Source organism: Azospirillum himalayense, assembly GCF_042657465.1.
GTDB classification, from domain to species: domain Bacteria; phylum Pseudomonadota; class Alphaproteobacteria; order Azospirillales; family Azospirillaceae; genus Azospirillum; species Azospirillum himalayense.
The window spans coordinates 1-56,235 of the sequence record NZ_JBHSLC010000042.1; the positions used below are offsets into that span (position 1 = coordinate 1).

50 protein-coding genes and 1 pseudogene (1 of these 51 only partly in view) are annotated in these 56,235 nt (G+C 70.2%); 21 read left to right on the plus strand and 30 right to left on the minus strand.

From position 1 onward, the window contains the following. Positions 1 to 198 precede the first annotated feature (198 nt). Positions 199 to 417 (minus strand): hypothetical protein, encoded by a 219-nt coding sequence (locus ACFPMG_RS19915; protein ID WP_376996845.1) that lies wholly within the window; start codon positions 415 to 417, stop codon positions 199 to 201. 176 nt (positions 418 to 593) lie between these two features. Between ACFPMG_RS19915 and ACFPMG_RS19920 the strand changes: the two genes are divergently transcribed. Further along, complete coding sequence (locus ACFPMG_RS19920; RefSeq protein WP_376996847.1) at positions 594 to 866, plus strand: hypothetical protein; 273 nt, start codon at positions 594 to 596, stop codon at positions 864 to 866. Between the two features lie 87 nt (positions 867 to 953). Here ACFPMG_RS19920 and ACFPMG_RS19925 read toward each other — a convergent pair whose 3' ends face one another. Together ACFPMG_RS19925 and ACFPMG_RS19930 are read right to left on the minus strand one after the other, a co-directional pair. Then, positions 954 to 1,142, minus strand: a complete 189-nt coding sequence (locus ACFPMG_RS19925; protein ID WP_014197963.1) for a 4-oxalocrotonate tautomerase — start codon at positions 1,140 to 1,142, stop codon at positions 954 to 956. Between the two features lie 42 nt (positions 1,143 to 1,184). Beyond that, the gene (locus ACFPMG_RS19930) at positions 1,185 to 1,970 is read right to left on the minus strand and encodes a class II aldolase/adducin family protein (protein WP_376996849.1); all 786 of its coding nucleotides are present in this window, start codon (positions 1,968 to 1,970) and stop codon (positions 1,185 to 1,187) included. A 159-nt stretch (positions 1,971 to 2,129) separates the two neighbouring features. On the opposite strand from ACFPMG_RS19930, the gene ACFPMG_RS19935 reads away from it, so the two are divergent. Continuing rightward, positions 2,130 to 3,620, plus strand: coding sequence for a sigma-54-dependent transcriptional regulator (locus ACFPMG_RS19935; protein WP_376996851.1), 1,491 nt, complete (start codon positions 2,130 to 2,132; stop codon positions 3,618 to 3,620). Further along, a complete protein-coding gene (locus ACFPMG_RS19940; RefSeq protein WP_376996852.1) occupies positions 3,617 to 5,764 on the plus strand; it encodes a cache domain-containing protein in 2,148 nt (715 codons plus the stop codon). Before ACFPMG_RS19935 ends, ACFPMG_RS19940 begins: the two co-directional genes overlap by 4 nt. A gap of 22 nt (positions 5,765 to 5,786) precedes the next feature. Here ACFPMG_RS19940 and fdhE read toward each other — a convergent pair whose 3' ends face one another. Beyond that, a complete protein-coding gene (gene fdhE / locus ACFPMG_RS19945) occupies positions 5,787 to 6,686 on the minus strand; it encodes a formate dehydrogenase accessory protein FdhE (protein ID WP_376996853.1) in 900 nt (299 codons plus the stop codon). Positions 6,687 to 7,195: 509 nt separating this feature from the next. On the opposite strand from fdhE, the gene fdnG reads away from it, so the two are divergent. The 5 genes from fdnG (at position 7,196) to ACFPMG_RS19970 (ending at position 13,765) form a co-directional block, all read left to right on the plus strand. Next, positions 7,196 to 10,276, plus strand: coding sequence for a formate dehydrogenase-N subunit alpha (gene fdnG / locus ACFPMG_RS19950; RefSeq protein ID WP_465252029.1), 3,081 nt, complete (start codon positions 7,196 to 7,198; stop codon positions 10,274 to 10,276). 3 nt (positions 10,277 to 10,279) lie between these two features. Beyond that, positions 10,280 to 11,227 carry a formate dehydrogenase subunit beta gene (gene fdxH / locus ACFPMG_RS19955; RefSeq protein ID WP_376996855.1) on the plus strand — a complete coding sequence of 316 codons (948 nt, stop codon included), beginning with the start codon at positions 10,280 to 10,282 and terminating at the stop codon, positions 11,225 to 11,227. After that, the gene (locus ACFPMG_RS19960) at positions 11,224 to 11,859 is read left to right on the plus strand and encodes a formate dehydrogenase subunit gamma (protein ID WP_376996857.1); all 636 of its coding nucleotides are present in this window, start codon (positions 11,224 to 11,226) and stop codon (positions 11,857 to 11,859) included. The genes fdxH and ACFPMG_RS19960 overlap by 4 nt, the downstream gene beginning before the upstream one ends. A gap of 172 nt (positions 11,860 to 12,031) precedes the next feature. After that, a complete protein-coding gene (gene fdhD / locus ACFPMG_RS19965; protein ID WP_376996859.1) occupies positions 12,032 to 12,850 on the plus strand; it encodes a formate dehydrogenase accessory sulfurtransferase FdhD in 819 nt (272 codons plus the stop codon). 75 nt (positions 12,851 to 12,925) lie between these two features. Continuing rightward, complete coding sequence (locus tag ACFPMG_RS19970) at positions 12,926 to 13,765, plus strand: hypothetical protein (RefSeq protein WP_376996860.1); 840 nt, start codon at positions 12,926 to 12,928, stop codon at positions 13,763 to 13,765. Between the two features lie 5 nt (positions 13,766 to 13,770). On the opposite strand, the gene ACFPMG_RS19975 is transcribed toward ACFPMG_RS19970, so the two are convergent. The 8 genes from ACFPMG_RS19975 to ACFPMG_RS20010 all read right to left on the minus strand — a co-directional run bounded on the left by ACFPMG_RS19975 (position 13,771) and on the right by ACFPMG_RS20010 (position 23,960). Then, positions 13,771 to 15,324, minus strand: a complete 1,554-nt coding sequence (locus ACFPMG_RS19975; protein ID WP_376996862.1) for a hybrid sensor histidine kinase/response regulator — start codon at positions 15,322 to 15,324, stop codon at positions 13,771 to 13,773. Positions 15,325 to 15,474: 150 nt separating this feature from the next. After that, the gene (locus tag ACFPMG_RS19980; protein WP_376996864.1) at positions 15,475 to 16,275 is read right to left on the minus strand and encodes a response regulator; all 801 of its coding nucleotides are present in this window, start codon (positions 16,273 to 16,275) and stop codon (positions 15,475 to 15,477) included. After that, entirely contained in the window at positions 16,272 to 17,372 is a 1,101-nt protein-coding gene (locus ACFPMG_RS19985) for a chemotaxis protein CheB (RefSeq protein ID WP_376996866.1), read from the minus strand. The genes ACFPMG_RS19980 and ACFPMG_RS19985 overlap by 4 nt, the downstream gene beginning before the upstream one ends. After that, entirely contained in the window at positions 17,369 to 19,621 is a 2,253-nt protein-coding gene (locus tag ACFPMG_RS19990) for a hybrid sensor histidine kinase/response regulator (RefSeq protein WP_376996868.1), read from the minus strand. Before ACFPMG_RS19990 ends, ACFPMG_RS19985 begins: the two co-directional genes overlap by 4 nt. A 61-nt stretch (positions 19,622 to 19,682) precedes the next feature. Further along, positions 19,683 to 21,359: a methyl-accepting chemotaxis protein gene (locus ACFPMG_RS19995; RefSeq protein ID WP_376996869.1), complete on the minus strand. Its 1,677-nt coding sequence runs from the start codon at positions 21,357 to 21,359 to the stop codon at positions 19,683 to 19,685. Continuing rightward, on the minus strand, positions 21,356 to 21,979 hold the full coding sequence (locus ACFPMG_RS20000) for a chemotaxis protein CheW (RefSeq protein WP_376996871.1): 624 nt from the start codon (positions 21,977 to 21,979) through the stop codon (positions 21,356 to 21,358). Before ACFPMG_RS20000 ends, ACFPMG_RS19995 begins: the two co-directional genes overlap by 4 nt. Beyond that, entirely contained in the window at positions 21,979 to 23,445 is a 1,467-nt protein-coding gene (locus ACFPMG_RS20005; protein ID WP_376996873.1) for a CheR family methyltransferase, read from the minus strand. Before ACFPMG_RS20005 ends, ACFPMG_RS20000 begins: the two co-directional genes overlap by 1 nt. Beyond that, positions 23,442 to 23,960, minus strand: a complete 519-nt coding sequence (locus ACFPMG_RS20010) for a chemotaxis protein CheW (RefSeq protein WP_376996875.1) — start codon at positions 23,958 to 23,960, stop codon at positions 23,442 to 23,444. Before ACFPMG_RS20010 ends, ACFPMG_RS20005 begins: the two co-directional genes overlap by 4 nt. A 332-nt stretch (positions 23,961 to 24,292) precedes the next feature. Between ACFPMG_RS20010 and panD the strand changes: the two are divergent. The 3 genes and pseudogenes from panD to ACFPMG_RS20025 form a co-directional block, all read left to right on the plus strand. Beyond that, positions 24,293 to 24,691 (plus strand): annotated as a pseudogene (gene panD, locus ACFPMG_RS20015) (aspartate 1-decarboxylase); the annotation flags it as partial. A 216-nt stretch (positions 24,692 to 24,907) separates the two neighbouring features. Next, the gene (locus ACFPMG_RS20020) at positions 24,908 to 25,150 is read left to right on the plus strand and encodes a hypothetical protein (RefSeq protein WP_376996876.1); all 243 of its coding nucleotides are present in this window, start codon (positions 24,908 to 24,910) and stop codon (positions 25,148 to 25,150) included. A gap of 70 nt (positions 25,151 to 25,220) precedes the next feature. Beyond that, positions 25,221 to 25,796, plus strand: a complete 576-nt coding sequence (locus ACFPMG_RS20025; protein ID WP_376996878.1) for a hypothetical protein — start codon at positions 25,221 to 25,223, stop codon at positions 25,794 to 25,796. On the opposite strand, the gene ACFPMG_RS20030 is transcribed toward ACFPMG_RS20025, so the two are convergent. The 4 genes from ACFPMG_RS20030 to dacB all read right to left on the minus strand — a co-directional run bounded on the left by ACFPMG_RS20030 (position 25,751) and on the right by dacB (position 29,938). Further along, positions 25,751 to 26,785 carry an endonuclease/exonuclease/phosphatase family protein gene (locus ACFPMG_RS20030; protein WP_376996880.1) on the minus strand — a complete coding sequence of 345 codons (1,035 nt, stop codon included), beginning with the start codon at positions 26,783 to 26,785 and terminating at the stop codon, positions 25,751 to 25,753. The genes ACFPMG_RS20025 and ACFPMG_RS20030 overlap by 46 nt on opposite strands. Beyond that, positions 26,782 to 27,603, minus strand: a complete 822-nt coding sequence (locus ACFPMG_RS20035; RefSeq protein ID WP_376996882.1) for a class I SAM-dependent methyltransferase — start codon at positions 27,601 to 27,603, stop codon at positions 26,782 to 26,784. The genes ACFPMG_RS20030 and ACFPMG_RS20035 overlap by 4 nt, the downstream gene beginning before the upstream one ends. 5 nt (positions 27,604 to 27,608) lie before the next feature. Further along, positions 27,609 to 28,241, minus strand: a complete 633-nt coding sequence (locus tag ACFPMG_RS20040; protein ID WP_014197940.1) for a chemotaxis protein — start codon at positions 28,239 to 28,241, stop codon at positions 27,609 to 27,611. Between the two features lie 230 nt (positions 28,242 to 28,471). After that, positions 28,472 to 29,938 (minus strand): D-alanyl-D-alanine carboxypeptidase/D-alanyl-D-alanine endopeptidase, encoded by a 1,467-nt coding sequence (gene dacB, locus ACFPMG_RS20045; RefSeq protein WP_376996884.1) that lies wholly within the window; start codon positions 29,936 to 29,938, stop codon positions 28,472 to 28,474. 299 nt (positions 29,939 to 30,237) lie between these two features. Between dacB and ACFPMG_RS20050 the strand changes: the two genes are divergently transcribed. Continuing rightward, entirely contained in the window at positions 30,238 to 31,956 is a 1,719-nt protein-coding gene (locus ACFPMG_RS20050) for an FHA domain-containing protein (protein WP_376996885.1), read from the plus strand. Here ACFPMG_RS20050 and ACFPMG_RS20055 read toward each other — a convergent pair. Next, entirely contained in the window at positions 31,946 to 32,671 is a 726-nt protein-coding gene (locus ACFPMG_RS20055) for a 4'-phosphopantetheinyl transferase family protein (protein WP_376996887.1), read from the minus strand. The two genes, ACFPMG_RS20050 and ACFPMG_RS20055, sit on opposite strands and share 11 nt — an antisense overlap. Before the next feature lie 96 nt (positions 32,672 to 32,767). Here ACFPMG_RS20055 and ACFPMG_RS20060 point away from each other — a divergent pair, with 96 nt between their 5' ends. The 9 genes from ACFPMG_RS20060 to mnhG all read left to right on the plus strand — a co-directional run bounded on the left by ACFPMG_RS20060 (position 32,768) and on the right by mnhG (position 41,885). After that, a complete protein-coding gene (locus tag ACFPMG_RS20060) occupies positions 32,768 to 33,751 on the plus strand; it encodes a phosphoribosylaminoimidazolesuccinocarboxamide synthase (RefSeq protein ID WP_376996888.1) in 984 nt (327 codons plus the stop codon). Continuing rightward, positions 33,751 to 34,695, plus strand: coding sequence for a D-2-hydroxyacid dehydrogenase family protein (locus ACFPMG_RS20065; protein ID WP_376996890.1), 945 nt, complete (start codon positions 33,751 to 33,753; stop codon positions 34,693 to 34,695). Before ACFPMG_RS20060 ends, ACFPMG_RS20065 begins: the two co-directional genes overlap by 1 nt. A gap of 477 nt (positions 34,696 to 35,172) precedes the next feature. Next, entirely contained in the window at positions 35,173 to 35,661 is a 489-nt protein-coding gene (locus ACFPMG_RS20070) for a PTS sugar transporter subunit IIA (protein WP_376996892.1), read from the plus strand. 103 nt (positions 35,662 to 35,764) lie between these two features. Then, positions 35,765 to 38,746: a monovalent cation/H+ antiporter subunit A gene (locus tag ACFPMG_RS20075; protein ID WP_376996893.1), complete on the plus strand. Its 2,982-nt coding sequence runs from the start codon at positions 35,765 to 35,767 to the stop codon at positions 38,744 to 38,746. Continuing rightward, complete coding sequence (locus ACFPMG_RS20080; RefSeq protein ID WP_145689519.1) at positions 38,746 to 39,090, plus strand: Na+/H+ antiporter subunit C; 345 nt, start codon at positions 38,746 to 38,748, stop codon at positions 39,088 to 39,090. Before ACFPMG_RS20075 ends, ACFPMG_RS20080 begins: the two co-directional genes overlap by 1 nt. Positions 39,091 to 39,113: 23 nt before the next feature. Next, positions 39,114 to 40,733, plus strand: coding sequence for a monovalent cation/H+ antiporter subunit D (locus tag ACFPMG_RS20085; RefSeq protein WP_376996895.1), 1,620 nt, complete (start codon positions 39,114 to 39,116; stop codon positions 40,731 to 40,733). Then, the gene (locus ACFPMG_RS20090; RefSeq protein ID WP_376996896.1) at positions 40,730 to 41,218 is read left to right on the plus strand and encodes a Na+/H+ antiporter subunit E; all 489 of its coding nucleotides are present in this window, start codon (positions 40,730 to 40,732) and stop codon (positions 41,216 to 41,218) included. Before ACFPMG_RS20085 ends, ACFPMG_RS20090 begins: the two co-directional genes overlap by 4 nt. Then, positions 41,215 to 41,496, plus strand: a complete 282-nt coding sequence (locus ACFPMG_RS20095) for a K+/H+ antiporter subunit F (RefSeq protein WP_376996898.1) — start codon at positions 41,215 to 41,217, stop codon at positions 41,494 to 41,496. The genes ACFPMG_RS20090 and ACFPMG_RS20095 overlap by 4 nt, the downstream gene beginning before the upstream one ends. Continuing rightward, the gene (gene mnhG / locus ACFPMG_RS20100; protein WP_376996899.1) at positions 41,493 to 41,885 is read left to right on the plus strand and encodes a monovalent cation/H(+) antiporter subunit G; all 393 of its coding nucleotides are present in this window, start codon (positions 41,493 to 41,495) and stop codon (positions 41,883 to 41,885) included. Before ACFPMG_RS20095 ends, mnhG begins: the two co-directional genes overlap by 4 nt. Before the next feature lie 16 nt (positions 41,886 to 41,901). On the opposite strand, the gene ACFPMG_RS20105 is transcribed toward mnhG, so the two are convergent. The 13 genes from ACFPMG_RS20105 to ACFPMG_RS20165 all read right to left on the minus strand — a co-directional run. Continuing rightward, positions 41,902 to 42,324 (minus strand): VOC family protein, encoded by a 423-nt coding sequence (locus ACFPMG_RS20105; protein WP_035677703.1) that lies wholly within the window; start codon positions 42,322 to 42,324, stop codon positions 41,902 to 41,904. Positions 42,325 to 42,464: 140 nt separating this feature from the next. Continuing rightward, a complete protein-coding gene (locus tag ACFPMG_RS20110; protein ID WP_376996901.1) occupies positions 42,465 to 43,637 on the minus strand; it encodes a porin in 1,173 nt (390 codons plus the stop codon). 73 nt (positions 43,638 to 43,710) lie between these two features. Further along, positions 43,711 to 44,538 carry a hypothetical protein gene (locus ACFPMG_RS20115; RefSeq protein ID WP_376996902.1) on the minus strand — a complete coding sequence of 276 codons (828 nt, stop codon included), beginning with the start codon at positions 44,536 to 44,538 and terminating at the stop codon, positions 43,711 to 43,713. Next, on the minus strand, positions 44,535 to 44,960 hold the full coding sequence (locus tag ACFPMG_RS20120; RefSeq protein ID WP_376996904.1) for an SET domain-containing protein: 426 nt from the start codon (positions 44,958 to 44,960) through the stop codon (positions 44,535 to 44,537). The genes ACFPMG_RS20115 and ACFPMG_RS20120 overlap by 4 nt, the downstream gene beginning before the upstream one ends. 24 nt (positions 44,961 to 44,984) lie before the next feature. Continuing rightward, on the minus strand, positions 44,985 to 46,151 hold the full coding sequence (locus tag ACFPMG_RS20125) for an SDR family oxidoreductase (RefSeq protein WP_137104473.1): 1,167 nt from the start codon (positions 46,149 to 46,151) through the stop codon (positions 44,985 to 44,987). Positions 46,152 to 46,233: 82 nt separating this feature from the next. Then, positions 46,234 to 47,898, minus strand: coding sequence for an ATP-binding cassette domain-containing protein (locus ACFPMG_RS20130; RefSeq protein ID WP_376996906.1), 1,665 nt, complete (start codon positions 47,896 to 47,898; stop codon positions 46,234 to 46,236). Between the two features lie 7 nt (positions 47,899 to 47,905). Beyond that, positions 47,906 to 49,234, minus strand: coding sequence for a prohibitin family protein (locus ACFPMG_RS20135; protein ID WP_376996908.1), 1,329 nt, complete (start codon positions 49,232 to 49,234; stop codon positions 47,906 to 47,908). A 1-nt stretch (position 49,235) separates the two neighbouring features. Next, positions 49,236 to 50,945, minus strand: coding sequence for an ATP-binding cassette domain-containing protein (locus ACFPMG_RS20140; protein WP_376996910.1), 1,710 nt, complete (start codon positions 50,943 to 50,945; stop codon positions 49,236 to 49,238). A 9-nt stretch (positions 50,946 to 50,954) separates the two neighbouring features. Then, positions 50,955 to 51,716 carry a substrate-binding periplasmic protein gene (locus ACFPMG_RS20145; RefSeq protein WP_376996911.1) on the minus strand — a complete coding sequence of 254 codons (762 nt, stop codon included), beginning with the start codon at positions 51,714 to 51,716 and terminating at the stop codon, positions 50,955 to 50,957. Beyond that, the gene (locus ACFPMG_RS20150) at positions 51,713 to 51,883 is read right to left on the minus strand and encodes a hypothetical protein (protein WP_172428501.1); all 171 of its coding nucleotides are present in this window, start codon (positions 51,881 to 51,883) and stop codon (positions 51,713 to 51,715) included. Before ACFPMG_RS20150 ends, ACFPMG_RS20145 begins: the two co-directional genes overlap by 4 nt. A 42-nt stretch (positions 51,884 to 51,925) precedes the next feature. After that, positions 51,926 to 52,441 (minus strand): YcjF family protein, encoded by a 516-nt coding sequence (locus ACFPMG_RS20155; protein ID WP_014197918.1) that lies wholly within the window; start codon positions 52,439 to 52,441, stop codon positions 51,926 to 51,928. 381 nt (positions 52,442 to 52,822) lie between these two features. Continuing rightward, positions 52,823 to 56,101 carry a type VI secretion protein IcmF/TssM N-terminal domain-containing protein gene (locus tag ACFPMG_RS20160; RefSeq protein WP_376996914.1) on the minus strand — a complete coding sequence of 1,093 codons (3,279 nt, stop codon included), beginning with the start codon at positions 56,099 to 56,101 and terminating at the stop codon, positions 52,823 to 52,825. Next, positions 56,089 to 56,235 carry the end of a hypothetical protein gene (locus tag ACFPMG_RS20165; RefSeq protein WP_376996916.1) on the minus strand. It continues 579 nt past the right edge of the window, so the window shows 147 of its 726 coding nt (coding positions 580-726); its start codon lies beyond the right edge, outside the window; its stop codon occupies positions 56,089 to 56,091. Before ACFPMG_RS20165 ends, ACFPMG_RS20160 begins: the two co-directional genes overlap by 13 nt.

The window sequence follows — 56,235 nt, forward strand, 5'->3', positions numbered from 1 at the left end:
GGTCGCCGCCAGGTCACCACGGCACACGCCAAACCAGCCAAGGACGTGGACGCAGCAGGCTTCAAGCACACTTGACAATCGGCTTCATGAACGACAAAGCCGGCGCTTTCCCCTGTGGGAAGCGCCGGTTTTTCGTTGTGTTTGGGATCTCGATGCTGGCCCCCTCCCTAACCCTCCCCCGCTGCGCAGGGGAGGGGATCAAGGGGGTGGGGATTGATTGCCGGAGCGGTGGTTGAGTTGGGTCAGGATCGTCTGGGCCTCGGTCAGCAGGGCGTCGCGGACGCGGATGTATTGGTCGAGGGAGGTCCCGGATTGTTTCCGCGCCTGCAAAGCGGCGATCTGGATATCGAGCGCGTCGAGATCGCGGTCGATGCATTTCAGCGCGTCGCGCGCCCGTTGCTCTTCCTGTGTGTTCATGGCCACTCCTCCCGTGTCTGGTCTGGATTTCCGGCGAATCGCATCCGAACGAGGTACGGCTTTTTGTTTTGGTCTCCCTGGCACTGCTTTTGCTGAACGAGTTCCGTTCACGAGCGTCCGCTCGGCAAGCTGAGAGGGAGACTACGATGGCGTCACGCGGAATCAATGCCGGTTTGGTGATTACGGTCGCTCAGAGTGCCATCGACTTTCTGTGGTCGCATTGGGACGGCTCGTCCAAATCCGTCCGCTCGGCGCTTATGGCCTCGGAATTCTGGACGCTGCAAGCCTATGGCCGGCATGGCCAGTGGGTGCAGTCGGTCACCCGCGACGCGCTGGTCGAATTTCTCGGCAACTACATCGACCGGCGCATGGAGGTCGGCGACAGCGAGGACCGGGCGGTCGCCACGGCGGTCTATCGCCTGACGGGAAAGACGGTGGGTGCAGTTTGAACGCAGGTCAGGGATTGGTCTGCCTGTTTTTTGTCCGGATGCCCATAGGGTGAGCAGCGCTTCCCATGGGCGTCCGGGAAGCGGATGTCACTCGGGGTCGGACCACAGCTTGCCGCCACTGGCCCAATCGCTCTTCTTCACGTCGTGGAAGATGACATCGACCGCCTCCGGGCTGCAGCCGAGCACTGCGACCGAGGCGTCGGTGAGCGCCTTGGCGTAGGCGCGCTTCTGCTCCAGCGTGCGGCCTTCGAAAAGCTGAACGTTGATCAGCGGCATCGTAATTCCATCCCCTCTGTTGCGGACCGCGGTCCAAAAAGCTCAGGTCCTGTAATCCGGGCACCGCCGGTCCAGGCGTCGCAGCAGCGCCGGCCATTCCAGTTCGCCTTCGGGCTCCGGATCGGCGGTGAGCTGCCGGTAGGTCTTGTCGCACAGCTCTGGCGGCGGCGACACCAGTTCCGCGCCGGCCGCCTGCGCGGCGAGCTGCATCCGGCACGCCTTGTCCAGCATGTCCATCAGGCAGAAGGCCTCCGCCACCGTGCGCCCGGTCACCAGACTGCCGTGGTTGTGGAGGAGCAACGCCCGGCAGGTGCCGAGATTGGCGACGAGGCGGACCTTCTCGCTGTCGGTCAGGGCCAGCCCTTCGTACCGATGGTAGGCGAGGTCGCGGTAAAAGCGCAGGGCGTGCTGGGACAGTGGGAGGAGCCCGTCCTTCAGCATCGACACGGACACCGCCGCCTCGTTGTGGAGGTGCATGACGCAGCGCGCGTCCTCGCGCGCCGCATGGACGGCGCCATGGACGACGAAGCCGGTGGCGTTCACCGGGTGGGGGCTGTCGCCGATGATGGCGCCGTGGATGTCGATCTTGACGAGGTTGGAGGCGGTCACCTCGTCGAAGGTCAGGCCGAAGGGGTTGATGAGGAAGCGCCCCGGCTCCCCCGGCACGGCCAGCGAGATGTGGGTGTAGATCAGGTCGTCCCAGCCGCGCTCGGCGACCAGACGGTAGGCGGCGGCGAGATCGACCCGCGCTCGCCACTCGGCCTCACTGATGCCGGTGTCGGCGAGGCGCGGTCCGGCATGGACGAATGATCCGCTGGTGTCCGTCACGGTCGGCTCCCGGTCTGTGCGATGAGCGGGGGAGCGTCGCATGGCGCGGCGTGGTTGTCCAAGCAGGACGCTAGGACTATTCCGGATTTCGGAAATCACTGGCCCGGCTTGGTTGTGGTCCCTTAGGATGCGGAGCTTTCCGCCGCCGAGTGCACAGCGATGACCATGACCGCGCCAGTCTCCACCCCGTCCGACCGCAGCGCGCCGGAAGGGGGGCGAATGGAGGATCAGGCGAAGCCCTCCATCCTTGTGGTGGACGACGAGGAAGGGATCTGCAGTTTCCTGTCGCGCGCGCTGGAGCGGCGCGGCTGGCGGGTCGAGGTCGCGGGCAGCGCCGAGGAGGGCGCCCGGACGCTGGAGCGCATCCACGCCGAGGTGATCATCCTCGACGTCGCCCTGCCGGGCCGCTCGGGGCTGGACTGGCTGAAGGAGCTGATGGCCGGCGGCTACGCCGGCGAGGTGATCCTGGTCACCGCCTTCGCCGACATGGACACGGCCATCGACGCCCTGCGCTCCGGTGCCGCGGATTTCGTGCTGAAGCCCTTCCGGGTCGAGCAGATCCTCAACTCCATCGACCGCTGCGTCGAGCGCACCCGGCTGACCCGCGAGAACTACGTGCTGCGCCGGCAGTTGTCGAAGAAGGACAACGGACGCGACGAAATCGTCGGGCGGTCGGACGCCATGATGCGGCTGCGCTCGCTGGTGCAGCGGGTGGCGCCGACCCCGTCGACGGTGCTGATCCAGGGCGAGTCCGGCGTCGGCAAGGAACTGGTCGCCCGCGCGCTGCACGACCTGTCGCCGCGCGCCGACCGGCCCTTCGTCGCGGTGAACTGCGCGGCGATTTCCGCCGACCTGATCGAGGCGGAGCTGTTCGGCCATGCCCGCGGCGCCTTCACCGGGGCCAAGGACGCGCGCAAGGGGCTGTTCTACTACGCCCACGGCGGCACGCTGTTCCTGGACGAGATCGGCGAGCTGTCGCTGACGTTGCAATCCAAGCTGCTGCGCGTGCTGGAGGAGCGGCGCATCCGCCCGGTGGGCAGCGAGCAGGAGGTGCCGGTGGACGTCCGCGTGGTCACCGCCACCAACCGCGACTTGAAGGCGGAGGCCGCGGCCGGGCGCTTCCGTCCGGACCTGTTCTACCGGCTGGAGGTGATGACCCTGACCATCCCGCCGCTGCGCCAGCGCGCGGTGGACGTGCCGGAGCTGGCCGCGCTGTTCATGCGCTTCCTGCCGGCGCGGCTGGCCGTGCCGCCGCTGACCCTGACGCCGGAGGTGACAAGGGCGCTGATGTGCCATTCCTGGCCCGGCAACGTGCGGGAGTTGCGCAACTTCGTGGAGCGGTCGCTGCTGCTCGGCGAATTCCCGCTCGACGATCTCGACACCGCCAACGCCGCGGCGGTGGAGGCGGGTCTGGCCGCGGACCCCAGCCTGTGCGCCGCGGCGGTGGCCGGCAACCCGCCCTGCGCGCCCTGTCCGGTCCGCCATGTGCGGATGGACGGGGATAACGACGTGCTGCCGCTGGCCGAGGTGGAGAAGCGCCACATCCTGACCGTGCTGGCGCGCTGCGACGGCAGCAAGGCGCGCGCCGCCGATCTGCTGGGCGTGTCGCGCAAGACGCTGGATCGGAAATGCGTGGAATGGGGGGTGTGACGCCTCCATCCCGTTCCCATCCGCCCCGGCCCAACATGCTGAAGCGGCTGGCGGCGGCCTACGCGGAGTCGGTGCGGCTCAAGCTGCTGGCTCTGGTGCTGGCGCCGCTGCTGGTCGGCGCGCCGGTCCTGCTGATGATCGTCTGGGCCTGGGGGACGCAGGGCTACGACCAGCTTCTGGTCAACAAGGTCAGCTCCGACCTGGGGACGGCGCGGCAGTTCTTTGACCGGGTGCAGATGTCGCTGCGCAACGGGCTGGAGGGGGTGGCAACCTCCCACCGCTTGGCCCTGGTGCTGGAGCGCGGCACGCCCGCCGACCTGCGCCGGCTGCTCGACGAGGAGGCGGAGGAGCACGGGCTGGACTATCTGCTGCTGCTCGACGCCGGGGGCATGGTGCGGGCGGGCGGGGCCTTCGCCGTTCCGGCGGACCGCAGCGGCTGGTCGGTGGTGCGCGAGGCGCTGCACGGCTACGCCCAGCACGGGCTGGAGGTCTTCGCCCCGGCGGAGCTGGAGGCGCTGAATCCGGCGCTGCGCCGGGCCGCCCACACGCCGCTGGTGCCGACCCGCGCCGCCCGGCCCGATCCGCGCAATGTCGAAAGTCATGGGGCCGAGGACCGCGGGCTGGTGATCCAGGTCGCCATTCCCTTCGATGGGCCGGACGGCCGCCTGCTCGGGGTGCTGGAAGGCGGGGTGCTGCTGAACGGCAACCAGGGCATCGTCGACCGGCTGAACACCATCGTCTATCAGGACGCCTCGCTGCCGCTGGGCAGTCAGGGCACGGCCACGCTGTTCCTGGGCGACACCCGGATCGCCACCAACGTCCGGCTGTTCGAAGGCCAGCGGGCGCTGGGCACCCGGGCGTCGCAGGCGGTGGCGGACAAGGTGCTGGACCGCGGCGAGCCGTGGCTGGGCTCGGCTTTCGTGGTCAACGACACCTATGTGTCGGGCTATCAGCCGCTGGCCGACACCGCCGGGCGGCGGATCGGCATGCTCTATGTCGGGTTCCTGGAATCGCCGCTGCGCGACACGCTCTACAAGGCTTTGGCCGGGCTCTTCCTGCTGTTCCTGCTGGTGTCGGGACTGGGGACGCTGGTCGGCCTGCGCGGCGCGCGGGCCATCTTCCGCCCGCTGGAGCGCATGGCCGGCGTCATCGCCCGCATCGAGGGGGGCGAGGATTCCGCGCGCATCGGCCCCACCGCCAGCCGGGACGAGTTGGGGCGGCTGGCCCGCGCCTTCGACCATCTGCTGGATTCCGTGGCGGCGCGGCGGTGGGAGCTTCAGCGCTCCGCCGAGGAACTGGACCGCAAGGTGGCGCTGCGCACCGCCGCGCTGGAGGAGGCCAACGCCACCCTGCGCCGCGCCCAGCAGCAGCTGGTGATGAACGAGAAGCTGACCGCCATCGGCGAGCTGACCGCCGGGGTGGCGCACGAGATCAACAACCCGGTCGCGGTGATCCAGGGCAACCTCGACCTGCTGCGCGAGGTGCTGGGCGACGGGATCGAGCCGGTGCGCCAGGAGGTCCGGCTGATCGACGAGCAGACCCGGCGCATCCACGCCATCGTGACGAAGCTGCTGCAATTCGCCCGGCCCGGCGACTTCGCCGGTTACGCCGAGCCGACCGACGTGAACGGCGTGCTGTCCGACTGCCTGGTGCTGACCCGGCACAACCTGAACCGGGCGCGGGTCGTGGTGACGCTGAAGGCCGAGGCGGGCGGGCCGGTGGAGATGAACCGCGGCGAGCTTCAGCAGGTGCTGATCAACCTGATCGTCAACGCCATGCAGGCGATGCCGGAGGGCGGCCGCCTGACTCTGGACAGCCGCGACATCGGCCCGGACGAGCGTCTGCCGGGGGCGGAGCCGTTCGAAGGCGTTCTGGTGGGGGTCGAGGACACCGGCCACGGCATCGCCGCGGGCGATCTGGCTCGCATCTTCGACCCCTTCTTCACCACCAAGAAGCAGACCGGGACGGGGCTCGGCCTGTCGATCAGCTACGCCATCGTCCAGCGCTACGGCGGGCGGATCACGGTGGAGAGCGATCCGGGGCGCGGAACGCGCTTCACCCTGTGGCTGCGGCGGCAGGCCGTCTATTCCGACCAGCCGACCGCGCCCTTCTTCGCCGCCCAGCGGATCACCGCGGGGGGCTGATCCCCCTTTACCCGGCGTTTCTTTACCTGGCGACGGCCAGGAACGGGTTGACGCCGATGCGGCGGTATTCTTCCTCGCCCAGCAGCAGGTCGAGCGCCAGGGTGGCGAGGTCGTCGGCCACCGGGTCGAGGTCCGGCGCCTTCTCCAGGAACAGCAGCTTCAGATAGCTGTGGCAGGCGTCGCAGGTTTCCGCCCGCACCGCGCCGTTGGCCTCCGTGCCGTCCGTTCCTTCGACGAAGCGCTGGGACACGTCCTTGCCGTCGCCGCAGGCCACGCAGGACGAGCGCACATGGTGCCAGGCGGTGTGGCAGATCCCGCAATGGAGATAGCGCAGGCCGCCGCTCTCCATGCCGACCTGCAACACGCCGGCGACCGGCGCGCCGCCGCAGACCGGGCAGGCGGTGGCGGTGGCGTGGGCGGTCACCGACGCCGGGTCGAGCGCCGCGGCGTGGCGTGTCCAGGCGGTTTGGAAGGCCGCGGCCAGAAAGGGTGCTGCGGCGAGGTCGCCGTCCTCCAGCGCGTCGCCGGCCCAGCGCCCGGCCAGAGCCTCCAGGGTGTCGGCGTCGGACGCGGCGAGCGCGGTCAGGGCCTCGCGCGCACCGCCGGGCAGGCTGTCCAGCTTGGCGGCCAGGGTGCGCAGGTCGGCGGCCCACTGCTCCTCCGGCGGCAGGGTGGCGGGGGTGGCGGTCACCGCCGCCTGGGCATCGGCCAGCGTGGCGACGAAGCGCAGCCAGTCGCCCATGGCGTGCCCCTCCGCCAGCGCGCGCAGGCGCGCCGCCCGCCGGGCGAAGATCGCCGCGTCGGGCAGGCGCAGCGGGGCCGGCGACTGGCCCGGCACCAGACCGGCCGCGGCCATCGCGGCGGCGGTCGCTTCGGACATCGCCGCTTCGGAAATCGGGGCGTCGGAGGAGGAGGCGGTCATGGTGGCTTTCCCGGTCACGGATCACGAACGATGAGAAGGGATAGCACAGCGCAAGAACGGTGCCAGGAGGACCTGTATTCCCTCTCCCGTCCCGGGAGAGGGAAGGGGCCCACGCAAAGCGTGGGAAGGGTGAGGGTACCGGCAACGGGCAGGCGCCTTGATCCTCGCGCGACCCTCACCCGCCCGCTGCCGCGGGCACCCTCTCCCGGGGCGGGAGAGGGAATAGACACCTCCCGACAGATTGTCCTCCACACAAACGTCAGGGACATTTTGTCCATCGGCGGCTGGACAAAATGTCCCTCGGCGTAGTGCGGGCATGATCGTTCCGTCTGTCCGCCCCAGCAAATTCCCCGCATTCCGCCCATGGCCCCGGCTGGCACGGAATCTGCCCTTTGGGGGATGCGCCGCTCCGGCCGGGTCACCCCGGACGGCGCGCGCGCCACCGGCTCCAGGCGCTCAAGCGCCGGGCCGGAACATCCTGACACCAGGGCCGACATCAGGGAGGTTTCATGCCCATCACACCCATGCAGGTATCACGGCGGCAGTTCTTGAAGGTCACGGCGGGCGGTCTCGCCGCCTCCAGCATGGGGGTTCTGGGCTTCCTGCCGTCCGAGGCGCTGGCCGAGGTGCGCCAGTTCCGCCTCGCCCGCGCCAAGGAGATCCGCAACACCTGCCCCTACTGTTCGGTCGGCTGCGGCCTGCTGATGTACAGCCTGGGCGACGGCGCCAAGAACGCCAAGGCCGAGATCATCCACATCGAGGGCGACCCCGACCATCCGGTCAGCCGCGGCTCGCTCTGCCCGAAGGGCGCCGGCCTGCTGGACTTCATCCACAGCCCGAACCGCCTGAAATATCCGGAGGTCCGCGAGGCTGGCTCCAACAGCTGGAAGCGCGTTTCCTGGCATGAGGCGATCGAGCGCATCGCCCGCCACATCAAGGACGACCGCGACGCCAACTTCGTCACCAAGACCGCCGACGGCGTGACGGTGAACCGCTGGCTGTCCACCGCCATGCTGACCGCCTCGGCCTCCTCCAACGAGACGGGCATCCTGACGCAGAAGGTCATGCGCTCGCTGGGCATCGTCGGCACCGACGCGCAGGCCCGCGTCTGCCACGGCCCGACCGTGTCGGCGCTGGCCTCGACCTTCGGGCGCGGGGCGATGACCAACAGCTGGGTGGACATCTCCAACGCCGACTTCATCCTGATCATGGGCGGCAACCCGGCGGAGGCGCACCCGGTCGGCTTCAAGTGGGCGGTCGAGGCGAAGAAGCGCGGCGCGCGCATCGTCGTCGTCGACCCGCGCTACAACCGCTCCGCCGCGGTGGCCGACGAGTATCTGCCGATCCGCGCCGGCTCCGACATCGTGTTCCTGGGCGGCGTCATCAACTGGCTGGTCGCCAACGACAAGATCCAGTGGGAGTATGTCCGCGCCTACACCAACGCCGCCTTCATCGTGAAGGAGGGCTTCGGGTTCGAGGACGGGCTGTTCAGCGGCTACGACGCGGCCAAGGGCCAGTACGACCGCTCAAGCTGGAATTACGAGTTCGAGGCGGACGGCACGACGGCGAAGACCGACCCGACGCTCCAGCATCCGCGCTGCGTGTGGAACCTGATGAAGGCCCACTACGCGCGCTACACGCCGGAGCTGGTCGAGGACCTGACCGGCACGCCGAAGGACGGCTTCCTGCGCGTCTGCCAGCATCTCGGCTCCACGGCGGTGCGCGACCGCGTCGGCACGATCCTCTACGCGCTGGGCTGGACGCAGCACACGGTGGGCGCCCAGAACATCCGCACCATGGCGATGATCCAGCTCCTGCTGGGCAACATCGGCATGCCAGGCGGCGGCGTGAACGCCCTGCGCGGCCACTCCAACATCCAGGGCCTGTCGGACCTCGGCCTGCTGTCCACCAACCTGCCGGGCTATCTGACCCTGCCGTCGGAGAAGGCGCACCCGACCTTCGCCGACTACATCGCCAAGACCGCGCCGAAGGCGCAGGCGCCGGGCCAGCTGAACTTCTGGGCCAACACGCCGAAATTCTTCGTCAGCCTGCTGAAGTGGTTCTGGGGCGACAAGGCGACGGCGGAGAACAACTGGGGCTACGACTGGCTGCCCAAGTGGGACAAGATGTACGACGTGCTCCAGGTCATGGACCTGATGCACAACGGCAAGGTCAACGGCTTCATCGTCCAGGGCTTCAACCCGCTGACCTCCTTCCCCGACGCGCGCAAGACGGCGGCGGATTTCGCCAAGCTGAAGTACATGGTGGTGATCGACCCGATCGCCACGGAGACCGCCTCCTTCTGGCAGAACCACGGCGAGGTCAACGAGGTCGACACCGCGTCGATCAAGACCGAGGTGTTCCGCCTGCCCTCGACCTGCTTCGCCGAGGAGGACGGGGCCATCGTCAACTCCTCGCGCTGGCTGCAATGGCACTGGAAGGGCGCCAACCCGCCGGGCGAGGCGAAGACCGACCAGGAGATCCTGGCCGAGCTGTTCATGGCCGTCCGCAGCCTCTACGCCAAGGAGGGCGGCACCGCGCCGGAGCCGATCCTCAACCTCTCCTGGCCCTACAAGAACCCGCTGGAGCCGACGCCGGAGGAGCTGGCGAAGGAGATGAACGGCCGCGCGCTGGCCGACATCCCCGATCCGAAGGACCCGGCGAAGTTCCTGGCCCGCAAGGGGGAACAGCTTCCCAACTTCGCCCTGCTGCGCGACGACGGCACGACGATGAGCGCCTGCTGGATCTTCGCCGGCTCCTGGACGCAGGCGGGCAACCAGATGGCCCGGCGCGACAACACCGACGCCGGTCTGGGCAACACGCCGGGCTGGGCCTGGGCGTGGCCGGCCAACCGCCGCATCATCTACAACCGCGCCTCCTGCGACCCGTCGGGCAAGCCCTGGGACCCCAAGCGCACTCTGATCGCGTGGAACGGCACCGCCTGGGCGGGCGCCGACGTGCCGGACTTCAAGGTGGACTCGCCGCCCGCCGACGGCATGAACCCCTTCATCATGAACCCGGAGGGCGTCGGGCGGCTGTTCTGCACCGACAAGCTGGTGGACGGCCCCTTCCCCGAGCATTACGAGCCGATGGAAAGCCCGCTCGGCACCAACCCGCTGCACCCCAAGGTGGTCAGCAGCCCGGCGGTGCGCATCTTCAAGGCCGACCGCGAGCGGCTGGGCACCCATGACCAGTTCCCCTACGTCGGCACCACCTACCGCCTGACCGAGCATTTCCAGTTCTGGACCAAGAGCGTGCGGCTGAACGCCATCGCCCAGCCGGAGCAGTTCGTGGAGATCGGCGAGACGCTGGCGGCGGAGAAGGGCATCCAGGCCGGCGACTGGGTCCAAGTCTCCTCCAAGCGCGGCCACATCAAGGCCAAGGCGGTGGTGACCAAGCGCATCAAGGCCCTGAAGGTGGCGGGCCGCACCGTCCACCAGATCGGCATCCCCCTGCACTGGGGCTGGGAGACGGTGGCCAAGAAAGGCTTCCTGTCCAACACGCTGCCGCCTGCCGTCGGCGACTGCAACACCCAGACCCCGGAATACAAGGCGTTCCTCGTGAACGTCGAGAAGATCGGAGTGGCGTAAGTCATGGCACTGCAATCCCTCGATATCCTGCGCCGGTCCGCCACCCCGACGCCGACCCCGCAGGCCCGCAACCCGCAGGAGGTGGCGAAGCTGATCGACACCACGGTCTGCATCGGCTGCAAGGCCTGCCAGGTCGCCTGCTCGGAATGGAACGAGCTGCGCGCCGAGGTCGGCACCTGCGTCGGCGTCTACGACAACCCGACCGACCTGTCCGCGCAGGCCTGGACGGTCATGCGCTTCAACGAGGTGGAGGAGAAGGGCAAGCTGGAGTGGCTGATCCGCAAGGACGGCTGCATGCACTGCGCCGACCCCGGCTGCCTGAAGGCCTGCCCGTCGCCGGGCGCCATCGTGCAGTTCAAGAACGGCATCGTGGACTTCCACCAGGAGAACTGCATCGGCTGCGGCTACTGCATCTCCGGCTGCCCGTTCAACGTGCCGCGCCTCAGCCCGGCCGACAGCAAGGCCTACAAGTGCAACCTGTGCTCCGACCGCGTGGCGGTGGGGCAGGAGCCGGCCTGCGTCAAGACCTGCCCGACCGGCGCCATCCAGTTCGGCAGCAAGGAGGACATGATCGAGGTCGCCCAGACCCGCGTCACCGACCTCCAGTCGCGCGGCTACGACCAGGCGGGCCTCTACGACCCCGCCGGGGTGGGCGGCACCCACGTCATGTACGTGCTGCACCACGCCGACAAGCCGGCGCTCTACTCCGGCCTGCCGGACAACCCGTCGATCAGCGCCGTCGTCGGGGTGTGGAAGGGCATGCTGAAGCCGCTGGCGACGCTGGGCGTCGCCGCCGCCGGCCTGTTCGGCTTCTTCCATTACATCACGGTCGGCCCGAACCGCGCCGATGACGAGGACGAGGCGGATCACGGCACGCCGCCGGTCCCGCCCGCCCAGGGGACCAAGCATGCCCATGGGATCAAAAACGAGGAACGGGAGAACGCGCTGTGAAGACGTCGGAAAAGCTGATCCAACGCTACTGCGCCGCGGAGCGCATCAACCACTGGATCGTGGCGGTCTGCTTCGTTCTGCTCGCCATCTCCGGGCTGGCCTTCTTCTACCCGGCCTTCTTCTGGCTGACCGGGGTGTTCGGCACGCCGCAGCTCGCCCGCATCGTCCATCCCTTCGTCGGGGTGGTGATGTTCCTGGCCTTCGCCCGCCAGTTCTTCCGCTACGCCCACCACAACCTCATCAACAAGGAGGATGTGACATGGATGATGTCGGTGAAGGAGGTGATGAAGGGCAACGAGGTCGGCGACATCGGCCGCTACAACGGCGGCCAGAAGGGCATGTTCTGGGTCATGGTGCTGTGCATGATCCTGCTGCTGGTGTCGGGGGTGATCGCGTGGCGGCCCTATTTCGCGGGCTACTTCCCGATCCCGGTCATCCGCGTGGCGCTTCTGGTCCACGCCGCCAGCGCGCTGGTGCTGATCGCCAGCATCATCGTCCATGTCTACGCCGCGCTGTGGGTGCAGGGCACGATCCGCGCGATGGTCGAGGGTGTGGTCACCCACGCCTGGGCGCGCAAGCACCATCCGCGCTGGTTCCGTCAGGTGACCGGCAAGGAAACCGGGCATTCGTAACCCTTGAACCCTCTCCCGCCCTGGGAGAGGGTGCCCGCGAAGCGGGCGGGTGAGGGTCGCGCAAGGGTCAGATGTTTTGCCTTGCCGGCACCCTCACCCTCCCGCCGCTTTCCGGCGGGCCCCACCCTCTCCCGGGGCGGGAGAGGGAATATCTTCCGTAAGGATATCCGCCATGAGCCTCGCCATGGACTTCGCCGCGCCGTCCACCACCCACCGCATGACCGTCCTGCGGCTGGGGCCGGACGCCGCACAGCTCTGCGACGACGCGGTGGTGGAGGAGGTGCCCGTCGCCATCGCCTACAACGGCATCGTCCATGCGGTGATGCTGGCGACCCCCGACGATTTGGAGGACTTCGGCCTCGGCTTCTCCTTGTCGGAGGGGATCGTCGCCGACGCGGAGGAGCTTGAAAGCCTCCGGGTCGTGGACGGCTGCGACGGGATCGAGATCCGCATGGAGATCCCGATGGAGCGCTTCATGGCGCTCAAGGGCAAGCGGCGGAGCATCGCGGGGAGATCGGGTTGCGGCGTCTGCGGCGTGGAGAGCCTCCAGGCCATCGCCCGGTCCGGCCAGCCCGTCCCCTCGGGCGGGCGGCTGTCGGTCGGCGCGGTGGAGCGGGCGCTGCCCCGCTTCGCCGAGCGGCAGACCCTGCACCGCGCCACCGGGGCGGCGCACGGCGTCGCCTGGGTGAACGTGGCGGGGGAGATCCTGGCGGTGCGCGAGGACGTCGGCCGCCACAACGCGCTGGACAAGCTGATCGGCTGGCTGGTGCGCACGGGCGTGGACCGGCGGGGCGGCTTCGTCCTGACCTCCAGCCGGGCCAGCTACGAGCTGGTGCAGAAGGCCGCCCGTCTGGGCATCAGCGGGCTGGTCGCCATCTCCGCCCCCACCGGCTTGGCGGTGCGCATGGCGGAGAGCTGCGGCGTGTCGCTGGCCGGCTTCGCCCGCGGCGACCGGCTGGTCGTCTATAGCCACGGCGACCGCTGGGCGTAGGCGGCTGCACGGAAAGCGTCACGGCAGGCGCCGCTCCGTCGTCTTGGGAATACCGCACGGATGACGGAGACCCCGATGCCACTCGACAGGGCCGCGATCAAGAACACCAAATCCAAACCACTCGATTTCGCCGAATGGCGGGACAGCGTCCAGGACGCCGCCCAACTCAACGGGCTTGTGAATCTCAGCGTGGTCACCGATCACCACATCTGCCCGCAAAATGTCCTGCTCGATCTCCGCAACAAGGCTGTGGACGCCAGCAGCGACGGGTACCTGATCAGCATCGGCACCTATGCGGTGAACAACGCCGTGATCGCGCAGACCCAGGACCCGCAGGCCCGGATGGAAGCGCTGATGGAGCGGATCCTCTGGGCCTTCGGCAACGTCTTCCCCGGCGCAGAGAATGTGATGCGGGTGGACGATCCCATGGACATCGGCGGATGGGAGGCGGAGGGAGCGCTGACCAAGGCGCTGCCCTACGCCAACCAGCTTAAGGACCTGCTCGTCCAAGTCATCACGACGCCGTCACGCGCGAACTGGCAGGAGGTCGCCAACCACGTCAACCCGCAAGGTCCGGCGATGCTCAAGGCCCGGAAATCCATCCTGAAATGGGCGGACGCCTGGGCAACCCACCCCACCTACCGCATCTACATCCGCCTGACGAAAGCGGAGACGGAAAACTGCCGCCGGAGTTTCAAATCCTTCTCCGGCTCCGGAGCTTGGGTCCATCCCCAGCATGAGGTTCTCAATATGGTCGCGAGAAAGCTGGCCATCTGGGAGTCGACGGTCACGAACAGCACCGGCGAGGACCAGCGCATCGCCTACAAGGCCATGCGCGACGACATCAACCAATCCTGCTTCAACGGCCAGAAAAAATGCTGCGACCGTTGGCTGGAGCATCATCAAGCCCCCTGACGCGGCTAACCCTCTTCCGGAGCCTGGGCTGCCGACGATGCCCCGGCCGATGCCCCGTCGTCGCCGCGCAGCCGTTCGAGAACCTGCCGCAGATCGCCGGGGTGAAGGGGCTTGTGCAGGAAGGAGCAGCCGCGGCGCTGGCCTTCCAGCAGGGCGCTCTGGGCCGTCTCGCCGCTGAGCACCACGGCGGGGATCTCGCAGCCGTAGAGGCGGCGCACCCGGTCGATCACGTCGAAGCCGGACACCTTTCCAGGCAGCCGCAGGTCGGTCAGGATGACCGACGGAGGCTCGGGCAATCCGTCCAGCACCGCGAAGACTTCCCGCATGTCGCTCGCCGCGGCGACGGTGCAGCCCCAGCTTTCCAGGATCATTTGCAGGCCGGTCAGCACCATGGCCTCGTCGTCCACGGCCAGCACGGTCATCCCGGTCAGGGGCGGGGCGGTGGCGGCAGAGGGCGGGGGAGCGGGGGGGCCACAAGGCGGTTCAACCGGGGGGGTCGCTGCCTCCAGCGAGACGGAGAAGACCGTCCCGCGCCCGATGCGCGACCGCACCTCGACCTGGAGGCCGAGAAGCTCCGCCAGCCGGCGCACGATGGCGAGGCCGAGGCCCAGCCCGCGGTTGGGGTCGCGGTTGGGGTTCTGGAGCTGGTGGAACTCGTCGAAGATGGCGGTCAACTGCTCCTCGGGGATGCCGAAGCCGGTATCCCAGACATCGATGCGCCAGCGGTTGCCACGCCGCCGCATGGCGAGCAGCAGGCCGCCGTGCCGGGTGTAGCGGATGGCGTTGGTCAGCAGGTTGCGCATCACCCGCCCGAACAGCACCGGGTCGGTCTCCACCGTGCCGGGGCAGAGGCGGGCGCGCAGGCGCAGGCCCTTCTCTTCGCTCTGCGGGCGGAACTCCTCGACGAGCTGGCCCAGAAGCTCGTCCAGGGCGACCGGCTGCGGGTCCGGCGTCACCGTGCCGGCGTCCAGCGTGGAGATGTCGAGCAGCGCGTTCAGCAGCCGCTCGCCCGCCGTCATGGCGTTGCCCAGCATCTCGGCCGTGCTCAGCGCCTTCTCATCGCTGATCTGGCTGCACAGCGCGTCGAGGAACAGGCGCATCGCCTGGAAGGGCTGGCGCAGGTCGTGGCTGGCCGAGGCGAGGAAGCGCGACCGCGCGGCGGTCGTCCGCTCGATCTCCGCGCGCATCTCCCGCTCCATGCGGGCGACGACCCGGTCGTCGGGGGCCGCCTGGGTGGCCAGCGCCAGCACGCCGACCGTCTCCCCATCCTGGGTCAGCGGCACGCCCTGGAAGGCCGCGGGATCGGCGTCGCCCACGGGCAGAAGCTCGATGCCGACCGGCTCCTCGGTGTCGCCGGAAAACAGCGGGTCGACGGCGCCCAGCACCGCCGGCCAGACCGCCCCGAACCAGATCGGGGCCGGCTGCCCGCCCGCCGCCGGTTCCTTGCCGAGAAGGGCGCACAGCGCGTCGTTGGCGAAGAGGGTGGCGGCGTGCGGCGGCCCGCTCAGAACGAAGGCCGGCAACGCGGCGGCGCGGCAGACGCGCAGCGCGTTCTCCACGCACTCCGTCTCCGCTGGCGCGGAGTCGATGCTGGTCCTGTTCCCATGCCGAGACGTCACGTCGGTCTCTCTAACCGCTAGAGCTGAAGGTGAAGCACCTTAACCTTTGGTGCACTGGGGATGAAAGCGCCTGAAAGCCCTATACGCCATCTATGCGGAAGGCATTGGGGGCGACAGGCGGGCAAGATGGTCCTCCACCATGTATTTCCGGCGGAGCAGGGCCATCAGACGGATCTTCAGGATGTCCATCGGCTGCGACTTGCCGACGAAGTCGTCGGCGCCGGCGGTCAGGCTGGCGGTCAGCCGGTCGTCGCCCTCCTGGCTGGTCAGGATGACGATCTGGAAGAACAGGCCGCGCCGCCGGCGGAAGCGGTCGAACCGCTCGCACAGCTGGGTGCCGCTGGTGCCCGGCATAACGAGGTCGAGGATCACGCAGTCCAGCCCGCCGTCCTCCAGCGCCGCCACCGCCTCGTCGGCGTTGCGCGCGGCGACGACGTGGCAGCCGTCCTCCTCCAGCTCGGCGCGCAGGAATTCGCGGTAGGTCGCGCTGTCGTCCACCACCAGGATGCGCGCCCGCCGCAGGATGTCGGACACCGTCGGCGGCGCGTTGCGCCGGTCGAGCAGCGCCATCGCCTGCTGCACCACGCCCTGGGAATCGGCAGGGTCCACCCGCTGCACATCGGCGGGAACGCCGGACTCCGCCGCCCGTTCCGCCGAACCCAGCAGCATGGCGGGGGCCGGGCAGCGCCGCCGCAGCTCCGTCAGGGTGCGGGCGGCCTCGCCGTCGGCCTCCACCATCAGCAGGTCGAAGGGACGGCGCGCCAGCTCTGCGACGGCGGGTTCCACCGTTTCGACGCAGCTCGCCTCGATGCCCTGCTCCTCCAGCATCAGCTTCAGGAGAAGTCCCTGTGTCTGCGAAGCGATGACGATCAGCGCCCTGGGTCCACTCATGAGGGCTCCACTCCCGTCGAAACCAGTTCCAGCAAACGGGCCGCCACCTTGTCGATGGGCAGCTCCTCGGTAACGCCTCCCAGCCGGACCGCGGTCCCCGGCATGCTGTGGATGACCGCGGTGGAGGCGTGCTCCGCAATGGTGTAGGCGCCCGCCCGGCGCATGTCGGTGAGGCCACGCGCCCCGTCCTCCCCCATGCCGGTCAGCAGCACGCCAATGGCGGCGGCGCCGAAAGCCGACGCCAGGGAGGAGAACAGCACATCCCCGGACGGCCTCTGGCCGCAGACCGGATCGCCGTGGATCAGCCGCATCCCGCCGGGCTCGGCGGTCAGATGAAGCTCGCCGGGGGCGACGTAGACGTGGCCGGGCCGGTGCGGCGCGTCGGAGGCCAGCGCCACCGGCAGCGGCGTGACCGACCCCAGCCAAGAGGCGAAGCCGGCCACGAAGGGGGCGCCGATGTGCTGCACGACGAAGACGGGCAGGGGGAAGTTGGTCGGCAGCCCGCGCAGCAGCTTCACCAGCGCCGCCGGCCCGCCCGTCGAGGCGGTGATCCCCAGCGCGCGGAACTGCCGCTTCACCACGGACGGCGGCAGGGGCGGCGGCATCGGAACGCTGGCACCCCTGCGGCGGCTGTTGGTGCCGACGGGCTCCTCGTCGCCGTTGCGCGGGCGCCCGCGCTGCCGGATCACCTTGACCTGGCTCATGATGGTGAGTTGGGTGCAGAGATGCCGGGCGACGGTCTGGTAGTCGGCGCGGGCCATGCTGCCCGGCTTTTCCACCACGGCCAGGGCCCCGGCCTGGAGCGCCCGCATCGGGATGTCCAGGTCGCGCACGTCGGAGGCGACGACGACGATGGGCACGGGATGCTCGCGCATCAGCCGCTCGGTCACGGCGAAGCCGTCGATCCCCGGCAGGCGGATGTCCAGCGACACCACGTCCGGCTTCAGCGAGACGACCATGCGCAGCGCCTGTTCGCCCGACGCGGCGATGCCGGCCAGTTCCAGCCGCGGGTCCTCGCCGATGACGTGGGCGAGGAGCTGCTGGACGACCGGCGAGTCCTCGACCACCAGGACGCGGATCTTGCGGGCGCCGGTCACAGCAGCCGCCGGATGCCGGCCAGAAGCTCGTTCTGGTCGAAGCGGGTCTTGACGATGTAGGCGTCGGCGCCGAGGTCCAGCCCGCGCTCGCGGTCCTCGTCGCTGGCGCGCGAGGTGACCAGGATCACCGGCAGGTCGGAGGTCATGGGGTTGCCCTTGACGGCCTGGAGCAGGGCGAACCCGTCCATCCTCGGCATCTCCACGTCGCTGATGATCAGGTTCACATCCTCCAGCTCGCCGAGCGTTTCGACCGCCTCGCGCCCATCCACGCACAGCGTGACCCGGTAACCATGGGCCTCCAGGATGCTCTTTTCCAGGGTTCGCGTGGTGATGGAGTCGTCCACAACCAAAATGTGCGGCCGCCGCCGCTCCGATTCGTCGACCGGACGGACCAGCGGCGGCAGGGCCATGCCGGGGCGCGGCGACAGGGCGGCGGGATTCAGCACCAGGGCCGGCGACCCGTCGTCCATCAGCACGGTGCCGAGGAAGCGGGCGGCGTCGATTCCCACCTCCTCCGCCGGGGTGACCACCGAGTCGCGGGTGGCCAACAGCGCGTCCACGACCAGCGCGACCCGCCGCCCGGCGGAGCGCAGGACGACGAGCGCGAGCGGCGCCCCGTTGCCGGGCGGCATGGCGCCGTCGTAGCCGAGCAAGGCGGCCAGCGGCGTCACCGGGACGTCCTCCTCCTCCAGCCGGATGGTCGGGGCGGCAAGGTCGGTGAACAGCGTGTCCGCCGGGACGCGCAGCACGCGCGCCACGTCGTTGCTGGGGATCGCCAGGATGTCGTCCTGGACCGCCACGAAGACCAGCCGCTGGCTGAGCAGGCTGAGCGGCACCTCCACCGTGACGACGGTCCCGCCGCCCTCGCGCGCGGCCAGCGTCACCGAGCCCTGGAGCCGGGTCACCTCCCGCCGCACGATGGCGAGGCCCATGCCGCGTCCGGCGTATTCGTTCGCGGTGGGGGCGGTGGAGAAGCCCGGCTCGAAGATCAGGTCGAGCAGCCGTTCCTCGGGCGCCGTCTCCGCCGCGTCGGCGCCCAGCAGGCCGCGCTCGACGGCGTGGCGGGCGATGGCCTCGCGGTTCGGGCCGCGCCCGTCGTCCTCGACGCGCAGGACGAGACGGCGCCCGACCACCGAAGCTTCGAAGCGGACGGTCGCCGCCGCGCGCTTGCCCGCCGCCACCCGTTCCTGAGGGGTTTCGACGCCATGGCTGACGGCGTTGCGCGCGATGTGCAGCACCGGGTCCTTCAGCCGTTGCAGGACCACCCGGTCGGCCTGGGTCTCCAGCCCGCGGATGTCCGCCTCGACCTCCTTGCCCTGGGCGCGGCTGATGTCGCGGATCATGCGGCCGAGGTTGCTGAACTGCGACTCCGCCGGCAGCATGCGCAGCTGCCGCACCTCGTCCTGGAAGCCGCTGCCCCAGCGGCGCAGCGACCAGAGATGGCGGTCATGGGCGCGGTGCGCCGCGTCCAGCGAGGCGCCGAGCGCGCGGAAGCGCCGCTCGAAGGAGGACAGGCGCAGGGCCGTCTCGTCGCCCGCGAAACTGGTCGTGCCGACCCCAGAGACATCGTGGGAGCCGCGGAACAGGCGGGGCCGCATGGCGTGCCAGCTCCGTTCCAGGGCGCGCCATTCGCCGCGCAGCTCGCGCAGCTCGGCGACCAGGGCGGACTGGTTCTCGATCTCCGGCAGAAGGCCGGCGGCGGCGGTGAACAGCCGCTCCAGGCCGGCGCTGCGAATGCGGACCAGGGCCGCGCCTTCCGCGGGGCCGGCGGCGTGGGCGCGGCGCGGCGCGGCGGCCGGAGGCGTGACCGTGGCGGTTCCCGCCTCCGCTGCGGCGGGGCGGCGCTGGACCGGTTCCGGGCCGCCGCCTTCACCGCCCATGCGGGTCAGCTCGGCCAGCACCTCGGCGATGTCCACCTCGCTGCCGCAGCGGGTCGCCCAGGCGACCACGTCCTCGATGGCGTCCAGCGCGCGGCGCACCACGTCGCGGGCGGCCGCGTCGAAGGGCACGGTGCCGCGCTGGATGGCGATGAAGGCGGCCTCCAGCCAGTGGGACAGCCGCTCGACCTCCGGCAGGTCGACGGCGCGGGCGGCCCCCTTCAGGCTGTGGGCGCGGCGGTGGATCTCCACCAGATCGGGATGGTGCGCCGGGTCCTTCTCCACCGCGCGCAGAGCCTCGCGGATCGCCGCGAGGTGCTCCTTGTGCTCCAGATCGAAGGCGGCGAGCAGGCGCGTGCGGATGTCGTTCATGCCGCCCGCGCCTTTCGACCGCCCTTATCCTTGCCCTCGCCGCCGCGTGCCGTCGCCATGGTCACACGCGGTAGTTCCGCACGGCCTCGACCAGACCCTGGCCGAGATCGTTGAGGTTGGTGGCGGCCCCTTCGAGCTGGCGGGTGCCGGCGGCGGTCTGGCTGCTCGCCTCGCGGATGTTCTGGAGCGCCTGGATCACCTGCTCCAGGCCGATCTGCTGCTGGTTGGTCCCGGCGACGATCTGCTGGAAGGCGAGCACGCTCTCCTGCACGCTCTCGGCGAGGTCGCGGATGGTCGACTGGGTGGCGTCGGTCTGGCGCTTGCCGGCGCCGACGCGCTTCACCGCCTCCTCCGTCAGCATGACCGAGGCGTTGATGCCGTGCTGGATCTCGCTGAGGTTGGAACGGACCTGGGCGGTGGCCTCCTTCGACTGGTCGGCGAGGCTCTTGATCTCGCTCGCCACCACGGCGAAGGTCCGGCCGTGCTCACCGGCGGCGGCGGCCTCGATGGCGGCGTTCAGGGCCAGCAGGTGGCAGCGCTCGGCGATGTCGTTGACGGTCAGGATGATCTCGCCGATCGCCTGGGTGCGCTCCGACAGGATGACGATGTTCTCGGCGACGGCCTCCGCCTGCTCGCGGATGGCGTCCATCGCCTGGTTGGTGTCCTCCACCGCCTTGAGGCCGGTCTCGGAGTTGGACGCGGCGACCTGGGCGTTCTGCGCCACGTCCTGGGCGCGGCGGTTGATCTGCGCGCCGGATTCGGTGATCTCGCTGAGCGTCGCGGTCGTCTCCTCCACGGCGGCGAGCTGCTGGGCGACGCTGGCCGCCTGCTGCTGGGTCGAGGCGCGGATCTGCGCGGTCGCGGCGTGCATGCTCTCCGCGGTGGCGCGGGTGGTCTTGGCCATGCTGCGCAGGTTGCCGGTCATCTCGTTGAGGTGGGTGCCCAGTTCGGCCAGCTCGTCGTCGCCGGGCACGACCACCGTCCTGGTCAGGTCGCCCTTGCCCACCTGGGTGACGTAGCCGATGGCGGTGCCGAGCCGCTGGGTGATCGAGCGGCCGATCAGGATGGCGATGGCGACGGCCAGGGCCACCACGATGATCAGCGCCAGGATCGAGGAGCGCACAGCGTCGTCGTAGAGCGAGCGGATGTTCTGGCGGCCGGCCTCCGATAGGCGGCTGATGTCGCTGTGCAGGCTGGCGAGCTGGTCCGCCATGGCCACCCGCATCTCCTCCACACGGGTCAGACGCGCCAGAGCCTCCGGCTCGGTCCCGGCGGCCACCCGCTCCATCAGCGTGTTGGCCTCCTCAAGCATGCGACGCGAATGCTGGTCGAAGCTGTTGATCTGGGCGACCAGCTCGCCCCAGATGCGGCGGCGGTCCTCGGTGGTGCCGTCCTCGGCCCGCTCGCCGGCGATCCGCTTGAGCTTGTTGATCTGGTCGAACATCACCACCGAACCGTCGCGGTAGCGCTGGCGCAGCTGCGTGATGTCGGGAACCGTGCCCTGGATCTGGGCCAATGCCGCGGCGTGGGTCGCCGCCTCGCGGAGGCTGCGCAGGTTGCTTTCGGTCACCTCGATCTCGCGCACCGCCTCCGACACCTGGATGTCGTAGGTGGCGATGCCCATCATGACCTTCATGCCATCCGCGAACCGCATCATCTGGAACGCCGCCAGCAGCCCGGTCAGCAGGCAGACGACCCCGAAGCTGAGCATCAGCTTGTGCTTGACCTTCAGTTTCATTCTTCTTTCATGCTCCTCAGCGTCTCCAGGATCGCCGGCACATCCAGCACGGCGACGCGGCCCCGGGTGATGGCGGTGACAAAGGGGCCGGCTTCCGGCGGCGCCTTCAGGCTGCTTTCCAGCTCCGTCACCGTGTCCACGGTGCGCAGGCGCAGCGCCACCGGCCGCTCCCCGCCGCGCAGCACGACGGCGAAGCCGCCGCCCGCGGGAACGGCGTTGCGCCCGCACAGCCGGTCCACGTCGAACAGGCGCATCACCCGCCCGTCGATGGCGATCAGCCCCAGCAGCTCCGGCGGCGCGTGGGGCACGCGGGCCACCCGCGGCAGCGGAACGATGCGGGACAGGTGACGCAGGTCCAGCCCGTACGACCCGTCGGCGCCGCGCCCGACCAGCAGGGCGATCGGCGCCTCGGCCTCCGCCGCGGCATTGGCCTCGTCGGCGGAGGGGACGAGCGCCAGATCCTCGGCGCGGCGGCGCAGCAGCGCGTCGGCCCAGGCGCCGCCCGGCGCCGCGGCCTCCGCCGTCTCCCGGCCCTGGCGGGCCAGGCGCGCGCGGACGGCGTCCCAGTCGATGGCGTCTTTCACATCGGCCGCCTCTCCGGCTCCGGTCCGGTCGTCCATCACGGCTCCTCACCCGAGAACCAGAGGTCGATCATGCTGCGCAGCTCGGCCACGGTCAGGCCGCCGCCCTCGGCCACCAACTCCGTCGCGTCGTGGGCGGCGACGGTGGCGCGGGCGTTGCGGAAGTGGCGCTGCGCCGGAGCCAGCTTGCCGCGCCGCCAGTAGGCCAGCGCCAAGTGGTAGTCGGCCAGCGCGAAGTCGGAATCCAGATACAGCGCCCGCTTGAAGGCGGCGATCGGGTCGCCGACGCCCAGCTCCTCCTCCAGCAGTCCCAGCCGGAAATGCACCACGGGGTCGAGGCGGTTGCGCTCGGCCAGGGCGATGCAGGCGTCCAGCGCCGCCGCCCGGTCGCCGTCGGCCACGGCGGCGCTGCCGGCCGGGGACGCCGCCGGCGGCTGCGGGCTGGGCAGGGGGGCAGGGGCCGGCTTCGCCGCGGTGGCGCGCAGCCGCGCCACGGGGTCCGTCGCCGTGCTCCGCTTCTTCGCGGGCTTCGGCTCCCCGGACTTCAGCTCGGCAGGGGGCTTCGGCTCGGCGGTGGGCGGCGGTTCGGTAGGGGTGGGGGGTATGAAGGCGGGCTGCGCCGCCATGGGAGCCGCCGCGGGGGCGCAGCCGGGGCGCGGCTTGCGGTAGATGGTGGCGCCCGGAACCGGCACGGGGGTGAACAGGCTGTTGACCTGCTGTCCCGTCTCCGCATGGCCGACCACCAGCCAGCCGTTGGGCACCAGCACCTCGTGCAGGTTGTCCAGCAGGCGGGTGCGCGTCGGCTCGTCGAAATAGATCATGACGTTGCGGCACAGCACGACGTCCAGCGCGCCCAGGCCCCGCGGGTAGTTGGGCAGCGGCCCGTCCACGAGGTTGAAGACCGAGAAGCTCGTCCATTCGCGGAAGCGCGGCTTGACCGCCCACAGGTCGCCCTGCCGGTCGAAGCATTCCGCCAGGACCGCCGGGTCGAGCCCGCGCACCGCCCAGTTTCCGTAGACGCCGCGCCGCGCCGTTTCGATGAAGCTGGCGTTCAGGTCGGTGCCGACGATGCTGACCTGCCAGTCGCGCAGCTGGTCGGCGAAATGCCGCTTCAGCAGGATTTCCAGAGTGTAGGCCTCCGGCCCGATCGAGCAGCCGGCGCTCCAGATGCGCAGCAGGCGGCTTTCCCGGTTGCGGCGCAGGCATTCCGGGATGGCGACGGCACACAGCGCCTCGAACTGCTCGGCGTAGCGGAAGAAGAAGGTTTCGCCGACCGTCAGCTCGTTGATGAGCGCCTGATACTCCGGCCCGGTCGGCCCCTCCCCGGCGAGCTGCGCCAGATAGGCGGCGAGGCCGAGGGTCGGCTTGTCCGACAGGCGGCGGTTGATGCGCTCCGCCAGGGCGGCGTCCTTGTCGGCGTAGTAGGCGAGCCCGGTCGCCCCGATGACGGCGGCCTTGATCCGGGGAAAGACGGGATCGCGCAGGATGGCGTCGATGCGGTTCATCGGGCCTCCTCGCCGGTCTCGGAATCGGGGGCGCCGAGGCGGGCCAGACGCTCGTCGGCCATGGCCTGGAAGGCGGCGAGCAGCCGGCCCTCCGCCTCGGTCAGCAGGCGGGACGGGTCGATCACGGTGGCCGTTCCACAATCATGGGGGCCGCCGTGGGGGCCGCGGTGGGGGATGGTCGCCACGGCGCAGCCGTTGAAGGTCAGGCCGGGGTCGGCCGCCGTCCGCTCCGTGTCGGGGATCGGCAGGATGTTGAACACCCGGTCGGCCAGCAGGGCCAGCGGACGGCCGTCCCAATCGGTCAGGAACAGCGGCGCGTACAGCTCCGTCGGCGCGGCGTCGAAACCGAACAGAAGGTCGAGCCGCAGGACCGGAACAGCGCGGCCCTGGTAGCGGAACAGCCCGGCGACCACGGCGGGCGCGGCGGGCAAGCGGTCGAGCCGGGGCAGCGGCAGGAACCGGCGCACGGATTCCGCCGGCAGGGCCAAGGTCCTGCCGGAGACGGAAAAGATCACGTACCGTGTCGCGGATGCCGTCGCAGCCATCGCGGGCGCACACCTTCCTGATTCGGTTGTCGGCCTATGCCGGTTGCCGGGTCCGAGACGCGCAGCCGGACCCTGGATTGTATTATTGGGTGACGCCGGGGGGCTTGAAACCGGCGCAGAACATGCCGCATCGCACCCGGGATGGAAATACCACCAAAGGCAAAAGCCTCAGCCCAAGGTAGCGGTATGACGCCGGTCATACCGTGGGTGCCGGAACGCTTGCTGTTTTCGCAGTTGCGGTTACAAACATCCCCGGCCACCAATCAACCGCTGCCGTCCAGCCGCAGCGACCAGAGGGGATCATGATCAAGGTTGTCCGAGCGAAGCTGCACTGCCTGCGCGTCACCGACGCCAACCTGAACTATCAGGGGTCGATCACCCTCGATCCGGAGCATTGCGAGGCGGTCGGGATCTACCCGCTGGAGTTCGTGGAGATCTGGAACAAGAATTCCGGCGCGCGGATCAGCACCTACGTGATCTATGGCGAGCGCGGCTCGCGCTGCTGCGTGCTCAACGGCTCGGCGGCGCGGAGCTGTCAGCCGGGGGACGAGGTCATCATCGCCGCCTCCTGGTACTGCCAGCCGACCGAACTGGCGACGCTGCGACCGCGGGTGCTGACCTTCAACGCCGACAACAGCATCGACCGCTCGCTGACCTACGACGTGACGGCGCTGGACGGCGGGCGCTTCGATTTCGCGATTCGCGAGGGCGCCTTCCTGGAGCCAGAACCGGCCTGACCCGCCGGCTCCGGCGTCCTGCAAACAAAAGAAGCGGGCCTGAGCGAGTCCACGCGCAAAGCGAGCGGTGCGGCGACTTGCGCGCTTCTTGCGAAGGATGGGCCGTGAGTCCACTTGAACGAGCGGCAATTTTTGCCTACTCTACTTGGGTGGGAGTGCGGACAGCGAGGAGTGTGTGTCATGGGCGTCAGCGGCATAGGGGGCTATCAACAGCAGCCTTTCACGACACCGTTAAGCAGCGGGCCGGCTGCCCTGCAGCAGACACGGGGAACCGATCCGAACCAGCAGGCCCAGAAGGCCGAAGAGGATCGCCGTCAGCAGGTCCAGGCCCAGGACCAGCAGGCGCAGCAGAGCCAGCAGGCCCTGTCGTCGGGCGGCAACACCACCCCGACCCGCGGACAGAACCTCAACATCACGGTCTGATCGCGCGTCGTCCAATCGGGGCCCGCCCGGCCGGTCCGGGGCAGGGCCCGCAGGGGAAAGGCGGCCAGCCATGGACATCCGAAGCGTTTCCGGCATCCAGGCGAACCGGCCGACTCCGGCATCGGCGGTCCCGACGCCGCAATCCGCGGCCGATACCGCGGCACCGACTTTCCAAACCGCGTCCAGCGTTGCGGACCAATCCGCCTCGGCGGCGTCCCCGTCCGATCCCGTGGTGGTGGCCGGCGGCTACATCAGCCCGGTCCTGCGTTACGACCAGGGCGCCCGGCTGGCCGTCATCTATTTCCGCGACCGCTCCTCCGGCGAAACCCAGAACCAGATCCCGGCGCAGCAGGTGGTGGAGGAATACCGCCGCACCGCCAGCCGCCTGGGGGTTCCGACCGATGCGCCGGAAGGCCGCGACTCGGGCAAAGGGGCCGCGGCATCCGGCGGCACCGCCACGCCGGGCAGCGCCGGACGGAGCGCTGCATCGGGATACGGTGCCACCCTGTCGAGCGGCGCCCCGTCCACCGGATCATCGCCCGCGACGGGCGCCGGCCCGGCGGGAACCGCCCCGGCCGCCGTTCCCCGTGCCGCGGGGCCCTACGGTGCCGGTTCGCCGGGCGCCATCGTCTCCGTCACCGTCTGATCCGGCAGCTCGAAGCGGGCGACCAGGGGCGCGTGGTAGCTTTCCGGGGAATGGCTGACCGTGGCGTGGGCCACCAGCTCGTCGCCCAGCGCCTCGTTGTGGATCTCGGCGGAGCGGAACCAGCCCAGCAGGGCGCGCGACACCAGCAGATGGTCGAGCATCACCGCGTCGCCGCCGTGCAGCACGGTGAAGCGCCGTTCCTCCGGGACGGAGCGTTCCAGCGGCACCAGCGACCGCCCGGCGAGATGGCCGTTGCCGGTCTCGTCCAGGTCGGCGCGGATGATGCGGACGGGGGTCTGCTCGATCTCGGCGTTGAGGTCGCCGGCGACCAGGATCAGCGCCTGCGGGTCGGCGTCGAACACGCGCTCCACCGCCAGCCGGGCCTCCAGCGCCTGCCCGGCCCGCTTGATCGAGGCGAGATAGAAGCCCTCCGCCCAGCCGCCGACGCTTTTCCAGGTGGAGGCGTTCTTCTTCTGCCCCGGCACCGGCGCGGCGATGGGTGCCCGCAGATGCAGGTTGAAGACGTGCAGCCGCCGCCCGCCGGGCAGCTCGATCTCGCCATGCAGCACCGGGCGGTCCCAGGTCACGGCGTCGCCGCCGGGCTGGGCCGGGTCGGCGGTGACCATGCGGACCTGCGGGGACGGCACCAGATCGTGCCGGTACTGCCGCGCCGCCAGGATCGGCCAGCGGCTCACCAGCACGAGGTTGTGGCGGTCGGCCAGCTTGGTCCCCTCGCCGCCGGAGGTCCGGTGGAAAGCGGCGTAGGGGCCGCCCTCCAGCAGCCGGTTCAGAGCGCGCAGGGTCCGCGGTTCCCCCTTCGCCGCGCGCTGGCCGTTGACCTCCTGAAGGCACAGGATGTCGGCGTCCAGCCGCTCCAGCTGCGGGCGCAGGACGGCGGCGCGCTCCTCGAAGGAGAGGTCGCCGGTGTCGTCCAGGCTTTCCAGGTTGAAGGTGGCGATGCGGATGCTGCTGCGGGTGCTGCGGCTCATGACCCCTCCCCGGACGCCCGGCCCGCCGCGGCGCGCGGGCGCGCCAGGAACAGGTGGTTGCGGTTGATGCGCCGACGCCGCCGCCGGTGTGCGCTCAGCATCGCCGTGGAGGCGACGAGCGTGGCGTCCAGCCCGGCCTCGGCCATGCGCTGGGGGGTATCCGTACCATAAATCCGGTAGTGATAGGGATGGCCGAAGGCGGCCAGCCGCTTGGCGGGGGTGTCCATCGCCGGGTCCTCCCGCGTCGGCCCCTTGGGATCGTAGGGGAACAGCAGGACGGCGCGGCCCGAGGGCTTGAGCACGCGGGCGATCTCGCGCAACGCGGCCCGGTCGTCGGGGACATGCTCCAGCACGTGGCTGGACAGCACGAGGTCGAATCGGCCGTCCGGAAAGGGCAGGTCAGTCAGGTCGGCCTGCACGTCGGCGGCCGGGTTGAAGCGGTCCAGCGTGACGTAGCGCCGGCCGTGCCGCGCCCGCAGCAGCGGCTCCAGGCAGGGTTCGGGGGCGGTGTGCAGGATGCGCAGCGAGCGGCGCAGCACGTCCGTCCGCTCCGCCAGGAAGCTCCACAGGAAGCGGTGGCGCTCCAGCGACCCGCAGTCCGGGCAGCGGGCGTTGCGCCGCCCGCCCAGTCCGAAGGGGAGGAAGCGCGCCGCCTCCCGCCCGCAGAGCGGGCAGAGCAGGGGGCCGGCGGCGGGGATCAGGCCGTGGGCGTCCTCGTAGCGCGGGCGCTCGTACAGCGACTCCCGCCGGTAGACGGCGGCCTCGTCGAGATTCTGGTCCGCGATGGCGGGCAGCAGGCGGGACAATCCATGGAGCATGGGGATCAGAACAGTTCCACGTCGCCATCGATCCCGGTCTTGCGCAGCCGGTCCATGAAGGAGGTCTCGGACCGCGCGATGTCGCGCACCGTCTCCTCCCCGATCAGGCGGCGCTGGGTGCGGCCCGAGGTGGGATAGAAGCGCACCGCGCGGGCCGTCGAGCCGCCAACGTCCCAGCTCATCGTCGGGATGCCTTCGGCCGCCAGATACTCCATGACGAACTCGACGTTGCGCTGGCCGATGCCGGCGCTACGCGGGGCGCCGTTGACGCTGGCCCCGCCGAAGATCTTGGCGCGCAGCCGGTCGCGCCGCCCCGTCGCCGCCAGCAGCCGGTTGATGAGCTGCTCCATCGCCGCACTGCCGTAGCGGGAGGAGATGGACAGCCGGTCGCCGTTGTGGTCGGGCAGAAGGAAGTGGTTCATCCCGCCGATCGCCGCGACCGGATCGAACAGGCAGGCGGCGATGCAGGAGCCCAGCGTGGTGGTGATGACGACGTTCGGGTCGTCGCTGACCACGCAGCCGCCGACCACGATGTTGACCACCTCCGCACCCAACTGCCGGTCGTGGTAGCGGTTGGCCGCGATGTCCGGTGTGTCGGAACCCTGCTGGAGTCGGCGTGCGCGCGGGGTGATCGGCATCCAGAACCTCGGTGGGACATTCGGTCGCAGTGTACAACCGACCGTCGCCCTTCGCCAAGCGTCACGGTTGCGATTGCCCCCTCTCCCGCCCCGGGAGAGGGAAGAGGCCCGCGCCGCAGGCGTGGGAAGGGTGAGGGTGCCGCCAAGGATCAGCGCCCCGATCCTCGCAGGACCCTCACCCGCCCGCTGTCGCGGGCACCCTCTCCCGGGGCGGGAGAGGGGGAGGACGCTTACAAACCGGCGATCCACAACTCCAGCAGGTCGGCCTGGAGCTTGCGGGCGCGGGCCAGCCAGGCGCGGGCCTCCGGCGGGATCTCGGCGATGCGGCGGTCCATCGTCCGGTCCATGGCGGCGCGCTGCGGCTCGTCGGTGACGAAGAAGGCGAAGCCGAGCGTGCGCCCGTTCGCCGTCGTCAGCGTTCCGGCCAGCGCCTTGGCGTAGGCCAGCGTTCCCGACTTGGCACGCACGCCGGGGGGCAGGACCTTGCCTTCGTCCTCGCCGGGCAGAAGGGCCAGCACCGCCGGGCCGGCGCCCTGGATCAGCGCCATGGTCTGGGCCGGGGTGATGCGCGACCCGGCGCTGAGCCCCGAATGGTTGAGCAGCCGCAGACCCGTCCAGTCGGTGCGCGGGGCCGCCAGCATGGCCGGCGCGGTCAGCACCGCCGCCGACTCCGGCAGCGTCCGCACCGCCGGGTCCAGCCGCCGGGCCGCGGCCAGTCCGATGAGCTCCGCCGACAGGTTGTTGGAGTAGCGCAGGACCTGCCGGGCCAGCACCTCCAGCGGCTCGCTGCGGTGCAGGGCGGCCAGCGTGGCGGTCGGCGGCACCGCGCCGGGGGCCGGGGCGGGCAGGGCGATCCCCGCCTCCGCGGCCAACCGGCGGAACACGTGGGCCGCCGCCAGACCGGGGCGGGTGACCGGAAGCCACAGGCTGGCCGCCATGCCCGGCTGCGGGGCGAATCGCCAGCGCTCGCCCTCCGGTTCGCCATTGGCCGGTTCGCCATCCATGGCGATGAGCGGGGTGAAGGCGGCTCCGGCCCCGGCGCCCAGCTGCACCGTCACGCTGTCCAGCGGCACCCGCCCGGTGTCGGACACCGACCAGGCGCTGACCCGCACCGGCTGGCCGGCGGCGGCGGGGCGCGCCCAGTCGAAGCGGAAGCGGTTGAAGTTGAGCGACAGCGCCCCGACCCCGGTGTTGTAGCCGGCGGTCCAGGGTTGCCCGGCGTCGATCTCCGGCATCTCGGGCAGGGCGGAGGTGTCGTAGAGGAAGCGCCCGGTCACCCGCGTGACGCCCAGCGCGCCAAGGTCGCCCAGCAGCTCCGTCAGCCCCTCGCTGGACAGCGACGGATCGCCGCCACCCTTCAGGATCAGGTCGCCGTCCAGAACGCCGTCTCCCAGCCGCCCCGTGATGTGCAGCGTGGTCTCAAACCGGTGGTCCGGCCCCAGCACCGCCAGGGCGGCGGCCATCGCCGGCAGCTTGGCGACCGAGGCCGGGGCGAAGGGCTTGGCCGGCTGCCGCTCCGCCAGGACGGCGCCGCTGTCCGGATCGAACAGCACGTAGCCGACGTCATCGGCGGAAAAGCCGTTGCGGGCGATCGCCGCCCGGTCGTCCGGACCGGTGGCGGAATAGGGGGACGCGCAGGCCGACACCGCGGTGACGCAGGCCAGCAGGAGCAGGATGGAGAAGGTCGGAAGCCGCATGATGCACAGTCTAGCGCAAAGCCCCCGGCAGCATCCGCGTCAATCCTGGGGTGGACCAGGAATCTTGCTGCGCAGACAGTCCGCTTCCCGTACCATTACAGTCCGGAACGACGCCACGCCTTTGGGAAAGAGCTGCAAAGCCCATGATGTCACGGCGCCGAAGCGTCACGTTCGAAGTGGTCATCGAACAAGGCGGCAAACCCAACATCGACGGCGTGTTTCCTGACGAGGCCGCGGCGCGGGAACGCGCGGCGTATTTGCTTCGTCTTGCGAAATTTCCGGTTGTCCGGATTTTGAAGGTGAATCAGGCGGGCAAGGAAGAGGTCATCTTCCAGAAGTCCAGCTCCGGCGGCGCGAAGCCGACCACCATCTCCCCCATCGACGAGTCCGATGTCGGCCCCGCCAGCTTGTGCACCGACGCGCTCCAGCTCTTCTCCTACGAGAGCCGGATGCTGCTGCTGCGCCTGCTGCGCGGCTATTGGGACGATCAGGCGGTGATCCCGGCCGAGCAGCTCCACCGCTACTACCCCCTGCGCTATTTCGAGCGGGAGGCCCTGCTGTTCAACCCGGCGGTCAGCCGGCTCGCCACCCTTCAGGCGCCCTTGCTGGGCGTGAAGCCGTTCGACCGCCACGACCAGCTCATGCGGATGTTCACCCGGCTGAAGGAGATGGCGCAGGCGTCGGACACGCTGGCGCCCTTCGACGCGGCGCTGGTCCGCGGCGGGGTGGGCGGCCTGCTGGCGGCGGCGGCGGAGCGCCCGCCGGAGGAGCGCGACCGGCTGGTCACCCACGCCTTCGCCGCGGTGCTGGAGCCCTGCCGCGACTGGCCCGGCAAGGTCAAGGCGCTGCTGCGCTTCCACCGCGAGGACGGGGAGGAGGAGGCGAACCGCCGTCTGCTCGACCAGATGCTGGCGGAAACGGTGGACGGGCGGGAGCCGGTGCGCGCGCTGATCGGCTACGCGCCCGACCTGGGGGCGGCGCTGCAAAGCCTGGTGGCGGCGGTGCACGGCGACCTCGACGACCGGCTGCCCCACACCGACGAGCTGCTGGCCCTGTCCAACGCGCTGGGCGGCGGCGGTTTCGAGGAGACGCGGCGGGCGCTGCTGCGTCGCATTCAGGGCGGTCTGGCCGGCCTGACCCCGCTGACCCGCACCGGCTCCGCCGCGGAGGGCAAGGCCTTCGGCATGATCGTTGACCGGCTGACCAACTTCGACGGCTTCCTGGGCGGCGCCGGCATGGCGGAGGCGTTGACCCGGCGCGCCAAGACGGTGTGGAGTTCCGGGGGGCAGGACGCGCCCTTCGACACGGCGGTGCAGCGTCTGGCCACCCGCCTGCCGGCGCCGGCCCAGCGCATCGGCTATCTGCTGGACCTCGCCACCAGCCCCTTCGGGCGCAACAAGCTCAGCGTCCTGATCCGGCAGGTCGCCACCGAGTTCGAGAGCATCACCTCGGCGCGCGAACTGGTCGCCCCCGGCGTCAGCACGGACGACGTGCGCAGCGGCTTGGGCCGCCGCCTGCGCGCCGCCGGCATCCCCCGCGCGCTGGCCGAGGGGCTGATCGCCAAGATCGCCGCGATTCCGGACGCCGAACGGTCGCTCGGCATCCCCTTGCTGGCCGCTCCGGCGGTCGATGCCGTGACACGGGCGACCGAGGAGACGATTCTGATCGACGCCCCGCGGTCGACGGAGCGGCTGATCCTGTTCTGGCGCGGCCAGACCCGGGCGATTCCGGAGGACGGGGCCCAGCTCGTCATCGGGCGGTCGTCGCAATGCCAGTTCGTCCTCGACATCGCCTCGGCCTCGCGGCGGCACGCCGCGGTGTCGCGCCAGGACGGCGTCTTCGTGGTCGAGGATCTCAGCCGCAATGGCACCCAGATCGCCGTGCCGGGCGTGGCGGAGCCGCGGCGGCTGACGCCTGGCGAACCGCTGCCGCTGCCGCCGCGCGGCGAGATCGTCATCGGCTCCACGGAGCTGGGCGAGGAGCCGGCGCGCATCGCCTGGGAAATCCTCAAGCGCTGAACGCCTCGTCCAGCGGGTGAAACACGGGGCGCCAGCCGTCGCCGCGCACCGCCATCGCGCCGACCAGCCCCGGCGCCGGGCGCAGATCGAACAGCGACCAGTCCGTCGCACTCCCGGCCTCCAGCGCGCCGTCCAGGCCCAGCAGGCGGGCGGGGCGGCCCGGTGTCAGCTCCACCGCGAAGCGGTCGAGCGGCATTGACAGCCCCTGGCCGGTCGCCTTGATGAAGGCCTCCTTGCGGGTCCAGCCGTTGAGGAACGCCTCGTCCCGCAGCGCCTCGGGCAGGGCGGCGAAGGCGTCGCGCTCCTCCGGTGCGAAGAAGCGCTCGGCGATTCCGGCGGCGTCCGGCAGGCGGCGCAGCCGTTCGATGTCCACGCCCAGCTCCACCGTTTCATGGGGGGCCGCGCCGGGGGCGATGGCGATCAGCACGTGATCCTTGCAATCGGCGAGGTTGAAGGCCGGGCCGCCGGGGAGGGAGGGCTTGCCCATCGGGCCGTAGGCGAAGGCCAGACTCGCCGGGTCGCGGCCCAGGACGCGCCCGAGACGATGGCGCAGCAGCCCGCGCCGCAGGACGCAGCGGGTGCGCAGCTCCTCCGTCGCGAAACGGGCGGCCCGCGCCGCCTCGTCGGGGGAGAGCAGGGCGCGGAACGCCTCCAGCCGGTGCGCCAGCCCGCCCAGGTCGGCATAACAGAGTTGAATTTCTTCCGTTTCCCGCATCGGATGTCCCCATTCCCCGGATTCGGGACTATAACCGCGCTGGCCCCGCGCGGCGATTGCGCTATCATGCGCCTCCCTTTTGCCGGATCTGGAACCATGGTCGATACCGCTCAGCTTGCTCCGCATCTGTCCAACGTCGTCAAGGACGCCGCCATTCCCGAGCTGCCCAACCTCTACCGGGGCAAGGTGCGCGAGAATTACGACCTTCCCGACGGGCGGCGCGTCATCATCGCCACCGACCGGCTGTCGGCCTTCGACATCATCCTGACCGCCATCCCCTTCAAGGGGCAGGTGCTGACCCAGATCGCCCGCTACTGGTTCGAGGCGACCAAAGACCTCTGCCCGAACCACGTCCTGGAATACCCGGACCCCAACGTGGTGGTCGCCAAGCGGCTGACCATCATGCCGGTGGAGATCGTGGTCCGCGACTATCTGGCCGGCACCACCGGCACCTCGCTGTGGACGATGTACAAGAAGGGCCGGCGGGAGATGTACGGCCACGTCTTCCCCGACGGGCTGCGCGAGAACCAGAAGCTGCCCGAGACGATCATCACCCCGACCACCAAGGCGTTCGACGCCGGCCATGACGAGGAGCTGACCGCCGCCCAGATCGTGGAGCGCGGGCTGCTGACCCAGGCCCAGTGGGACGAGGTGACGGCGAAGGCGCTGGCCCTGTTCGCCCGCGGGCGCGAGATCGCGGCGGCGCGCGGCCTGATCCTGGTCGACACCAAGTACGAGTTCGGCTTCGACGAGGCCGGCAACATCATCCTCGCCGACGAGATCCACACGCCGGACAGCAGCCGCTACTGGTTCGCCGCCAGCTATCCCGAGCGGTACGAGGCCGGGCAGCGTCCGGAGAGCTTCGACAAGGACTTCGTGCGGAGCTGGGTGACCCAGCGCTGCGACCCCTACAAGGACGCCATCCCGGAAATCCCGGCGGAGGTCGTGCTTGAGGCCGCCCGCATCTACATCGAGGCGTTCGAGACCATCACCGGCCAGACCTTCCAGGTCCCGCAGGCGGTCACGCCGGCGTTGGAGCGCATCCGGGCCAATCTGGCGCCCTATTTCGCGAAGCCGTGATGAAGATCGCCATCCTCGACGATTACCAGAACGTCGCGCGCGATCTGGCGGAGTGGCATCGCCTGCCCAACGGCAGCGCGCTGACGGTCTTCGAACGGCCGATCCCGGCGGCGGAGGTGGCGGGCACGCTGGCCCCCTACAGCGTCCTGGTGATCATGCGGGAGCGCACGCCGTTCCCCGCGTCGCTGATCGACGCTCTGCCGAACCTGCGGCTTCTCGTCACCACGGGGGGCCGCAACAACGCCATCGACCTGGAGGCCTGCAAGGCCCGCGGCATCACCGTCTGCGGCACCGGCATGGTCGGCACCCCGACCGCGGAGCTGACCTGGGGCCTGATCCTGGCGCTGGTCAAGCGCATTCCGCAGGAGGAGCGCGGCCTGCGCGCCGGGCGCTGGCAGGCCGGCCTGACGCAGGGGCTGGCCGGCAAGCGCCTCGGCCTCGTCGGGCTGGGCAAGCTCGGCACCCAGGTGGCGCGGGTCGGACAGGCCTTCGGGATGGAGGTCGCGGCCTGGAGCCCCAACCTGACCAACGAGCGGGCCGCCGCCGCGGGTGTCTCCCGGCTGGACAAGCGCGACCTGTTCGCCACCTCCGACATCGTCAGCGTCCATCTGGTGCTGGGCGAGCGGACGCGCGGCGTCGTCGGGGCGGACGACATCGACGCGATGAAGCCCTCGGCCTTCTTCGTGAACACGTCGCGCGCCGGTCTGGTGGATGGGGACGCCCTGCTGGCAGCCCTGCACGAACACCGCATCGCGGGCGCCGGTCTGGACGTCTTCCCCGTGGAGCCGCTGCCGGTGGACAGCCCCTGGCTGGAGGCGCCGAACACGGTGCTGACGCCGCATCTGGGCTATGTCACCCGCGAGAACTACGAGGTCTTCTACCGCGACGCGCTGGACGACATCCTCGCCTGGCACGCCGGCGAGCCGGTGCGGATGCTCGCTTAAGGACGGGACGGCACCGCCTCGCCCTTTCCCCATGGCGCGGGGAAGGGCGGGGCGCCCCGTTTGGCGCAAGCCCTTGATAATTCCCGAGCTTCCGTGTCTTTCCCGGATTGGCGCCTCTCGGCGCCGCCGCCCCGCATCGCCCGTCCGCTTTTTCGCCCCCGCAGCACGGATTGTGGGATTACAGCCGCGGCCAAGACGTAGATGGATGGCAACCCCGCCACTTGCGGGACGCGATTCCATTCCCAAAATGGGTGTGGAGCCTGCGGCAGGGGAGATGGACGAAGTGTGTTGCGAGGCGCGGACCCTGCCGGGGTCGCGCATCCGTTGGGTGGGGCGACCTTCGGTCCCAGCGACGATTGGCGTCGTGGACAAGGCGTGCTGAATTTGATTGGAAGTCTGTTGGTTCACGGCCATCCCGGCACGGACCGCAGACGGTCGGGACAGGAGACGGAAGGCTTGCCACCCATGGAGACAGGAATGAACATCTCGGACCTCTTGTCCGCAAACAACGTCATTCTCGATGCAGGGCCGGCCAACAAGGGAACCCTGCTCGACCTTCTCGCCACCGAGGCGGCCAGCCGCATCGCGGCACCCAAGGAGGATATTCTCAAGGCCCTGCAGGCGCGGGAGCATATCGGCTCCACGGCGCTGGGCAAGGGTGTGGCGCTTCCCCATACGGAGCTGCGTGGGACCGAGAGCCCGCTGGTGCTGTTCGCGCGGCTCCGCAAACCCATCGATTTCGAGGCCCGCGACGACGAGCCGGTCGACCTGTTCTTCCTCGTCCTCTGGCCGACCGCGACCCGCAAGGGCCTGCTGCCCGTCATGGGCGAGATCTGCCAGGCCCTGCGCGACCCGCAATCCCTGCGCAAGCTCCGGCAGGCGGAGACGCCCGACGCGGTGGTGGAACTCGTCCGGCAGGCGCTTCCCCCCAACGCCGAGCGGGAGCTTGACGACGAGGATTTCTGACCTGACGACGTCCGGCCGGCGCGGCGAGGGACCTCCATCCTTCCTATATTCGTAAAGCCGACAGTTCTCAGCATTTTGGCCCCTCCGATTGCCCGAGACCCCATTGTCACAGACCATGTCCGACGCCCTGCTGCTCCTGGCCGCCACCGGCCTTCCGTTCGTCGGCGCGATCGTCGCCGGGATGCTGCCGACGCACGCGCGCAACACCGCGGCGTGGCTGGCCGGTGCGATCGCGATCATCGGGCTGGGGTTGGTGTGGGCCGCCTACCCGACGGTGGCGGCGGGCGGGGTGATCCGCCATTCGATGGCCTGGATGCCGTCGCTCGGCCTCGACCTCACGTTGCGGATGGACGGCTTCGCCTGGCTGTTCGCCGGGCTGGTGTTCGGGGTCGGCGCGCTCGTCGTGCTGTACGCGCGCTATTACATGTCGGCGGACGATCCGGTCCCGCGCTTCTTCGCGTTTTTGCTGGCCTTCATGGGGGCGATGACGGGGGTGGTGCTCTCCGGCAACCTGATCCAGATCGCCTTCTTCTGGGAGCTGACCAGCCTCTTCTCCTTCCTGCTGATCGGCTATTGGCACCACACGGCGGCGGCGCGCGACGGCGCGCGCATGGCGCTGACCATCACCGCGACGGGTGGATTGTGCTTGTTCGCCGGCGTGCTGCTGCTCGGCCACATCGTCGGCAGCTACAACCTGGACGTCGTTCTGGCTTCGGGCGACAAGATTCGCGAGCACGCGCTCTACCTGCCGGCGCTGGTCCTCATCCTGATGGGCGCGCTGACCAAGAGCGCGCAGTTCCCGTTCCATTTCTGGCTGCCGCACGCCATGGCGGCGCCCACCCCCGTCTCGGCATACCTGCATTCGGCGACCCTGGTGAAGGCCGGCGTCTTCCTGATGGCCCGTCTCTGGCCGGTGCTGGCGGGGACGGAGGCGTGGTTCTGGATCGTCGGCAGCGCCGGTCTGGCCACCCTGCTGATCGGCGCCTATGTGGCGATCTTCCAGAACGACCTGAAAGGACTTTTGGCCTATTCGACCATCAGCCATCTCGGGCTGATCACGCTGCTGCTCGGGCTGAACAGCGAACTCGCCATGGTCGCGGCGATCTTCCACATCATCAACCACGCCGCCTTCAAGGCGTCGCTGTTCATGGCCGCCGGCATCATCGACCATGAGACGGGAACCCGCGACCTCCGGCGCCTGTCCGGCCTCAACCGTTTCATGCCCTTCACGACCCGGCTGGCGATGGTGGCCGCCGCCGCCATGGCCGGGGTGCCGCTGCTGAACGGCTTCATCTCGAAGGAGATGTTCTTCGCCGAGACGCTGACGGCCCAGGGGTCGGTGACCTTCCTGCTCGACATCCTGCCCTTTGCGGCGATGGTGGCGAGCGCCTTCGCCGTGGCCTATTCGCTGCGCTTCATCCACGGCGCCTTCTTCGGTCCCGACCCGGTCGACCTGCCGCACCTGCCGCACGAGCCGCCGGCCTGGATGCGCCTTCCCGTCGAGATCCTGGCGCTGGCCTGCATCATCATCGGGCTGCTGCCCGCGGCCACCGTGGGGCCGTATCTGGACATGGCGGCCCACGCCGCGCTCGGCGCCGCGACGCCCGAATACAGCCTGGCGGTCTGGCACGGCTTCAACACGCCGCTGGTGATGAGCCTGCTCGCCCTGGCGGCCGGCGTGACGCTCTATTTCCTGCTGCAGCCGCTGTTCCGCCGGAACATCGAAGGCCCACCCTTCATCAGCCGCCTGGAAGGCCGCCGCATGTTCGAGCGCAGCATGGTCTTCCTGTCCTGGCGCCTCGCCCGGTCGCTGGAAGGGCTGCTGGGCACGCGGCGCCTGCAGCCCCAGCTCCGTCTGGTCGTCTGCGTCGCCATTCTGGCCGCGGGCTGGGCGGTCTACCGGCGCGGGCTCGGCCCCGGCAATCTGGTGCCGCAGGGCATCGACCCCGTGCTCGCCCTGATCTGGGTGATCGGCGCGGCCTGCGCGCTGGGGGCCGCGTGGCAGGCCAAGTTCCACCGCCTCGCCGCGCTGATCCTGCTCGGCGGCACCGGTCTGGTCACTTGCGTCACCTTCGTCTGGTTCTCCGCCCCCGACCTCGCGCTGACGCAGCTGTTGGTCGAGATCGTCACCACGATCCTGCTGCTGCTCGGCCTGCGCTGGCTGCCAAAGCGGCTTCCCGGCACCGGCACGTCCGAAGTGATGCGGACGGGCCGCCGCCTGCGCGACCTCGCCATCGCCATCACCGCCGGGCTCGGCATGGCGGGGCTGGCCTTCGGCGTGATGACCCGCTTCCCGCCGGAAATCCTGGCGCAGCATTTCCTGGAGCGCGCCTACACCGAGGGCGGCGGCACCAACGTCGTCAACGTGATTCTGGTCGACTTCCGCGGATTCGACACGCTGGGCGAGATCGCCGTGCTGGGTGTGGTGGCGCTGACCGCCTACGCGCTGCTGCGCCGCTTCCGCCCGGCCCCCGACAGCGTGGACGTGCCGGAGCAGCAGCGCGACCAGAGCGCCTACGACATCGCCCGGCCCGAGCGGCGGGAGGGCGACACGGTGGCCGACTGGCTGCTGATCCCGTCGGTGATCGCGCGTCTGCTGTTCCCGGTGGTCGGCATGGTCGCGCTGTTCCTTCTGCTGCGCGGCCACGACCTGCCCGGCGGCGGCTTCGCCGCGGGGCTGATGGGCTCGATCGCCATGATCCTGCAATACATGTTGGGCGGGACGCAGTGGGTGGAGGCGCGGCTGCGCGTGCTGCCGCTGCGCTGGATGGGCCTCGGGCTCCTGCTGGCCGCCGTCACGGGCCTGGGTGCCCTGTTGTTCGGGCGGCCCTTCCTGACCACCTATTTCGCCTACGCGGACCTGCCGCTGATCGGCGAGATTCCGACGGCCAGCGCTCTGCTGTTCGACATCGGCGTGTTCGCGCTGGTCATCGGAGCGACCATGCTGACCCTGATCGCGCTGGCCCGCCAGTCGGTCCGCGGCCATCGCGCCGCAGCACCCCGCGTCCCGGCGGCGAGCGCCCCCGCGGCGCCCGCTGCGGTGGCGCCTGCCGCCGCCCCGACCGCCGCAACCGGAGACGATTGATGGAACTTATCCTCGCCCTCGGGATCGGGGTGCTGACGGGCTCCGGCGTCTGGCTGCTGCTGCGTCCCCGCACCTTCCAGGTCATCATCGGCCTGTCGCTGCTCTCCTACGCCGTCAACCTTTTCATTTTCTCGACCGGCGGCCTGCGCACGGGGGCGGCCCCGGTGCTGGAGCGCGGCATGGCCGGCAGCCTCGCCAGCCACGCCGACCCGGTGCCGCAGGCCCTGGTCCTCACGGCCATCGTCATCAGCTTCGCGACGACGGCGCTGTTCCTCGTCCTGCTCCTCGCCGCGCGGGGCCTGACGGGAACCGACCATGTGGACGGTAAGGAGAAGTCCCGGTGAACGGGTGGCCAATGAGCGCTTGGATGAATCATCTGGTGATCGCGCCGATCATCATCCCGCTGCTGGTCGGCGCGCTGCTGATGCTGATCGACGAGCGGCGGCGGGCGCTGAAGGCCACGCTCGGCGTGGCGTCGGCGTCGGCGCTGCTGGCGCTGGCGGTGCTGCTGCTCTATCTGACGGACCACACCGTCACGGGGGCGGACGCCACCGTGCGCGTCTACCGGCTGGGCGATTGGCCGTCGCTGTTCGGCATCGTCCTGGTCCTCGACCGGCTGTCGGCGATGATGCTGGTGCTGACCGGCATCCTGGGGCTGTCCGCCCTGGTCTTCGCGCTGGCGCGCTGGCAGAAGGCGGGGGCGCATTTCCATTCGCTGTTCCAGTTCCAGCTGATGGGTCTGAGCGGCGCCTTCCTGACCGGCGACCTGTTCAACCTCTTCGTCTTCTTCGAGATCATGCTGGCCGCCTCCTACGGGCTGGCGCTGCACGGCTCCGGCCTCGCGCGCGTGCGCGCCGGGCTGCATTACATCGCCATCAACCTGGCGGCGTCGCTGCTCTTCCTGATCGGGGTGAGCATGATCTACGGCGTGTCGGGCACGCTGAACATGGCCGAGCTGGCCGTGCGCATCGCCGGGATCGCTCCGGAGGACCGCGGGCTTCTGGAGGCTGGGGCGGCGATCCTCGGCGTCGCCTTCCTCATCAAGGCGGGCATGTGGCCGCTGGGCTTCTGGCTGCCGAACACCTACACCACGGTCGGCGCGCCGTCGGCCGCGATCATCTCGATCCTCAGCAAGGTCGGGATCTACGCCATCATCCGGATCTGGCTGCTGGTCTTCGGCGAGAGCGCCGGAACCTCGGCGGGGTTCGGCGGGCACTGGCTGCTGATCGGCGGCGTGCTGACCATCGCCTTCGGCTCGATCGCGGTGCTGGCGACGCAAAATCTGGCGCGGCTGGCCGGGGCCAGCGTGCTGGTGTCCTCCGGCACGCTGCTGGCCGCCGTCGGCGCCGGGCAGGTGGCGGTGACCGGCGGCGCGCTGTTCTACATGACCAGCTCGGTCCTGGCGATCGCCGGGCTGTTCCTGCTGATCGAGCTGGTCGAGCGCGGCCGCATGGTCGGCGCCGACGTGCTGGCCGTGACGCGCGAGGCCTTCGGCGAGGGCGAGGACGAGGAGTCGGACGACGACGACGCCATCGGCGTGTCGATCCCGGCCATCATGGCAATCCTCGGCATCGCCTTCATGGCCTGCGCGCTTCTGCTCGCCGGCCTGCCGCCGCTGTCCGGCTTCCTCGCCAAGTTCGCCATCCTGGCGCCGATGCTGGCGCAGGGGGCGGAGGGGCTTCCCTTCACCACCTGGGCGCTGATGGCGGCGCTGATCCTGTCCGGTCTGGCGACGGTGGTCGCGATGAGCCGCACCGGCATCGACGTCTTCTGGGCGTCGCCCGCGGGCGACCTGCCGCGCGTGCGCCTCGTCGAACTCGGGCCGGTCATGATGCTGTTGGCGCTCTGCGTGGCGCTGACCGTCCAGGCCGGTCCGGTGATGCGCTACATGGAGGACACCGCCCGCTCCCTCCACGGGCCGGAACGCTACGTCCAGGGGGTGATGACCACCGCCGCGCCGGGGACCGGCAAGGGGGTCGCGCCATGAAGCGCTGGTGGCCGTACCCGCTGCTGACCGCCGCGCTCGTGGCGATGTGGCTGCTGCTGACCGAGAGCGTGGCGCTGGGCTCCATCCTGATGGGCGGCATCCTGGCGACCGTCGCGGTCTGGGGATTCGCGGCGCTCGACCCGCCGGGCGGACGGCTGAAGCGGCCGCGCGCCGCCTTCGCGCTGGCCGCGCTGGTGATGGCCGACATCGCCCGCTCCAACCTCGCGGTCGTCAAGATCATCCTCAACCCGCGGAAGACGGAGCGGGTGTCCGGCTTCCTCCACATTCCGCTCGACATGCGCGCCCCCTACGGTCTGGCGACGCTGGCCTGCATCATCACGGCGACGCCGGGGACGATCTGGGTGGAGTACAATTCCGCGAACAACACCATCCTTCTCCACATCCTCGATCTGGTCGACGAGAGCACCTGGATCGACACCATCAAGGGACGGTACGAGAAGCGCCTGATGGAGATCTTCGAATGACCGCCACGCTGCTGCTCTGGTCGATCTTCCTGGCGCAGACACTGCTGGTCGTCGCGATGGCCTGCGCGACCTATCGCGTGCTGCGCGGGCCGCGGGCGCAGGACCGTGTGCTCGGGCTCGACACGCTCTACGTCAACGCCACGATGCTGCTGCTGACCTTCGGCATCCGCACCGGCAGCACGCTCTATTTCGAGGCCGCGCTGATCATCGCGCTGCTCGGCTTCGTCGCGACGGCGGCCTTGGCGAAGTTCCTCATGCGCGGAGAGGTGATCGAATGACGCATCTGGCCGACCTGCCGGTCTGGGCGGCGATCCCGGTGGCGCTGCTCCTCCTGCTCGGCGCCTCGCTGGCGCTGATCGGGTCCATCGGATTCGTGCGGCTGCGCAGCTTCTACGAGCGCGTCCACGCCCCGACGCTGGGCACCACCATGGGCATCGGCTCCGTGCTGCTGGCCTCGATGCTGTGCTTCACCGTGCTGCAGTCGCGGCTGGTTCTGCACGAGATCCTGATCGCCATCTTCATGATCGTGACCACGCCGATCACGCTGATGCTGCTCGCCCGCGCCGCCCTCTACCGCGACCGCAGCGAGGGCAGCGACGACGTGCCGGCGGCCCCACCGGCGCAGACGACGGCACCCTCGGCCACGGACGCCGCCCCGCCGGTGTAGACTTTCCTTCAGTACGTCAGGTCGCCTCGACTTGGGCGAACATGCCGGATTCGTCGGTGAAGCTCTTGAACTCCAGCCCGTTGCCGGAGGGGTCGAGGATGAAGAAGGTCCCCTGCTCCGACGGCTTGCCGGGGTAGCGGATCTGCGGCTCCAGGAGGAAGGTCGCGCCGGCGGCCTCCAGCCGTTCCCTCAGCGCGTCCCAGACCGGGCGGGGCAGCACCGCGCCGAAATGATGCAGCGGCACCGCCTTGCCGTCGACCATGCTGGTCTCGGTCGAGCGCGGCTCGGACGAGCGGTGGGCGGAGATCTGGTTGCCGAAGAAGTCGAAATCGATCCACCGCTCGGTGGAGCGCCCTTCGCGGCAGCCCAGGACATCGACGTAGAAACGGCGGGTTTCCTCGATGTCCCGGATGGGAAAGGCGAGATGGAACGCGAACACCGGCGCACCCTTTTGACGTTGGTTCGGGTGGCCAGGGTAGACCGCGCTCCGTGGTGCCAACAAACGAATTCAGCGGGGGTCGATGGCGCGAAAACGCTGCGGCCCCTGGAGCTTTCCAAGGGCCGCAGCGGTCCGCGTGATCAGAACGCCAGACGGGTGTCGAGCATCACGATGTGCGCGCGGTCCTTCAGGTCGCCGCCGTCGGGGCGGCCTGCCTGCAGGGTGGACCGCACGTAATCGTACTCCAGCCCGGCGGTGAAGCCGGGGGCGACGGTCCAGGTGACGCCGCCCTGCCAGATGTCCGCCTTGCTCGGCGTGGACATGGTCGCGCTGTCGTTGCCCAGCGCCCGCAGGTAGTTGGCGGCGAACAGCAGCGGCCCGGCGCTGTACTGCGCGCCGAAGATCCAGTTCTGCTGCGCCCGCGTCTGGGCGAGGCCCTCGGCGTAGCCGCTGTCGCCGCTGTAGGCGTAGCTGGCGCCGACCTTCACCGGGCCGTAGCCGACGTTGGCCCCGACATGGACGGAATTCAGATCCTCGAAGGACTGGCTGACGACGCCGTCGGTCTGGCGCACCGCCTTGCCGGTTGCGTAGAAGGCGCTGCCCTCGATGCTGAAGTCGCCGACCGCGGTCTGGAAGGCGCCGCCGGCCTCGACCACGTCGCGGAAGGACAGCAGGTCGCCCAGCACGTCCGTGGTGCGGCGGTTGACCGAGCTGTTGGAGTCGCCGCTGCGCGGCATGTAGGACACCGCCGCCGACAGGCCGCCGAAGCTCGGCGTGATGTAGACGAACTTGGTCCCGGTGTCGTAGGCGATCAGCGTGCGCATGCTGGTGGCGGCCAGCGGCAGGGCGCCGAAGGTGGTCGAGCCGTTGAGGAACAGGATGCCATTGCTGTCCGGGCTGCCGGCCACGCCCTCGACGTTCGGGCCGATCATCCCGTACTCGTCCGACAGGCCGTTGATGACGCCGGCCTGGATCGTGCCGAAGGCGCCGTTGGCGAAGAGGAAGGCGCGGTCGCTCTCGATGTCGCGGGTCGAGACGGTGAGATCGCCGTTGCCCGCCACGATGCGCAGCCGCGCGCCGTAGGTCAGGCCGTTGTCGGCGGTGGCTGTCGGGGTGACGACCAGACGGAAGCGGTTGGCGAACTCGCGCGAGCGCAGGCCGTCGTCCTGCTGCTGGCGGATGTAGGCGCCCTGGAAATAGGCGTCGCCGCCGAGGATCAGGTCGAAGCTCGGCTCGGCCAGGGCCGGGGCCGACGTCAGGGCGGCGAAGGCTGTGCCGGTGAGAGCGGCGGCGCGAAGAGACAAGGTGTTCATGGGCGTCGTCATTCCAGGGTCGAGGCTTGCGGGGGCGATGTTTTGAAATCCCCTCTCCCCTCTGGGGAGAGGGTTAGGGTGAGGGGGTTGTGCTTGTGCCGAGCGTTCCGCTACGCGCAGCCCCCTCACCGGCCCTGCGGGCCACCCTCTCCCCAGAGGGGAGAGGGTTGTTAGGAAACCAGCGGCGGCCGAAGGCGGTGAGGTTGTCGTCCTGCAGCCGGGCGAGGCAGAGGATCTCCACGCTGTCGGCCCAGCGCGGGTTGATGCGGCTGAACTGGGCGACGGCCGGGCTGTCCAGCTTGGCCTCGCTGATGGCGCGGGCCTCCTCGGTCAGGCCGTAGCCCTGCCATTGCCAGTCCACGGTGCCGGTGTCGGCGTCGTAGTACTGGGCGAAGCACTCCCGCCCGATGTGGTCGCGGAACGCCCGGTCGAGGGCGTCGGGGGGCTGGTCCGGATGCGGCGTGTGGCGGACGAACAGCATCGGCATGTAGCGGTAGGAGCGGTAGCCGACCGCGCTGTAGCTCCAGTACCACAGCCGTCCCGAACGGTCGGCGCGGGCGCGGGCGACCATTTCGGCGACCATCGAGCGCACCAGCTCGTTCGACCCCCAGAAGCGGCGCTCCAGGATGCAATGGGCGGTGTGGAAGGCGCCGACGGCGGTGCCGCCGATCTCCGCCGCCTGCCGGTAGACGGTGGCGAAACCGACCAGCTCCCCGGTCCCGGCGTCCTCCTGCAGCACGCAGTGGTCGAGGTCTTCCAGCTCCTCGTTGAAATAGTCCTCGCCGTAGCCTTCGAACCAGACGCTGAGCAGGGCGAACATCGCCGCCCGGCGCTCCGGCGTCAGGGCCGCCGGCGCGACGAAGCTGGTCCGCAGGGGAGGACGCGCCGCGGGCGTGGTCATTCCCCCGCTCCGGCCCCGGCCCCGGTCAGATAGAGCGCCGCCCCGGCCTCGCGCACGTCGGCGCAGATGTCCTCATAGTTGCAGGTGATCTCCTCCCCGGTGGCGATGTCGCGGCGGGCGACGAAGCGCCGCCAGTCGCCGGGATCGGCCCGCCCGATGGACGGACCATCCGCGTGGTTGAGGAACCGGGCGTCGTCCCCCGGCAGAAGGACGCCGACCCCCTCGATCACGCAGCCGTGGAAGTCGACCAGCCGGGCGACCTGCGGAAACTCCGCCAGCACGGCGTCGTCGGGTTCCAGCAGGCGGTCGATGCGGGCGTCGAACGCCCACACCGGCGTGCCGGCGGCGACCGCCTCCTCGGCGAAGAGCCCCAGCCCATGGATCGGGCTGGAGGCGAGGCGGGTGGCGATGAGGAGCGGCATGGCGTCCTTCTCCGGCGATGGGGCTCAGGCGGCGGCGGTGGCCGGCGACCCGGCCGGGGCAAGCGATTCGTCGAACTCGAAGCTGGCGGCGTCGTCGACGAACTGCTCGGCGATGGTCGTGCCGGGGTTGGTCAGGCAGACGCCGATGTAGTCGGCGAAGCGCGGCGGCGGGGTGAAGCCCTCGGCCAGCAGGCGGCTGTTGTCGAAGGCGATGTCCTGCGCGGTGAAGCGGTGGTACTTGCGCCCGCCGGCCATCATCGTCCGGTGCAGGATGTCGCGCTGCGGGAAGGCCAGCCGGAAGGCGCGGTCGAAGGGCTTCCAGCCTTCCGGACCCTTCGGGTCGAAGAAGCTGTAGGGGCGGGTGCCCTCATGGCCGTGCGCGGCGAAGGCGGCCTGGAAGTCGCTCCACAGGGTCCGGCTGCCGAGACCGGCGGAGATGTGGTAGAGGTTGTGCTTCAGGTCGGGCTTGCGCAGCAGGTCGTGCAGCCGGGCCGAGGCCCAGTCCACCGGAACGATGTCGATGAAGCCGTCCGGCGAGCAGGGCAGGACGCCGGTGCGGTCGACCAGCCGGAAGAACCAGAAGATGCTGGCGCTCGGGCGCACGCCCATCGCGGTGTGGCCGACGACGATGGACGGGCGGCAGACGACGATCGGCAGGTCGGGGAAGCCGGCGGCCAGGGCGCGCTCCGCCGCCGCCTTGCTGCGGGTGTACTCGACGATGTGCGGCGTGTCGTGGCCGGGGGCCGGGGCTTCCTCGACCATCTCCAGCCACGGCGTCTCGCCGCAGCAGAAGGCGGTGCCGATGTGCAGGAAGCGCTGGAGATGCTTCATGCGGCGGGCGCGGGCGGCCAGCGCCAGCGTGCCGTCGACGTTGATCTGCCAGACCGAATGGCGGCTGTCGAAGGAGGTGTCGGCGGCGACGTGGACGATGTGGGTCACCGCGTCCAGCCGCGGGTCGGCGCTGGTCGCCAGCGACTGCAGGTCGCCCGGAATGATCTGGCAGAGATCGGCGTAGGCCTGGGCCGTGGCGCGGTCGACGCAGCGCATCAGGTTGGTGGCGAGACGGGCGCGGCAGGCGGCCTCGTCGGCGCCGCGGATCAGCAGCAGGCAGTCCGCCGCGGTCCCGTTCTTGACGGCGTCGAGGTAGAAGGAACCACCGAGAAAGCCGGTGCCGCCGGTGAGAAGGATCATGGTGTGCCTCAGTCTCGCGTCTGGGGGAGGGGAGGGTTCGGTTGGTGGCTCCGATCCGCTGGCCCCGATCCGCTGGTCTGGATCAGGCGGGCAGCAGGTCGGGGGCCGGAAGGGTCGGGGTGTCGAGCCGGCGGATACCGCCCTGCTCCACCTGGATCTGCACGTCGGCGGCGTCGAAATACGCGTCGTCGTGGGTCACGGCGATCACGGTGATGCCGCGCGCCTTCATCCAGGGAATGATCTCACGGTAGAATTTCCGCCGGAAATAGGGGGACTGGTCCGCGGCCCATTCGTCGAGCACCAGCACGGGCTTGCGCTCCAGCAGGGCGGCGGCCAGCGCGAGGCGCTTCTTCTGCCCCTGCGACAGGTCCACCGTCGTGAAGGCACGGTCCTCGACCGCCACCTTGTCGGACATTTCCAGCAGGTCGAGCAACTCGTCGGCGAAGCCGTCCTCCAGCGACACCGCGCCGTAGAGCTGGCGGGTGACGTGGTTGTCGGAGAAGACGACGGAGAACAGGTCGCGGTAGGAGCCCAGCGTGTCCGCCGTCACCACCGCGCCGTCCACCGTCAGGCTGCCGCGCTGCGCCGGGTAGAGGCCGAGCAGCATGTGGATCAGCGTGCTCTTGCCGGCGCCGTTGTGGCCGGTGACGAAGACGATGTCGCCGCGCTCCACCCTCAGGTCGATGGGACCGACGGTGAAGGAGCCGGTGCCGTCGCGACCGGGGTGGCGGTACGCCGCGCCGTCGAGCGCGATGGTGGCGAAGTCGGCGAAGCCGGTCGGCGGCGCGTCCTTGGCCCGGCGCTGCGCGGGCCGTGGCGGCGCCTTCAGCTCGGCCTCCACCGCCAGATAGGAGCGGGCGGCGGTCTCGGCGCTGATGTAGGAGGGGTAGGAGGCGACGATGGTGATGACCGGATAGGCGATGAAGGCGGCGGCGTGGCCGGCCAGCACGACGGTCGTGATGTCGGTGTTGGTCACCGCCGGCAGCAGGAAGATGATCCCGGCCAGCGCCGCGTAGTAGGTCAGCTCGCTGAGCGTGAAATAGTGGCTGTACTCGGCGCCGAAGCGGTGGCGCTCCGTCCGCAGCGCCTCGGCGCAGGCGGTGGCGTCGGACAGCGCGTTGGCGGCGCGGCGGCGGTTCAGCTTGCACTCGCGCAGGGTCTGCAGGATGTGGTCCGACCGCTCCGACAGCGCGCCCTCGGCCTCGTGGATCGTCTCCGACAGCCGCTCCAGCCGCAGGACGGAGCGGGCGATCAGGACGCCGCCGACTGTCAGGAAGCCCAGCACGATCAGCACCGCGGCGTTCGACAGCGAGGCGAGGTAGAGCAGGCACAGCACGATGGCCGCGACCGACTGGAAGCTGATGACCAGCGTCGGCACCGCCTGGGCGAGGAGCTGAAGCTCCGGCCCGGCCACCTGGGCGAGGCGGCCGGACCCGACCGCCATGGCGTCCGGCAGGTCGGCGGCCACCGCGCGGCGCAGCAGGTCGACGCGCAGGATCGCCAGCGCCGCCTGCATCCGCTTGGACGCCGCGCTCATCATCCAGCCCTGGGCGAACCGCCAGGAGAAGGCGGACAGCAGGAAGATGAACAGCAGACGCTGCAACCCTTCCGGATCGTCCATGATGACCAGAGCGCTGTTCAGCGAGGTCAGCAGGGCGAGGTTGAGGGCCGCCGCCAGCACCGCCAGCAGCATCAGCGGCTGCATGTTGCGCAGGGCGTCGCGTCTCAGGATGCGCCAGAGATCCATCGCCGGCTCACTTGGACTGGATGAGGTCGAGCAGGCGGGACGGCGACATGTTCGACAGGATGGGGGCCGAGGCGGCCTTCCCGTCCTTGGCCGGTCCGCCGGCGGTCCCCGCGGCACCACCCGCCGCTTGGGGCTTGACGCCGGGGACCGGCGCGGCCGGCGCGTGGCCCGCGGCGGCCGGCGCAGGTTCGGCGCCCGCGGTGTTCAGGCTGGGCATCTGGGCGACCGGCACCTGTCCGGGGGTGCCCTCGCCGCTCAGCGAGGGGAGCTGCGCAGCGGGCGGCACCGGCAGGCCGCTCGGCATGGTGACCGTCGCGGCCCCCGCCTGCGGCGCGCCGGGGGCGGGGGCGCCCGGCATCGGGAGAGTGGCGCCCCCGCCCGAGGCGGCGTCGAGGATCAGCGGCAGCCCGCCGCTGGCGGCGTTGCCGATGACGACGATCTTGGCGTTGGGCGAATGGGCCAGCTCCAGCGTCGCCTCGATGCCGCGCCAGCGCAGGTAGTTCTCGGTCAGGTTGGCCTGGACCGTCTCCTGGAAGGCGCGGATGCCCTGGCCTTCGAGCTGCTTGCGCTGGCTCTCGAACAGCTCGCGCTGCAGGCGGAACTGGTATTCCTGGGCGGCTTGGTCCTGCTGGATCTTGCGCTCGATCGACACCATGATCGCCTCGGGCAGCGAGACGTTGCGAATCAGGATGTCCTGGATCAGCATGTAGCCGGTCTTGGTCCGCCCATCGGGCTTCGGCGTGTCCTCGGCCCCGATGATCTGGGCGTACATCACGCGGTCGGCGACCTGCTCGAAGGTCTCGGTCTGAACGCGCAGGCGGCGGTGGGCGTAGAGTTCGTCGGCCTTGAAGCGCGACACGATCTCGCGCGAGACCGACCCGACCTCCGGCACCAGAAGCACTTCCAGATAGTTCGGCCCGACGTTCTTGTGCAGGGCGGCCAGCATCTCCGCGTAGGGGCGGTAGCGCACCGTGATCTCGATGCTGACGTTCAGGCCGTCGTTGGCGATGGCCGAATAGGAGCGGGTGTCCTCCTGCAGGCGCAGGTCGTAGACCTCGATCTTGTCCCAGGGGAAGATGACGTGCACGCCCTCGGCCAGGGCCGGACCCATCTGGGTGCCCTGGTGGAAGCGCTTCCACAGCACGCCGCCATGGCCGGCGGGGATGAAGACGACGATCGACGGCGCGAAGTAGAGGAAGATCAGGATGCCGACCAGCAGCGTGCACAGCAGCGACCGGCGGTGCTCGTCGTACCAGTTGCCGAGCAGCGCGCGCAGGCGCGACTTCGGCTGCGGCGTCGCGTCGGCGTCGTCGTAGGTGAAGGCCTGGTCAGCCATGTCACGCGGTCTCCTGGAGCAAAGCCGTGGCGGGGCGGGACGCGGCCTTGTCGGCCGGCGTGTCCATCTGCCCGTTTGTCATGTGAATGGTGACGTCGCAGACCGACGCGGCGTTGCCGTCGTGCGACACGAAGATCACGGTGCGGCCGAGCGCCCGCAGCTTGCCGATGATCTCGTTGGTGAAGCGGGTGCGGAACTCGGCGTCCTGGTCGGACGTCCATTCGTCGAGGATGATGATCGGACGCCCCTCCGCGACCGCGACGGCCAGGGCGACGCGGCGGCGCTGGCCCTTGGACAGGTCGCGGTTCAGCAGGCCGTCGCCGGTTTCCGGAACCAGATGGTCGATCTTCAGATAGGCCAGCATCTCGCGGAACAGCTCCGCGTCGAAGGTCGGCCCTTGCGGCAGGCGGGTGAACAGGTGGTGGTCCTGGAACACCGCGCAGAACAGGTCGCGGTAGGATTCCAGCCGGTCGCCCTCCACTTCCTGCCCGTCGAGCAGCACCTGCCCCTCGTCCGGTCGGAACAGCAGCGGGATGACGCGCAGCAGGGTGGACTTGCCCGACCCGTTGGCGCCGACGATGCCGACGACGCTGCCCGCCGGGATGGTCATGTCGATGGGACCGATCACGAAGGGCTCGGGCCGCAGCCCGGCGCGGTAGGCGAAGCGCACGTTGCGCAGCTCGATGGCGGAGAAGCGGCGCGGCGCGCGGGCCAGCTTCGACGGCGCGTATTCCGCCGCCGGCATGGCGGCGAGCAGGGTGGTGAGCTGGTTCGCCGCATCCTCCGCCGCGATGTAGTCGGGCACGGCGTTGAGGAACTTCGACAGCGGCCGGGCGAGGAACAGGATGACCGAGGTCACCAGCGGCAGCTCCGCCGCCGACAGCGCGCCCATGCGCGGGAAGATGAAGACGAAGACCGCGGAGAAGCCGATGACGATGGTGGCGATCCAGGAGAACAGCTCGCCCAGATTGCGCCCGTGGCGCCGCTTCAGGTCCTCCCATTGGGCGACGTCGGCCTCGACCGCCTGGGCCAGCTCGTCGCGCCGCGCCTTGCCCAGCTTGATCTCGGCGTTGCCGCCGACAATCTCGGAGAAGCCCTGGAGCATCCGCACCTCGGACTCCTTGGCTTGGCCCAGCAGGGCGCGGGTCCGCTGCGCCTCGCGCACGTACCAGCCGCCGATCATCGCGCCGGCCACCAGGAGCAGCGTGGCGCCCACCGTGGTCAGCGTCCACAGGTAGAGGTAGGCGACGACCGCCACCAGCATCATGTTGGCGGCGATCGACAGGTTGGGCAGCAGCGCCGCGATGCGCTCCAGATGGTGGTTGCCGAGGTCGAAGGAGCGCCGCGCCTGCATGTCGAGGATGTCGGCGTGGTTGCCCAGCGTGACGGTCTGCAGGAAGCGCCGCCGCACCCCGGCCAGCGCGCTGAAGCCGGTGGTCAGCACCAGCCCGACGAAGCGTTTGCTGAAGCTGTAGGAGACCAGCAGCGCCAGGCAGAAGATCAGGAAGGGCGTGTCCAGCACCTCGCCGCGCATCCAGCCGTTCAGTTCGGCGCTGAGGCTCATCAGGCTGATGAGGTTGGCGGCGGCGGCGACGCAGCCGGTCACCACCAGCCGGGTCAGGATCTCACGGTCGGCCAGCCCGATCAGGGGCAGCAGAGCCGAGACGGGCCGGCTGGGGGCGACACGCTTGGCTGTCTTGCTTTTGCTCATCGGCCCGCCTCACTCCGCCAGCCAGGAGTCGAGGATGCGGGTGATCGTGCCGTTGTCGCGCAGCTTGACGAAGGCGGCCTGCAGCCGCTCCGCCTTCTCCTTGCGCGCCTTGGGCATGGCGATGTAGCGGGGGATCAGGCCCAGCGGCTTGGGCAGGACGCGCACGTCCTTCAGCCGCCCGTCCTGCTTGGCCATGTGGTTCAGCACATGCAGGTCGCCGACGATCACGTCCACCCGGCCCAGGATCAGGCGGCGGAAGTTGACCACGTTGCTGCTCGACGGGACCTTTTCCAGATAGGTCGCGGCGTCGAAGTCCGGCGCGTAGGCGAAGCCGTCGACCACGCCGATGCGGTAGGGGGTCAGGTCCTCCAGCCGCTCGAAGGCGATGGGGGAGTCCTTGCGCACCATGAAGACGGTCGTGCCGGTGCGGAACGGGCCGATCATGTTGTACTGCGCGAAACGGGCGGGCGAGGCGATGAACTGGAACCCGACGTCGGCGGTGTTCTCGTCCATCGACCGGACGACCTCGGTCCAGGACAGCGGCCGGTGGACCGGCGTGATGTTCAACTCCTTCAGCAAAGCGACGACGATCTCGGTGTCGATCCCCGTGCGGGTGCCGTTGAAGGAGTAGTTGTAAGGCGGGAAATGGTCTTCCGACGCGATGGTCCAGTATTCGGCGCGCGCCGGAAGGATCGCGGCGAACAGCGCCAGCAGGACCGGCAGCAGGAGCCGCAGGGCCGGGCGGAGGACGGACGCCGTCGCCACCGTCATGCCTTCGCCCGCTTCTTGCTGCGGGTGGTCAGCAGGATCATCACGAGAAGGGCGCCGGGCGGTGTCAGAACCACCGCCAGGAAAGCGTAAAGCAGGAAGCCGCCGCGGCGGCCGATCCCCAGAAACCCGACCAGCAGGCAGAGACCGATGTAGATCAGCTCGAACACGGCGATGCTTCCTTCTTTGCCCGGCGCCCCGGCGTCGTGCCCTTAGCCGGCCTTCTGGACCGGCTGCTCTTCCATCTGCGGCGCCGCGGCGGGGGCCTCGCCGGCCTCGTTCTTGGCGGCGTCGTTCCGGGCGGCCTCGAACTCCTTGCGGAAATGCTCGCGCATCGTCTCGACATCGAAGTCCAGCAGCGTGCCGCCGGTCTCGAAGTGCTGCGCGAACACGCGGCCGAGCGCCTGGGTGGCGGCCAGCGACAGCGCCGGCATGACGGCGACGCCCAGGGCGGTGCCGATGAACGGAACGGCCTTCACGGCGGAGCCGAGCACGCTGGAGCTGAGCGCGCCGGGCATGACGCCGCCCATCAGCGCGCCGATGATCGCGCGGGTGCGCTCCTGCGCGAACTCGATCTCATAGAGCTTGGCGAGCTTATGGATCAGGTTGAGCTGGGCCACGCTGACCGCGGCGACGTCCGCGCCGGGAACGGGGATGAGTCCGAAGGCGCCCGAGGCGTAGCTGTGATACTTGATCAGTTCCTGGGCGCGCTTCTTGCGGTCTACCATGATCCGAAACCTTTCGAGGGTCAGGTGAGGTTGATTTCAGGTGGAAACGATAGGCTCAGACACACGTCTTGGGACGTTATGCGTCGAAAATTTGGCATTCCGAAAGAAACAAAACATCGCCAATCAACCGCCTTCCCAGCGATTGGTAAAAGAATGCCCCTATTGTCGCTGGTAAATTAGAGATCGGGTCTCAGGACTGTCGTTAAGCAGAGAATGACTGCCCAACGATTCAATATGTCCCAACGACTTGATACATTTTCAGTGCTTAACAACGCATTAAATGCCTATGACTACCGTCGGAGATTTTGTTGGAAGCTGCGTCATATTTCTACGAATTGTAACAAAATTCATCATGAGCTTTTCTTTGTATAATGAAATTCACTACCTCTGCGGGAAACGCGACGGCAGATCGAGGGCGCGCGCCGGAAGTTCGTTGCGCCCGCCCGTGCCGACCGCCGCCCCCAGCACCAGGACGGTGTCGCGCACCGGCTGTCCCTCGATGGTCTGCGTGGGCAGGGCGACGCGCAGCAGCAGGCCGTCCCGCGACGACGACGGGGCGTGGCCTTTCAGCAGGCGCAGCAGCGCCCACGGCCCGCGCTCGGCCAGGGTGATGGTGTCGCCGGTCGCCGCGGCGGTTCCGCCCGTCGGCGCGCCCTTCGGACGGAAGGGCGACCCGGCGGCCCAGCGGGCGCTCAGCAGCACCGGCTGGCCCGGCGTCCAGGCGAGCGTCCCGCCGTTGGCCGTCGCCCCCACCGCGCTGGCGCCGGAACGCACCGACCAGTCGATGATGTGCTCCGCCCCGACCTCCTGCGCGCGGTTGGCGCCGTAGGTGAGGCGGACGCTGACGGGGGCCGGGCGCGCGATGGCCTCCAGCAGGGGCCGGGCGGCTTCCATCCGCTCCATGAAGGCGGCGACCTCGGGCGTCGCGGTCCGCATCACCGCCGCCCGGTGCTCGTCGAGCTGCCGGAAGAAGCGGCGGACGTCCTGCGGGTCGGCGTCCTGCGCGCCGCGCGCCTGTTCGGAGCCGACGAAGGGGAAACGCCCGGCAAGGGTCTGCGTGAAGGCGGTGGACAGCTTCGACAGGGCGACGTCGCTGTCCGGGACAGGAGCCTCCACCGGCATTCTGGGCGGGATCGGCAGATGCGCGACGACGGCCGGCTCCTCCACGACGGCGGGCGGTGGCGCCGCGGGTTCCGGCGACGGGGCCGGCCGCGGAGGAGGGGGAGGGGCCGCCGCGACCGGCTTGGCCGGCTCCGCTTCGGGCGAAATGAGCTTTGGTTCCGCGGGCTTCGGTTCTGCGGGCTTGGATACAGCGGGCTTGGCCTCGGCCGGCTTGACGGCTTCGGCGGGCGGAGCATCAGGAGCCGGCGCGGGCAGGGCGGCGGCCAGGGCGTCCGGCAGCGCGGTCACCGCCGGGTTGAGAACCAACGCTCCGCCGTCACCCACCGCGAACAGGGCGCCGGTCTGCGGCGCGTCCAGCGCCAGGACGGCGGCGCGGGCGCCGGTCGCGGCGGTGGACAGGGCCTCGGTGATGCGGTCGGTGGTGTCGCGGCCCGGCAGATCGGCGATGGCCGCCTTCTGGAGCGCCACCCGGATCGCGTCGGGCAGGCCGCGGGCTGGCTCCTGCAAGGCGCCGGCGATGGGCCAGGCGACGGCCTCGGCGACGGCGCTGGTCAGGCGACGGACGTCGTCGACATCCTCGGCGGTCGGCGTCTCCGGCAGGCCGCGCAGCCGTTCGGCCAGGGCCTCGGCGCGCTGGCGGAGCGGGTTGCGGCTGTACAGCTCCTCGGCCAGCGGGGCGGCGAGCTGCACCGATTCCGCGCGCACCGCCGCGGCGATGGTCCGGGCGTCGAGGTTGGGCAGGTCGGCGCCCGCGGCGATGCGGGTGATGTAGCCGTCCGTCGCCGTCATCGGCGACCGGGGGACGGCGCCGTAGACGCTTTCGGCCAGCGCGTTCAGTTCGTCGAAGCCGCTGTTGCGGCGGAAGCGGTCGTAGCGTTCCAGCGCGTCGCGCCGTCCGCCGATGCGGTCGAGCTGCTCGGCGAGCCGGCGGAAGGCGGGCAGATCCTCCACCCGCTGCGGGCTGGCGACCGGCGGCAGGTCGGCCATGGTGGCGCTGGGCAGCAGGGCGTCGCGGATCGGCCGCAGCACCGAGCGGCGTAGCGTGACGGAGGCGAGCCGCTTCTTGTCCTCGTCAAAGCTGCTGAACAGCGAGGTCGGCAGCAGCGGGGTGGCGAGGGGACTGCGCTCCATCACCGCCGTGGCGGCGATCACCCGACCGGCCAGAGCCCCGTCGGTGACGGCGTCGCGCGCCAGCAGCGCCCGGCGCAGGTCGGCGGTGGCGGCGGCGACCGGCGGGCTGCCGGCGGACACGCTGGACACGCCCTGCCACGCGGCGACCGACAGGCCGGCGACCGAGGCGGCGAGCGCGGCCTGGGCCATCCGGCGGCGCTTGTGGGCCTGCTGGTAGGCGGCGTCGGACGGCCGTCCGTAACCGGCCTCGGCGAAGGCCCGGCCCGGCAGCAGGTTGCGGGCGAAGACCGGACGGCGCCCACCGGTGGCCGGGGCGTAGGCGCCGGTCAGGGCGATGCCGCGCAGCGGGAAAGGCTCCGCCTGATCGTCGCCGCCCAGAACGCCGTCGAGGAACAGCGCCAGCGGATGGCGCAGCGTGTCCAGGGACGCCGGAAGCAGCGGCAGCCGCACCCCGGCGGTGCCGGCGGCGAAGGCGTCGGCTTCCAGAACGGCGATGTCGGCGGCAATGGCCTCGAACGCCTCGTCGATGCGGCGCGGCTCGAAGGGCTTGGCCCAGTCCTGCGGGTTGGTCCAGCCCAGCACGCCGTCCAGCAGGGCCGACGGCATGGCGGCGCAGAGGTCGGTGAAGCCGTCCAGAGCCTCGGCGCGGACCACGACCACATGGACAGGGCCGACCACGCCGAGATCGTCGCGCAGCGTCCGCAGGCGCTCCCGCAGGGCGGCGCCCCGCTTGGCCAGCGCGTCGCGCGGGCCGGGGCGCTCGGCGGCGGCGCGCAGCTCGTCGGCGCCGACCATCAGCAGGATGCCGTCCAGCGGGCGGCGCATCGGCCGCTTGCGCATCGCCGCGACCAGCGCCGGCCAGGACGCGCCCAGCCGGGAACCGTCGGCGGAATCGGCACCGGCGTGCAGGATCGCGGCCCCTTCGCAGAACCACCAGCAGCCGTTCTCGCCGTTGCCGTCCTCCGGCCAGCGGACATGGGTCGGGTCGGTGGCGAGCAGGGCCGGGCCGCCGACGCCGAAGGCGAGAAACCACGGGATGTCGCCGCGGCGCAGGGGACCGCGCATCTGCCGCGTCAGGATGTCCAGCCCCTCGCCATAGACGCGGGCGTTGGGCGGCGTGTTGGCGGCGGCCTTCGTCGGCGGTGGCGCCTCGGCGCGGACGCGCAGCGGCGCCGGCGGGGCAGGGCGGCGCGCGGGCGCCTTCTTTTGGGCGGTGCCCTTGGAAACGGGCTTGCGCCGCCAGCTTCGCAGCTTCGGCCAGATCATCCGGCCGAGGCGGTAGAAGATGTAGAGCGGCAGCGCCAGCAGCGCGTAGGGCGCCAGCGTGACGGCGAAGGACAGCAGATAGACGATGGCGGAGCCGATGGTGGAGAGCACCAGCTCCAGCGTGAGCATCAGTAGGACCATGACAGCCCCATGTCCTCGACCGCAGCGCGGGCGCCGCTCAGATCGCGTTGAATACCGCCGACGGCGCCAACCCACAGCAGGTGCGAGACGACGAGGAACAGCACGGCGGTCCCGCCGACCGCCCACCACCAGCG

Bases quoted from the DNA above. Each gene is read 5' to 3' on its own strand.
- ACFPMG_RS19915 (WP_376996845.1), bottom strand. From the start codon at position 417: ATGAACACACAGGAAGAGCAACGGGCGCGCGACGCGCTGAAATGCATC.
- ACFPMG_RS19925 (WP_014197963.1), bottom strand. From the start codon at position 1,142: ATGCCGCTGATCAACGTTCAGCTTTTCGAAGGCCGCACGCTGGAGCAG.
- ACFPMG_RS19935 (WP_376996851.1), top strand. From the start codon at position 2,130: ATGACCATGACCGCGCCAGTCTCCACCCCGTCCGACCGCAGCGCGCCG.
- fdhE (WP_376996853.1), bottom strand. From the start codon at position 6,686: ATGACCGCCTCCTCCTCCGACGCCCCGATTTCCGAAGCGGCGATGTCC.
- fdnG (WP_465252029.1), top strand. From the start codon at position 7,196: ATGCCCATCACACCCATGCAGGTATCACGGCGGCAGTTCTTGAAGGTC.
- fdxH (WP_376996855.1), top strand. From the start codon at position 10,280: ATGGCACTGCAATCCCTCGATATCCTGCGCCGGTCCGCCACCCCGACG.
- fdhD (WP_376996859.1), top strand. From the start codon at position 12,032: ATGAGCCTCGCCATGGACTTCGCCGCGCCGTCCACCACCCACCGCATG.
- ACFPMG_RS19970 (WP_376996860.1), top strand. From the start codon at position 12,926: ATGCCACTCGACAGGGCCGCGATCAAGAACACCAAATCCAAACCACTC.
- ACFPMG_RS19980 (WP_376996864.1), bottom strand. From the start codon at position 16,275: ATGAGTGGACCCAGGGCGCTGATCGTCATCGCTTCGCAGACACAGGGA.
- ACFPMG_RS19990 (WP_376996868.1), bottom strand. From the start codon at position 19,621: ATGAACGACATCCGCACGCGCCTGCTCGCCGCCTTCGATCTGGAGCAC.
- ACFPMG_RS19995 (WP_376996869.1), bottom strand. From the start codon at position 21,359: ATGAAACTGAAGGTCAAGCACAAGCTGATGCTCAGCTTCGGGGTCGTC.
- ACFPMG_RS20000 (WP_376996871.1), bottom strand. From the start codon at position 21,979: ATGGACGACCGGACCGGAGCCGGAGAGGCGGCCGATGTGAAAGACGCC.
- ACFPMG_RS20005 (WP_376996873.1), bottom strand. From the start codon at position 23,445: ATGAACCGCATCGACGCCATCCTGCGCGATCCCGTCTTTCCCCGGATC.
- ACFPMG_RS20020 (WP_376996876.1), top strand. From the start codon at position 24,908: ATGGGCGTCAGCGGCATAGGGGGCTATCAACAGCAGCCTTTCACGACA.
- ACFPMG_RS20025 (WP_376996878.1), top strand. From the start codon at position 25,221: ATGGACATCCGAAGCGTTTCCGGCATCCAGGCGAACCGGCCGACTCCG.
- ACFPMG_RS20030 (WP_376996880.1), bottom strand. From the start codon at position 26,785: ATGAGCCGCAGCACCCGCAGCAGCATCCGCATCGCCACCTTCAACCTG.
- ACFPMG_RS20035 (WP_376996882.1), bottom strand. From the start codon at position 27,603: ATGCTCCATGGATTGTCCCGCCTGCTGCCCGCCATCGCGGACCAGAAT.
- ACFPMG_RS20040 (WP_014197940.1), bottom strand. From the start codon at position 28,241: ATGCCGATCACCCCGCGCGCACGCCGACTCCAGCAGGGTTCCGACACA.
- dacB (WP_376996884.1), bottom strand. From the start codon at position 29,938: ATGCGGCTTCCGACCTTCTCCATCCTGCTCCTGCTGGCCTGCGTCACC.
- ACFPMG_RS20055 (WP_376996887.1), bottom strand. From the start codon at position 32,671: ATGCGGGAAACGGAAGAAATTCAACTCTGTTATGCCGACCTGGGCGGG.
- ACFPMG_RS20060 (WP_376996888.1), top strand. From the start codon at position 32,768: ATGGTCGATACCGCTCAGCTTGCTCCGCATCTGTCCAACGTCGTCAAG.
- ACFPMG_RS20065 (WP_376996890.1), top strand. From the start codon at position 33,751: ATGAAGATCGCCATCCTCGACGATTACCAGAACGTCGCGCGCGATCTG.
- ACFPMG_RS20070 (WP_376996892.1), top strand. From the start codon at position 35,173: ATGAACATCTCGGACCTCTTGTCCGCAAACAACGTCATTCTCGATGCA.
- ACFPMG_RS20080 (WP_145689519.1), top strand. From the start codon at position 38,746: ATGGAACTTATCCTCGCCCTCGGGATCGGGGTGCTGACGGGCTCCGGC.
- ACFPMG_RS20085 (WP_376996895.1), top strand. From the start codon at position 39,114: ATGAATCATCTGGTGATCGCGCCGATCATCATCCCGCTGCTGGTCGGC.
- ACFPMG_RS20090 (WP_376996896.1), top strand. From the start codon at position 40,730: ATGAAGCGCTGGTGGCCGTACCCGCTGCTGACCGCCGCGCTCGTGGCG.
- ACFPMG_RS20095 (WP_376996898.1), top strand. From the start codon at position 41,215: ATGACCGCCACGCTGCTGCTCTGGTCGATCTTCCTGGCGCAGACACTG.
- mnhG (WP_376996899.1), top strand. From the start codon at position 41,493: ATGACGCATCTGGCCGACCTGCCGGTCTGGGCGGCGATCCCGGTGGCG.
- ACFPMG_RS20110 (WP_376996901.1), bottom strand. From the start codon at position 43,637: ATGAACACCTTGTCTCTTCGCGCCGCCGCTCTCACCGGCACAGCCTTC.
- ACFPMG_RS20115 (WP_376996902.1), bottom strand. From the start codon at position 44,538: ATGACCACGCCCGCGGCGCGTCCTCCCCTGCGGACCAGCTTCGTCGCG.
- ACFPMG_RS20120 (WP_376996904.1), bottom strand. From the start codon at position 44,960: ATGCCGCTCCTCATCGCCACCCGCCTCGCCTCCAGCCCGATCCATGGG.
- ACFPMG_RS20125 (WP_137104473.1), bottom strand. From the start codon at position 46,151: ATGATCCTTCTCACCGGCGGCACCGGCTTTCTCGGTGGTTCCTTCTAC.
- ACFPMG_RS20130 (WP_376996906.1), bottom strand. From the start codon at position 47,898: ATGGATCTCTGGCGCATCCTGAGACGCGACGCCCTGCGCAACATGCAG.
- ACFPMG_RS20135 (WP_376996908.1), bottom strand. From the start codon at position 49,234: ATGGCTGACCAGGCCTTCACCTACGACGACGCCGACGCGACGCCGCAG.
- ACFPMG_RS20140 (WP_376996910.1), bottom strand. From the start codon at position 50,945: ATGAGCAAAAGCAAGACAGCCAAGCGTGTCGCCCCCAGCCGGCCCGTC.
- ACFPMG_RS20145 (WP_376996911.1), bottom strand. From the start codon at position 51,716: ATGACGGTGGCGACGGCGTCCGTCCTCCGCCCGGCCCTGCGGCTCCTG.
- ACFPMG_RS20155 (WP_014197918.1), bottom strand. From the start codon at position 52,441: ATGGTAGACCGCAAGAAGCGCGCCCAGGAACTGATCAAGTATCACAGC.
- ACFPMG_RS20160 (WP_376996914.1), bottom strand. From the start codon at position 56,101: ATGGTCCTACTGATGCTCACGCTGGAGCTGGTGCTCTCCACCATCGGC.